Raw genomic sequence first — 57671 nt, 5'->3', positions numbered from 1 at the left:
AGTCGTGGCCATCTCTCACGCCATGGGAAAGGTCTCTGACGGCGATCTGCGGACGGTGGTGCCCGGTCTTGGCCGCAAGGACGAGGTCGGCACCATGGCCGAGGCGCTCGAAGTGTTCAAAACGAGCCTTGTCCAGGCGGCCGACGCCCGTGCCACCCGCGAAGCCGATGCGGCGGCGCAGGCCGAGTCGAGGCGCAGCGAAGTCCAACAGCTTGCCGACATGTTCGAGCAGACCGTCGGCGGCATTGCCTCCTCGCTGGCCGCCGCCGCTGGCCAGCTCAACGGCTCGGCCCAGACCCTCTCCCAGTCCTCCGCCGACCTGACACAGAAGGCATCCACCGTAACCACGGCCTCCGAAGCGGCCTCTGCCGGCGTCGGCACCGTAGCCGCCGCCGCCGAGGAACTGGCATCTTCGATCGCCGAGATCGGCCGACAGGTGAATGAATCAACCGAAGTGGCCTCGAAAGCCGTGCAGGACGCCTCCGATACGGCGGCCAAGGTGCGCGAGCTGTCGGAAGCGGCGCGGAAAATTGGCGCGGTGGTCGATCTCATCAACACCATTGCCGGCCAGACCAATCTTCTGGCACTGAATGCCACCATTGAGGCGGCACGGGCGGGCGAGGCCGGCAAGGGCTTCGCCGTCGTCGCCGCCGAGGTCAAGCAGCTCGCCGACCAGACCGCCAAGGCCACGAGCGAGATCGGCGCCCAGGTGGCCTCGATCCAGGCATCGACGGCCGATTCCAGCGACGCCATCATGCGCATCACCGAGACCATCGGCCATATCTCGAAAGTGTCCAACACGGTGGCCGGCTCGGTCCGCGACCAGGGAACCGCGACGCAAGAAATCGCTGACTCCGTGCAGAAGGCAGCGGAGGGTACCAGCACCGTGGCTTACAATATCGTCAAGGTCGGCGATGCGGCAAACGAATCGGCCGTTGCCGCGCAGGAAGTGTTGCACGCCTCGGACGCCCTCTCGGCTCAGGCCGAGCGTCTGCAGAGCGAACTCCAGCTCTTCCTCGCCACCATCCGGGCGGCCTGACGCGTCTGTGCTAGAGCCTATCCGACGAACTCAGGTTCGCCGGGTAGCCTCTATCTCCTTGTTAAGACGCAATTCCGGACGCAAAACCGGTGTCCACTTTTGCTGGAATTGCTCTAGTCGAGCCCGTTTCTAAGCGCGGCGGCGGTGGCGATCGGTGAGATCGCCGCCGCCGTCAGCGTTACGGCGACGATGAGCAGGAAGGGCGTACGGAAAGCCGCCGGATCATAGGCGACGGCGGTCGAGGCGGCGACGCCGAAGATCAGTATCGGCACGGCGAACGGCAGCACCAGGATCGGCAACAACAGGCCACCGCGTCGCAGCGACACTGTCAGACCGGCACCAATGGCTCCGAGCAGGGTCAGTGCCGGCGTACCGACCAGGAGCGTCGCCACGGTGGCGAGCGTCACATCGACAGGCATGGCCAAAAGCAGCGACAGAAAGGGAGCCGCGATGACAAGGGGCAAGCCCGTCGCGGTCCAGTGAGCCGCGACCTTGACAATCACCAGCAGTTCCAGCGACCGGCCGGACGCCACCATCAGGTCGAGCGCACCGTCGTCGCGATCGGCCTCGAACAGCCGGTCGAGACCAAGCAACGTCGCGAGTAGCGCGCCGATCCACAGGATGGCCGGTCCGAGACGCGACAGCAGGTTGAGATCCGGCCCGATGGCGAAAGGAAAGGTCGTCACCACGATCAGGTAGAACAGCACGCCCATCATGGCGCCGCCGCCAATGCGGACGGCAAGGCGCAATTCGCGGACATAGAGAGCGGCCAGCGGCGGCATCAGACCATCTCCCCAACGACAAGACGAAGCGAGCGGGCGCCGGCAAGACCAATGGTGAGGTGGGTCGCTGCGATGATAGCGCCGCCAGCATGCAGATGAGCGGCCATGAGATTGACCAGACTCGCCTCCGAGGCGGCATCAAGGGCGGCGGTCGGCTCATCGAGCAGCCACAGCGGCCGGCGCACGGCGATGAGGCGGGCGATGGCAAGGCGCCGCCGCTGTCCAGCCGATAGATAAGCCGCCGGCAGGGCGGCAAGATCGACGAGCCCTACGCTATCGAGAGCCACATCCACCGGCGCGCCGCCGTCGCTCCCCAGGAAATCCCGCCAAAAGGCGAGGTTCTCGCCGACCGTCAGGGCCGGTTTCACGGCGTCGCGGTGGCCGAGATAATGAATGTGACGGCCAACCTCGTCAGGATCGGCGACGCCGTCAGCCAGAAAGCGCACGGATCCCTCCGCCGGCCGGCCGAGCCCGGCGAGCGCCCGGAGTAGAGTCGACTTGCCGACACCGTTGGGACCGGTGACCAGGATGGCCTCGCCTCCGATAATCTGGAAATCAACGCCCTCGATCACCCGCCGGCCGCCACGGTCGACGCCGAGTGCCTCAACAACGAGACGAAAGGGCTGATAGGGCTGGCTCAAGGCTCTCTCCGGCGCGGACGGCGTCTTTTCCCAATAGAGCATCGCGGCTGGGGGCGTAAGCTGCTTTCGCTCCCGGCTTGGCCTTGGAGAGGCCAACCATGGAATGAGCTCCATATGGTAGAATTTCGTACGCAAGGTCTGGTGAGCGGCCACCTTATTCTCTATAAGGCGCAAGGAAGTCTCCGGTCGTAATCTGACCATTACGTAAACGTCAAACTGCTCGCCGGTGGCGAGGTCCTGCCCGATCGGATGCCGGCACCGCCGTCGCCCGCTGGCAAGGCGCCCCCGGCACGAAAGGGGCCCGCGCATGCCGTCGCTCGACAGCTTCAAGTCCAAGAGAGAACTTCAGGTCGGCTCTAAGACCTATGTCTACTACGACCTGAAGGTGGCGGAGGAGAATGGCCTTGCCGGCGTCTCCCGCCTGCCGGTGTCGCTGAAGGTTATCCTTGAAAACCTGCTGCGCTTTGAGGACGGCCGCTCGGTGACCGAGGCCGACATTCGCGCCATGGCCGCCTGGCTGGATAACAAGGGCAAGGTCGACAAGGAAATCGCCTACCGACCCGCGCGTGTGCTGATGCAGGACTTTACCGGCGTGCCGGCCGTCGTCGACCTCGCGGCGATGCGCGACGCCATGGTCGCCCTCGGTGGCGACCCCCGCAAGATCAACCCGCTCGTTCCCGTCGACCTCGTCATCGATCACTCGGTGGTGGTCGATTATTACGGCAGCGCCTCATCACTGGCCCAGAACGTTGCCCGTGAATACGAGCAGAACATCGAGCGCTACAACTTCCTGAAGTGGGGCCAGAACGCCTTCCACAACTTCCGCGTTGTGCCGCCGGGTACCGGCATCTGTCATCAGGTCAACCTGGAATACCTCGCCCAGACGGTCTGGACCAACGAAGAGGACAAGGTCACCTACGCCTATCCCGACACCTGTGTCGGCACCGATAGCCACACCACCATGGTCAATGGCCTCTCCGTGCTCGGCTGGGGCGTCGGCGGCATCGAGGCTGAGGCCGCCATGCTCGGCCAGCCGGTTTCCATGCTGATCCCCGAGGTGGTCGGCTTCAAGCTGACCGGCAAGGTGACCGAGGGCGTGACCGCCACCGACGTGGTGCTGACCGTCACCCAGATGCTGCGCAAGAAGGGTGTGGTCGGCAAGTTCGTCGAGTATTTCGGCCCCGGCCTTGACAGCCTGACGCTGGCCGACCGTGCGACCATCGCCAACATGGGCCCGGAATACGGCGCCACCTGCGGCTTCTTCCCGGTTGACGCCGAGACCATCCGCTATCTGAAGTTCTCCGGCCGCGCCGACGATCGCGTCGCCCTCGTCGATGCCTACGCGCGCGCCCAGGGCCTCTATCGCACCGCCGACACGCCCGACCCGGTGTTCACCGACATCCTGGAACTGGACCTTTCCACCGTCGTGCCGTCGCTGGCCGGCCCCAAGCGGCCGGAGGGCCGCGTGTCGCTCAGCGGAGCCAAGGCTGGGTTCACGACCGCCATGGAGACCGAGTACAAGAAGGTCACCGACATCGCCACGCGCTATCCGGTCGAGGAGGGTAACTTCGACCTCGGCCACGGTGACGTGGTGATCGCCGCCATCACCTCCTGCACCAACACCTCCAACCCCAGCGTGCTGGTCGCCGCCGGTCTGCTCGCCCGCAAGGCACGGCAGAAGGGCCTCGCCGTCAAGCCCTGGGTGAAGACGTCGCTGGCGCCCGGCTCGCAGGTCGTTGCCGAATATCTCAGCCAGTCCGGCCTGCAGACCGATCTCGACGCCCTCGGCTTCAATCTGGTCGGCTTCGGCTGTACCACCTGCATCGGCAACTCCGGCCCGCTGCCTGGGCCGATCTCCAAGTCGATCAACGAAAACGGCATCGTCGCCGCCGCCGTGCTGTCCGGCAATCGCAATTTCGAAGGCCGTGTCAGCCCCGACGTGCAGGCCAACTATCTGGCATCGCCGCCGCTGGTGGTGGCCTATGCTTTGGCCGGCAGCGTGCAGAAGGACCTGTCGACCGAGCCGCTCGGCTCCGGCGCCGATGGCGCGCCGGTCTATCTTCGGGACGTCTGGCCGTCGAGCAAGGAAATCAACGAGACCATCGCCACCTACATCACCGCCGGCATGTTCAAGGAAAAATACGCCGACGTCTTCAAGGGCGATGCCCGCTGGCGTGCCGTCGAAGCCGGCATCGGCCAGACTTACAGCTGGAATATCGGTTCGACCTACGTTCAGAACCCGCCCTATTTCGCCGGCATCACCATGACGCCGCCGCCGGTCACCGACATTGTCGGCGCTCGCATCCTCGGCCTGTTCGGCGACAAGATCACCACCGACCACATTTCTCCGGCCGGTTCGATCAAGGTGGCGAGCCCGGCCGGCCAGTATCTCACCGGTCATCAGGTGCGGCCGGCCGATTTCAACCAGTACGGCACGCGGCGCGGCAACCATGAAGTGATGATGCGCGGCACCTTTGCCAACATTCGCATCAAGAACAACATGGTCAAAGACGACGCAGGCAACGTGGTCGAGGGCGGCTGGACCATTCACCATCCCTCGGGCGACCGGATGTACATCTACGACGCCGCCATGCGTTACAAGGAGGAAGGCGTTCCGCTGGTCATCTTCGCCGGTGTCGAATATGGCAACGGCTCGTCGCGCGACTGGGCGGCCAAGGGTACCAACCTCCTCGGCGTCAAGGCGGTGATCGCCGAGAGCTTCGAGCGCATCCACCGGTCCAACTTGGTCGGCATGGGCATCGTCCCGCTGACCTTCGAGGAAGGCACGAACTGGCAAAGCCTCGGCCTGACCGGGCAGGAGACGGTGACCATCGAGGGCATCGCCGACGTCAAGCCGCGCCAGACGTTGACCGCCAAGATCACCCGAACCGACGGCGCCGAGATCGACGTACCGCTCCTCTGCCGCATCGATACGCTCGACGAACTCGACTACTATCGCAACGGCGGCATCCTGCACTATGTGCTGAGGCAGCTCGCCGCCTGACCCGACAGGTCAGCAAATCCGCACCCAACACAAAAGGCCCACCTTTCCCAGGCGGGCCTTTTCCTTTGATGCCTGCGTATGCGTTACGCCCGCTTCACACCCTGCAGGAAGCGATCGACGGTGGAGCGCAGTCCACCGGCCTCGCCGGACAGGGCCTTGGCCGAACTCAACACCGCTTCGGCCGCTTTGCGCGTCTCCACCGAGGCATGAGCGACACCACCGGTGTTGATCGACACCTTTTGGCTCGCAGCCGAAGCCTGCTGGATATTGCTGGCAATGGCGGCGGTCGCGCGGGACTGCTGTTCCACCGCGGCCGCGATCGCACCAGCGATCTCGTTGATCTCGCTGATACGCGTCGCGATGCCGCCGATAGCGCCCACTGCCTGGGTGGTCGCCGACTGCACGGCGCCGATCTGCGCGCCGATTTCGTCGGTGGCCCGTGTCGTCTGGTTGGCGAGAGCCTTCACTTCCGAGGCAACCACAGCGAAGCCGCGTCCCGCCTCACCGGCCCGGGCCGCCTCGATGGTCGCGTTGAGGGCCAGGAGGTTGGTCTGGCTGGCGATGCCATTGATCAGGCTGATCACCTCGCCAATCTTGGCGGAGCTCTCTGCCAGTCCCTTGACGATCTCGTTGGTGTGTCGCGCCTCTTCGTTGGCGGCGCTCGAGATGCTGCTCGATTGACGGACCTGATGGCCGATTTCGGCGATCGATGCCGACAGTTCCCCCGCCGATTCGGAGACGATACCAACGGCCGCCGATACCTGTTCGGATGCCGCCGCCAGCTCGGTGAGCTGGTGATTGGTCTGGTCGGCCGAGCCCGACATGGCCTGCGACGATGATTCAAGCTGGCCGGCAACCTGCCCCACCGTTCCGAGCGCCGACGAAACGTTGCGGTCGAACTCGGAGGTAAGTTGCTGCAATGTCGAAGCCTTGGCGCTCCGCGCCTCTTCTTCGCGCCGCGCCTCACGCTCGCGCAAGGCCCCCGAGAAGTCGGCGAGATTGGTCAGGACCACCGGTCGACCATCGACCTTGGAAAGGATAAGGGTGACCAAAACGGGAAAGTCTACGCCGTCGGTCCGACGATGAACCCACTCGAAACGCTTGTATCCCGTTGCCATCGCCTCGCCGATCAACGCCTCGGATTTGGCGCCCGACGACTGGCCATCCGGCTGTGTGGGCGGCGATAGCGCGGCCGGCGTACTGGCGGTCAAGGCACTCTTCGAGGAAGAGCCGAACATTTTAACCGCCGCGGCATTGCATTCGATGAACTTGCCATCGGCGATGACCATGACGGCATCGGGTGTGGCGTCGAAGAAGTTGACCTTGATCTTTTCGGAAAAAGTTCTGCGTCCGAACAGCGACATGCTCGCCTCATCTTGATTTCACACTTTCCCGCTAGCGGGAGCCATCAAGAACTCTACAACCTCACCGGTAAAGGATTGCTTGTTTTGCTAGTCATTTGGGGCATGACACACATAAGTAATATTGCAGATAAACTTGGCAAATCTCGTAAATACAGGCGAGGCGATCGATCGACTGCTACCGATGAGGAAATCGGGCAACTCCGGAGTATCCGCCCAATTCGTCTTGACCCGCCCTGCCCTTTCCGCCATAAAGCCCGACATTCGAGAGAGGAATGGTCCATGTCGTTCGCGAATGGTTCCCGTCATGCCGCTTGCCAGCTGGGTGTTGTCCCGGCCGGGCTTGCCATGACGAAAACGGCGACGACGAAAACGACCACGACGTGATCGACGCTTCCTCGCCCCGCACCGTCCTCCTCGGGGTCAGAGGAGGCGGATGGTGGCCTCCTCGAACGTCTCCCTGACAGACTGAAGAGCGACCGGCCGCCAGACAAGGCGGGGGACGACTTTTTCGGCGCAAAGCCATACTTTCAGAAGGTCAGTCCAACATGGGTTACAAGGTCGCTGTGGTCGGTGCCACCGGAAACGTGGGCCGCGAAATGCTTTCGATCCTCGCCGAACGCGGCTTTCCCGCCGATGAGGTGGTGGCTATCGCCTCACGCAGGAGCCAGGGCACCGAAGTATCGTTCGGCGATAAGACGCTGAAGGTGAAGGCGCTCGAGCACGTCGACTTCTCGGACATCGACATCTGCGTCATGTCGGCCGGTGGATCGATCTCCAAGGAATGGTCGCCGAAGATCGGCGCTCAGAAGTGCGTCGTCATCGATAATTCCTCTGCCTGGCGCTATGACGAGGACGTGCCGCTGGTCGTCCCCGAAGTGAATGCCGATGCCGTCGCCGGCTTCACCAAGAAATACATCATCGCCAATCCCAACTGTTCCACCGCCCAGCTGGTCGTCGCGCTGAAGCCGCTGCACGACAAGGCCCACATCAAGCGCGTGGTCGTTTCGACCTACCAGTCGGTGTCGGGCGCCGGCAAGGAAGCGATGGACGAGCTGTTCACCCAGACCCGTGCCATCTTCGTGTCCGACCCCGTCGAAGCCAAGAAGTTCCCCAAGCGCATCGCCTTCAACCTCATTCCGCACATCGACGTCTTCATGGAGGACGGCTACACCAAGGAAGAGTGGAAGATGGTCGCCGAGACCAAGAAGATCCTCGATCCGAAGATCAAGCTGACCGCCACCTGCGTGCGCGTGCCGGTGTTCGTCTCCCATTCGGAAGTGGTCAACATCGAGTTCGACCAGCCGATCAGCGCCGACGAGGCCCGCTCGATCCTGCGCGAGGCCCCCGGCTGCCTGGTCATCGATAAGCACGAGCCCGGCGGCTACATCACCCCCTACGAGGCGGCTGGCGAAGACGCCACCTACATCTCCCGCATCCGCGAGGACATCACGGTGGAGAACGGCCTGACCATGTGGGTGGTCTCCGACAATCTCCGCAAGGGCGCCGCGCTCAACGCCGTGCAGATCGCCGAGGTGCTGATCAATCGTGGCCTCTTGAAGCCCAAGAAGGCCGCCTGAGCCAAACCGATTGCACAGCATTTTGGCCGCCGCGATCCCCTCGCGGCGGCCTTATTTTATGACCTCAGCTCCGTGACAGTTCGCTTGGCGCCGAATGCTCGCCGTCGCCGATCGGCCGCTGCATCAGCACCTGGTCGAGCCAGCGATCGAATTTATAGCCCAGCGCTGGCGCAACGCCGATCAAGGTGAAGCCGAGGGCAGCGTGCAGCTTGCGCGAACCGAGATTGCCGCTGTCGCCGATCACCGCCACCATCTGCCGGAAACCGCGCCGCGCGCAGTCGTCGATCAGCGCCTGCAGAAGGCGCTTGCCGATGCCCTGCCCCTGGCGAGCCGGATCGATGTAGATCGAATTCTCCACCGTGTAGCGATAGGCAAGGCGCGGCCGATACGCGCTGGCGTAGGCATAGCCGGCAAGAGTGCCAGCCATTTCGGCAATGAGATAGGGATAGCCGCCGCCGGTGATGGTCTCGAAGCGCTTCAGCATGTCCGCGTCGGTTGGCGGTTCGAGCTCCCAGGAGGCGGTGCCGGTGCGAACGGCCTCCTGATAGATGGCGGCGATCGCGGGGATATCGCCGGGGCGAGCGGGACGAATGGTCAGCATGGATAGGATCCGGAACGACGAAGGACGCGGCAGTGCGCCCGCGCCCTAGATCGCACGCTCAACGGTCCGCCTCAAATAAAAACGGCGCCGGGAGGAACCCGACGCCGTGTCTTTAATTCAGGACGTTATCGACTGTCAGCGACGGTCGCCCATCAGGCGCAGCAGCATGATGAACAGGTTGATGAAGTCCATGTAGAGGTTGAGGGCGCCCATGATGGCCTTGCGGCCCATGGTCGTCCTGTCATCACCCTCGAAATACATCTCCTTGATCGTCTGCGTGTCGTAGGCGGTCAAGCCGGCAAAGATGCCCACGCCGATGATCGAGATGGCAAATTCCATCGCCGACGACTGCATGAAGATGTTGACCAACGAGGCGATGATCAGGCCGAACAGCCCCATGATCAGGAACGACCCCATGGCGCTGAGACTGCGCTTGGTCGTGTAACCATAAAGGCTAAGCCCGGCGAAGGTGGCGGCGGAGATGAAGAACACCTGCGTGATCGACTGCTGGGTGTAGACCAGGAAGATCGACGAAAGCGACAGACCCATCAGTGCCGCGAAGGCCCAGAACAGGCCCTGCGCCACCGGCATGGAAAGGCGCTGGATGCCAAACGAGAATACCAGCACCAAGCCAATGGGAGCCAGCATCACCAGCCATTGCAACGGGCTCGTGTAGAGCGCCGCGCCAAAGGAGGTGAGGGTGATCGGCTTGTCCCAGCTCGCCACCGCCGCGTTGGCGGCAAGAGCGGCAACGCCGCCGGTCACGGCAAGGCCGATCGCCATGTAGTTATAGACCGACAGCATGTAGCTGCGGAGACCCTGATCGATCTCCGCGGAATAGGCCCGGGAACCGTAGCCCGAGGGGATATTGCGTTCAGGGAATGCCATTGGGGCCTCGATCCTTCTTTGTAAATAAGACGTCGCGCGGGAGGCGAGCTCCCCTCGCTCGAAAAAACAATATGGGCGCGCGATGATGAAAGCTCAAGGGTACTCGCGGCGGCACCATCCAACATGACGAAGATTTAAAGATTCCTGAGTACCGGCGCCGCCTTGGCCGACAGCGCCCGGAAGGTGCCGAGCAGTCCGAGGCCAATGGTCAAGACAAGCGCCACCGCCACGGCGCCGAGCGCCACCCAGGGATTGAGGTCAAACGGCACGTCCATGATCCCGGTGAGAACACCCCAGGCGGCCGCTGCGCCGGCAATCAACGCAAAAATAGCGGTGAGAAGGCCGAGCGCCGCGTATTCCAGGGCAAACGCGAGAAGAACGCGGGCTCGCGTCGCCCCGAAGGTTTTGAGAAGGACGGCGTCATAGACGCGTTGGCGGTGGCCGGAGGCGAGCGCGCCAGCCAGCACCAGCACCGAGGCGGCGAGCGCGATCGAAGCGGCTGCGCGGATCGCCAGCGTCAGCGAGCCGACGAGATCGTTGACGGTGGCGAGCACGTCCTTGATGCGCACTATGGTCGCCGTTGGGAAGGCGGCGACCATGGCCTTGATCAGCCGCCCCTCGGTCTGCCGGTCGCCGCCGCCGGGCAGCGCCGCCGTCGACAACACCGAATAGGGGGCTCCGGCGAAGGTATTGGGCGAGAACACCATCACGAAGTTGATGGAAAGCGATTGCCACTCGACTTTGCGCGTGCTGGCGACCTTGGCCGTGATCTCGCGACCCAGCACGCTGACGGTCACCGTGTCGCCGATCGTGAGACCGAATTCGCGCGCCAGCTGGTCTTCAAAGGAAACCAGCGGTTCGCCGGCGTAATCTTTCGGCCACCAGGCGCCTGAGGCGAGCGTCGAATTCGCCGGTGGTTCGGCCGACAGCGTGATGCCGCGATCGCCCGAAAGCGCCCAGCGAGCACTCTCGGGCGCCTCGATCTTGTCGACCGGGATTCCTTTCAAAGCGGTGATGCGGCCGCGCAGCATCGGCACGGTCGCAAGCGCCGTGCCTGGGACGGTCGCTTCCACCAAACGGGAGAAAGCGTCCAGTTCATTTGAACGGATGTCGAGGATGAAGAAGGTCGGCGCCTTCTCCGGCAAGGTCGAGGTGAGCTGACGCCTGAGGCCGGTATCGATCAGCGCCAGCGCCACCATCAACGTCAGTCCAAGGCCGAGCGACAGCACCACGGAAAGCGTCAGCCCGCCGCGCCGATGAATGTTGCGCAGCGCCAGCCGGAACTCGGCGGAGCCAACCGCCGGGACGCGGCCGGCAAGGCGCCGGATCAGGCCGGCAACGCCCGTCAGCACGGTAAAGATGGCCGCCATCGACAGGACAAAGACCACCGCGACGAAGCGATCGGAGGCAGCGACAATGGCCAGCACTGCGAGCAGCAAAACGGCAACCGCTGTTGCGACCATATAGACGCGGCGCGGCAGCCGCCGCTCCGGCGCCACCTTCTCGCGAAATAGCGCGCTCACCGGCACATCATGCGCCCGGCCGAGCGACCAGATGGCGAAAGCGAAGGCCGTGAGGAGACCATAAGCGGCGGCAAGCAACAGTTCGCCCGGATAGACAGCGATTTCGATGGGGAGATCGAGCGCCGAGGCGATCAAACCGCCGGCAAAGAATGGCGGTATCAGCCCCAGGGCGAGACCAAGCGCCACGCCAACAAGGCCGATGACGCCGATCTCGATCAGGTAGACGGCCACAACGAAGCCACCCGGCGCGCCCACCGCCTTCAGCGTGGCGATGGTGTCGCGCTTGCGATCGATGAAGCCCTTGACCGCGTTGGTGACGCCAACGCCACCGACGATCAGCGCCGTAAGCCCGACCAGCGTCAGAAATTCCGAGAACCGCTCGACATTGCGTTCAAGACCGGGTGCCGCGTCGAGGCGGGTGGAAACGCGCCGGCCACTGTCGGACTGCGCGGCCTTGATTTCGGTCGCCGTCGCGGCGACGGCGGCATCGGTGACGCCGTCGGGCAAGGCGAGGCGGACGGTGGTTTCGACAAGGCTCCCCGGCTGGACGATGTCGGTCGCCGTGAGCGCCGCCCGGCTCATCATCACGCGCGGCCCGTAGGCAACGCCGGTACCAACCTGGTCGGGCTCGCTTGCGATCAGCCCGCGTACCTCGGCGGTCGCCCGACCTATGGCGATACGATCGCCGACTTTCACGTCGAGACGGTCGGCGAGGATCGGCTCGACGACGACGCCAATCGCCCCGTCCGCCGTCGGTGCCAGAGCCTCGGCAAGCCGGCCGCCGCCATCGAGGCGCAGATCGCCGGTGAGTGGATAGGCGTCGTCCACCGCTTTGATGCGGACGAGCGCCTGGGCGCTGCCATCGACGCGGCGTGCCATGGAATTGACCAGCGTCACCGTCGATAATCGACCGCGCGCCCCAAGGGCGGCGACCACATCGGCCGGCGGAACTTCGCCACCAAAGCGAACGGCGATGTCGCCGCCGAGAATGTCTCGCCCCTGCAAGGCGATGCCCTCGGTGATTGCCCGGCTGGTCGAGCCGACGGCGGCGATGGCGGCAACGCCAAGCGCGATGGCGGCGATGAAGATGCGGAAACCCGAAAGACCGCCACGCGCTTCGCGGGCAGCGAGACGGAAGGCGACTGGCCAGCCCGGCACGCGGCCGTTCACCGAGCTACTCCCGCGCGGACGTCCTCGACGATTTCGCCCGAGCGCATGACGATACGCCGATCGCAGGCGTCGGCCAGCGCTCGGTCGTGCGTGACAAGCACCAGCGTCGCATCGCGCCGCGCCCGAGCTTCGAACATCAGGCGAATGATATCGCGGCCGGTATCGGCGTCGAGGTTGCCCGTCGGCTCGTCGGCGATCAGGATCGACGGCTCCGGAGCGAGCGCCCGGGCGATGGCAACACGCTGCTGCTCGCCACCGGACAGCTCCGCCGGATGATGATCAAGCCGACCAGCAAGGCCAACCGCTTCGAGTTCGGCTCGCGCCCGCTCGAAGGCATCACGCCGGCCGCTGAGTTCGAGCGGCACCGCGACGTTCTCGAGCGCCGTCATGGTCGGCATCAGGTGGAAGGACTGGAAGACGATGCCGACGGAACGGCCGCGAAAGCGCGCCAAAGCATCTTCGCCCATACGATCGAGCCGTTCACCACCGACCGTGACAGCACCGCCATCGACCCGCTCAAGGCCGGCGAGCACCATCAGGAGCGTCGACTTGCCCGACCCGGAAGGGCCGACGATGCCGACGCTCGAGCCAGCCTCAATGGAGAAAGAAAGGCTTTTCAGAATATGGACGCGGGCGGCACCGCTGCCGAGGCTGAGGTCGACCTGTGAAAGAGCAATGGCAGGATCTGGCAAGGACGGGCTTTCGAGTTCTGGCGCTTCAGGCACACGTGAAGTCGGCAGGGCTTGCCGAAGAAAGCCCAAGCCTGTCATATGGGCGGCTCAGAAACCATTGCAAGCCGGGTCAAAAGGCCGTGAGACATCGGATATTTGCGTTCGTTCTCGCCCTCGTCGCCGGCATTGTCAGCGCGGAGGCCAAGCCCATGCGTATCGTCGCTTTCGGCGACAGTCTCACCGCCGGTTATGGAGTCCTCAGCCAGGAGGCCTTCCCGGATCGGCTGGAGGCGGCACTCGTCAAGAAGGGCCTTGATGTCGAGATCGTCAACGCCGGCGTCTCCGGCGACACTGTGGCCGACGGTCTCGCACGTCTGGACTGGGCGCTGGCCGACGGCGCCGATGGCGTCATCGTCGAGCTCGGGGCCAATGACATGCTGCGCGGTCACGACCCGGCGCTTATCCGCGAAAGCCTTGATGAGCTGATGTCGCGCCTCGGCGAGACGGGCGTGCCGGTCCTGCTTGCCGGCATGCGGGCGGCACCCAATCTCGGCGCCGACTACGCCACCCGTTTCGACCCGATCTTTCCGGACCTCGCCAACAAGCACGGCGCGCTGCTCTACCCCTTCTTCCTCGACGGCGTCGCCAGCAACGCCGGCCTCAACCAGGCCGATGGCATACATCCCAACGCCGCCGGCGTGGAAATCATCGTCGGGCGCATCCTGCCATCGGTCGAGGCGCTGATCGAACGGATCAAGAGCAAGAGCTAGCTGCTCAGAGGTTGGCGAAGCATTTTGAGTAAACAGCGGTTTGGGGGATATCCATCGTGAGCAGCCTCGACCATTTTCGCCTGATGGCGCCTTACAACGCCTGGATGAACGCCAAGGTTTACGACGCCGCCGGACGGCTGACGACCGACGACCTCTGCCGCGACCGCGGCGCCTTCTTCGGCTCGATCCTCGGCACGCTCAATCACCTCGCCGCCTCCGACCTCACCTGGTTTGGCCGGCTCGCCGCTCATCCACCTTTTGCCGGTCGACTCGATCTTGCAGGTCTGCCGCAACCGACGGGCAACCGCTTCATCGTGTCCGACGACCTGTCACAGTTGCGACCGATCCGCGAGCGCATCGATCGGCTGATGGTGGGGTTCATCGACGGCCTGACGGAAGCCGATATCGGCGGCATCCTCAGCTATCGCCGCGCCGACGGCACGCCGCATCGCAAAGTGCTGTCGTCTGTGTTGTCGCATATCTTCAACCACCAGACCCATCATCGCGGCCAGGTCACCACGCTGCTCACCCAGGCCGGCATCGACGTTGGCGTTACCGACCTCCTGGCACTCGTCCCGGACATCGACTGAATTCCGAAAAGGCTGTTCCATGCAGAAACGTCGCCTCGGCCGCTCCGACCTTCTTGTCACGCCCCTGTGCCTCGGCACCATGACCTACGGCGAGCAGACCGGCCAAGAAGAAGCCTTCGCCATCCTCGATCGCGCCATCGGCTTTGGCATCGACTTCATCGACACGGCCGAGATGTACCCGGTGCCCCCGAAGCGTGAAACGCAAGGCGCAACCGAGACGATTCTCGGCGACTGGTTCGCGGCGCGCGGCCGACGCAATGACATTACCCTGGCAACAAAGGTCTGTGGCCGTAGTGCCAACGACTGGTTCCGCGACGATGGTGCGCCGACCCGGCTGACGCGAGCACAGATCTTCGAGGCAGTGGAGAAATCGCTGCGTCGGCTCAGGACCGACCACATCGATCTCTACCAGATCCATTGGCCCGACCGCGTCGTCTCCGACTGGGGCACGATGCCCACGCGCTTCAAGCCTTTCGCACCCGCCGCCGACGAAACGGCGATCGAGGAGACGGCCGCCGCCTTTGCCGAGCTGATCGCCGCCGGCAAGATCCGCCATTTCGGCCTTTCCAATGAGAGCCCTTATGGCCTGATGCGTTTCATCGCCGCCGCCGAAGCTGGCATCGGGCCACGCCCGGTGTCGGTGCAGAACGCCTACAGCCTTGTTAACCGCACCTGGGAAGGTGGCCTTGCCGAAATCGCGCTTCGAGAAAATATCGGCCTCCTGCCCTACTCGCCGCTGGCACAGGGCTATCTCACCGGCAAGTACCGCAATCACGCGCTGCCGGCGAAAAGCCGCAAGGCGCTCTTCAACCGCTTGCAGCGCTACGAGAAGCCGCATGCCGACGCCGCGATCGCCGCTTATGTCGACCTTGCCCACCGCTTCGGCGCCGATCCGGTCACTTTCGCACTCGCCTTTGCCATCAACCAGCCGACGGTTGCTTCGGTGATCATCGGACCGAGCGCTGACGGGCAGTTGGACAGCAACCTCGCCGCCGCGCAATTCCCATGGACAGCCGACATGCAGGCAGCTGTCGACGACCTGCACCAGCACTTCGGCAACCCCTGCCCCTGAGCGAGGTCATTCGGCGATGGAAAGCCACGATTTGTCGATGACGCGCAGCACGCGAGCGAGCTCGCCGCCGCGCTTCAGAATCATGCCGGTCTGGGCGATCACCGAATAGGCGCCCTGCTTGCGGGCCAGTTTCGGATTTTTTTCCACCCGGTAGAGCGGCACCTCGGACGATCGGCGGAAGATCGAGAAAACGGCGCGATCGGCAAGGTGGTCGATGGCGTAGTCGCGCCATTCACCCGCCGCCACCATGCGGCCATAGACCTTCAGGATTTCGGAAAGCTCATGCCGGTCGAAGGCGACATATGGCTTCTCGCGCACCATCTGTCGAGAATCGCCGGGCGCTGGCGTTTGAGGAACTCCGCGCGCCAGCGCGATCAGATTTGCGGGTTCGCCCGCTCCCTCGTCGATCTCGCCGCTCAAGCGCACCTCCGGGCCGTGATCGTCACGTCACCGTCATGATTGCGCCAGCCGCCGCCGAATGCAACGAGGAAACACTCCGGCGGCGACCGTCATTCGGCGAGTTCGGCGACGAGGCCGGCCGCGACCGTCAGCTTGGCGACCGTCGGCGCGCCCGCGAGCAAATCACTGACGAGCTGCCTCAGGCGGCCGATACGGGCCTCCCGCGCCGTCGTCCAGAGATCGGCGCCCCCCTCGGCAATCGCTCGGGCAACGATACGGCGACGGGCAGCGGCAAAGGTACGGCGGGCGATTTCGGCCGCCTGTCCCTCGTAGAGGTCGGTTGGCCGCACCACTGCCGACAGACGAGCGATCAGATCGGCGGCGAGCGCCTCGTCGATCGCTGCCATCACCGGCAGCACCTCATCGACGGCGCGCCCGACTTCCTCACCGATGACGATAAGATCGAGGCTGCCGAGTTCGGCCGGCAGTCTGGCAAGGCGGATCGCCAACGGTTCCGGCACGCCGGCAGCCAGAAGCTCCGGATCGGGCGCGCCGGCCGGAGCACTGTCGCGGAAGCGGAGTACGCCGGCGGCAAGCCGCTCAATGGCGGCGGCAAGAGTGCCTTGGGGCGCCCCGTTGTCGGCCACCCACAACGCGGCGTCGATCAGGAAATCGGCAACGCGGCGGCGCAGTTCCACCCAGACGGCGCCGGTGATCTTCCCTTCGAGGGTGTCAATCTCCGCTGTCACCGCGTCGGTACCGAAGGCGGCGGCGGCGATGACAAGGGCACGGACCGCCTCCTCGGCACCAACACCGGCTTCATCGCCAAGCCGGCTGACGAAGGTCGGCCCAGCTGCGTCCACAGCCGCGCCCGCGATGCGGGTGGCGAGGATGTCACGAGCGAGGCGATGAGCGGCGATATCCTCGGCAAAGCGGGCACGCATGGCCTGCGGGAAGGCATGGGTCAGCCAATCTCCGAGCGCCGGATCGGCGATCAGCCGACCGGCGAGGAGTTCGTCGGCCAGCATCAGCTTGGCATGCGCCATCAGGATGGCGATCTCCGGTCGCGACAGCGTTTCACCGGCAGCGGCGAGGCGACCGGCCGCCACTTCGTCGGGAAGGCCCTCGCGATGTGGATCGAGCAGTCCCCGCTCGGCCAATACGGCGGAGAGACGCATCAGTCGCGGCAGCTCGCCGGAACCACGCGCCCGCGTCGCCGACAGCGCGACCACCTGCCGGCGGCAGAGCCGCAGCACACCGGCGGCAACGTCGTCGGTCATGCTGGCAAGCAGCTCGTCGCGCTCCGAAAGCGTCAACCGACCGGCGGTGACGGCCCGCCCGAGCGCGATCTTGATGTTGACCTCGGCATCCGAGGTGGCAACGCCGCCGACATTGTCGATGGCATCGGAATTGACGCGGCCACCACGCCGGGCGAAGTCGACGCGCGCGCGCGTCGTCACGCCGAGGTTGGCGCCCTCGCCGACGACACGTGCCCTCAATTTGCCGGCCGGGATGCGGACGCCGTCATTGGCGCGGTCGCCGGCCTCGGAATTGCTCTCGCCGTCGCCGCGCACAAAGGTGCCGATGCCCCCGAAGAACAACAGGTCGACCGGCGCGCTGAGAAGAGCGGCGACGACCTCATCGGGGCTGAGAGCCACAGCCTGAATGCCGAGCACCGTTCGCGCCTCGGCCGAAAGGGCAATCGACTTCAGCGTCCGCGAGAAAACGCCGCCACCGGGCGACAGTTTCGCCGGGTCATAGTCGGCCCAGCTCGAACGCGGCAGGGCAAACAACCGCCGTCGCTCGGCGAGCGCCACTTCGGCGTCGGGAGCGGGATCGATGAAGATATGACGGTGATCGAACGCCGCGACGAGCTTCATCGAGGCCGACAGCAGCACGAAGTTGCCGAACACATCGCCCGACATGTCGCCAACGCCGACGGCGGTGAACGGATCGACCTCGGCGTTGAGGTCGAGTTCGCGGAAATGCCGCTTCACCGCCTCGAAGGCGCCGCGCGCCGTGATTCCCATCTTCTTGTGGTCGTAGCCGGCCGAACCGCCGGAGGCAAAAGCATCGGCAAGCCAGAAGCCGTGTGAAAGCGCGATGCGGTTGGCAATATCGGAGAAACTGGCGGTGCCCTTGTCGGCAGCCACCACCAGATAGGGGTCATCACCGTCGTAGCGGACGGTTGAGGACGGCGGCACGATGCCGTCACCGACGATATTGTCGGTCAAATCGATCAGCGTGCTCACATACCGCTCGTAGGCGGCAACGCCAGCGGCTGCCCGATCGACGCCAGCGGCGAGGCGACGGGCGACAAAGCCACCCTTGGCCCCCACCGGCACGATCACCGCGTTCTTCACTTGCTGCGCCTTGACGAGGCCAAGGATTTCCGTGCGGAAATCCTCCGGCCGATCCGACCAGCGCAAACCGCCGCGCGCCACCTTGCCGAAGCGAAGATGCACGCCCTCGACATCGGGGGCATGCAGCCAGATCTCGGCGAAGGGACGCGGCGCCGGCAAACTGTCGATTCGCGTGGCGTCGAACTTGAACGCCATCACCGGATGCGGACCGCCATCGGCACTGATCTGGAAGAAGGTGGTCCGTGTTGCCGCCTCGATCAGGTTGGCAAGCCGGCGCAAAATACGGTCGTCATCGAGGATCGGCACATCTCGGAATGCCGTCTCGAGCTCACCACGGAGCTGAGCAAGACGGTTCGAACGATCGCCGGAGAACGCCGGATCGAAGCGGGCCGTGAACAGCGCGATGAGCAGGTGGGCAACACCCGCGTTGCGGACCAACGCTTCGGCGACATAGGCGTGGCCGTGAGCGAGGCCGATCTGGCCGAGATAACGAGCGAGCGCCCGGAGCATGGCGATTTCACGCCAGCCGAGACCGGCGACGAGCGTCAGCGCGTTCAGCCGGTCGCTATCGGCCTTGCCGAGCCAGACCGCCATGAACAGCGCCTTCAGCCGGTTGCCGTCGCGGGCGAGATCGACTTCGGCCCCGTCGGCGCGGCGGAGCGCCATATCGTGCAGCACAATGATGTCGTCCGGGCGCTCGATCTCGAAGGTCTTCTCTTCGAGGACGGTAAAGCCCATCGCTTCTAGCACCGGCACCCGCGCCGACAGCGGCACCGGTCCACCACGGCTCATAAGGCGCATGGAGATGCGCGGCGACGGCAAGCCGCCACCGATCAGGTCGACCGCCGTCCCGCGATCGCCGACGAACAGCTCGAGGAGCGCCACATCGGCCACCGCCGTCTCGGCGTCATAGCTCGCCCGGTAGGATTCGGGAAAAGCACGGCCGTAGAGCTCGATCAACTTGCGACCGCGCGCCGGGCCGAATTTTGCCCGGCAGGAGTCGGCAAAACCATCGCCCCAATTGCGGGTAATGCGAGCAACCGCCGCCTCCAGCTCGGCCTGGGCGACAGCTGGCGTCGGCCCCTCATCGCGGCCGATGATGTAGTGGACGCGAGCAAGAGGCCCTTCGGGAAAGGCTGGGTAAACCGAAGAAACGCGCCCGGCAAAGGCTTCGGCGAGATAGCTGCCGATGGCGATCCGGGTGTCTGTGGTGTAGCGGTCTCGCGGCACGTAGACCAGGAGGGAGACAAAGCGGTCGAACTTGTCGCGGCGGGCCAGCACACGGATACGCGGCCGTTCACCGAGTTCGAGGACGGCCAGCGAGAATTCCAGCAGTGTGTCGAGATCGGCCTGAAACAGCTCGTCGCGCGGATAGCTTTCGAGAATGTTGCGCAGCGCCCGCCCGGAATGGCTCTCCAGGTCGAAGCCGGCACGGGCCATGATCGTTCCCACCTTGCGGCGCAGATAGGGAATCGAATGGGTGGACCGGGTGTAGGCCGACGACGTGAACAGGCCGAGCAGCCGGATCTCGCTGATGAGACAACCGCCGGCGTCGTAGCGCTTGATGCCGATATAATCGAGGTAGGCGTGGCGATGGACGCGCGCCTTGACATTGGCCTTGGCGACGATCAGCGGCTCGGTCTGGCGCAGAAATTCGGTGATTTCCGGCGTCACCTGAACCATCTCGCGGCCACGCCGCAGCACCTTTACCGCCGGATCGCGCAACAGGCCGTAGCCGCCGCCGGCGGTGAGAAGCGATGACGATTCGTCGCCGCTTTGGTCGTTGCCGACGACATATTCCCTGAGGCCTAGGAAGGTGAAATTGTCGGCGTTGAGCCAGTTCAGGAACTCGACGGCCTCAGCCACCGCCTCGGGCGGCAGCGGCGGCGGCGTATGTCGGTAAACGTTGATCACCGACTTGACCAGCGCCTGCATACGCGGCCAATCGTCGACGGCGGCGCGCACCTCGGTCAGCAGGCCGTCAAGCCGCGTTTCCAGCTGGGCAGCGGCGATGGCATCAGGCAACCGAGCGATATGGATGTGGATGAAGCTCTCACGGCTGGCGTCCAGATCTTCGCCGATCGATAGAAGACGACCGCTCATGCCGCGCACCACCGAAAGAATCGGGTGCACCATCAGGCGCACTTCAATCCCGGCGTCGGTCAGCTCCTGCATCACGGAGTCGACCAGGAACGGCATGTTGTCGTTGAGAATGTCGACGACCGTCACTTCCTTGCGATGGTTGGAGTCGTCATCCCAGACCGGATTGTAGATGCGGATGGAATGGATGCCCGGCACCCTGAGCGACAGGCTCGACATCGCTCCCTCGGCAAAGGCGATCAGTTCGCTGGCCGAATAGGCGACGACATCCTCGGCGGCGCCTTTGCCGTAGAGGGACTTCAATAGGCCGGCGAGTTCCGGCCGGTTGCCGCGGGCGACGAGGTCGGCCGCCTCATTGAGGCGTGCCTCCTTCAGCACTTCCATCACGCGCTTCATCGACAACTCCCGCCGCTCCCGACGGGCCGGTACTGGCCGCTGCGCCACCCCGGCCAATCAGAAAGACACAACCGGAAGGGCGGCGGCAAAGCCACCGCCCGGATGCTTGAGGTATCCAGTCAAGCCGGTCCGCGCGCCGATTCCAATTCGCGCTGTTGCGGACACGGCTCCGACCGCTTCAACAAAAAGTGGTCTTATTCCCCTTCGTCATCGAACTGATCGATGTCGACAAGGAACATGATGTTGGCACCTTCCTCGTCGAACTCGTCCCCTTCCTCGCCTTCAATATCATCCTCGATATCTTCGATCTCGCTGAAGGCTTCGATTTCGTCCTCGGTAGCCGAGCGAATGACGAAGGCAGAAACGCCGTCCCAAATCGGGGCGCCGGCGCTCGTGAAGCCGCGAACGTCGTCGAGAAAGTCCTCGCTCTCGAAGATCTCGCGCGCTTCCGCCTCGTCGGCGTCGGTGGTGGCAATCGCGATGCCGGCGATTTCGAGCGTGTACATGGCTGTCTCCTGTTGTCCGGGCGAGACGACCGGACGGATGCTTCGAGGGTTGTCAGGGCGGCCGCCAGCCAAGTCGGTCCGGCGACGGTAACGCAGCCTACGGCTTCCATCATGGCCATGGGGATGTCAATGGTTCGTCCGACGAAGCAGCTTTGACGTTCCGCTTTCGCCTTTCGACGAGGGCGGCGTTGAGCATCGCGCCGTAGAGTAGGATGAGGGCCATCAGGTAGAGGAAGATGATCGCCGTCATGACACCGGCGAGGCCCGCGTAAGTTGAGGCATAGTTGGCGAAATCGGAGAGATAGAGCGAGAAGCCGTAGGCACCGGCGATCCAGGCGGCCAGCGTCAACCCAATGCCGGGCAGGATCTCGCCGACGCGGCGGCGACCGGCCGGCAGCCAGAGATGGGCCGCCAGTAGCCCGCCACCGGCGATCAGCAACGTCAGGCCAAAACGCAGCAATGTCAGCGACCAGACGAAATTCTCGATCGCCGGCAACAGGTGAACAAGTCCGTTCCACGCCACCGGCGCCAGCACCACCAGGAAGGCAATGGTCAGGAAGGTCAGTGTGCCCAGCAGCACGAAGCCTATGCTCTCAAGCCTGAGCAGGATGAAATTGCGGTTCTCGACCACGCCATAGGCGCGATTGAGTCCGACGCGCATCGCCTCGACGCCGGACGAGGCAAACCAGAGTGCCAGCGCCACGCCGAAAGTCAGCGCGTCGCGACGCGGCACCAGCAGCACGTTCTTCACCTCGCCGGCGATGGGACCGGCGATGCTGGCCGGCACGCTTTCGAAGATCAGAGCCACCACCGTGGCCGAAAGCGCGCTGAGGTCGAAGAAGGCGGCGATGGCGGTCAAGAAAATCAGAAAGGGAAAGAGAGCCATCAGGGCGGACAGCGCCACATGTGAGGCGATCGCCCAGCCGTCGGCGGCATTGAAAGTCAGGGCCGCCCGCCAGAACGGGCCGATGAAGTGTCCGAGAGCCCGCACGGCATTTCTCCCTAATCGGTTGAAGAAGGTGGGCTAAACCAAGAAAAATGCAAGGGCGCGTTCCCGCCTGCCGTCTTGCTCCCGTCGTCCTTTGGGTGCATTCCATCCTTAAGATAATCCGGAGTTCGCAATGACCGTCACCCGCCAGGACATCGATTTTCTCGTCGCCACCGCCAAGGAAGCGGCTGAAACCGAGATCATGCCGCACTTCTCCAAGCTAACCGCCGCCGATATCAAGACGAAGGCACATGCCTCGGATTTCGTGACCATCGCCGACGTCGCGTCGGAAGAGCTGATCGAGAAACGCTTTCGTGCCGCCTGGGGCAACGACTTCCTGTTCGTCGGCGAGGAGGTCATGGAGCGCGAGCCGACGCTGATCGACCGGCTGATGCAGGCCCCGCGCGCCGTCGTCGTCGATCCGATCGACGGGACCTTCAACTACGCCAACGGCGTTCCCGCCTTCGCGGTGATCATCTCGGTGATTGAGCGCGGCGAAGTCAAAGGCGGCATCATCTACGATCCGGTGCGCGGCGACGCCGCCTGCGCCATTACCGGCGGTGGCGCCTTCCTCGCTGGCAACGGCCAGCCGGACCAGCCGCTGCGAGTGGCGCCCGCCGCTCCGTTGTCCGACATGCAGGGTAGCGCCGGCTGGTACTACGCCTCGCCCGAGGAGCGCACACGGCTACTGTCCGGATTCGCGCGTACTTGGGGCATCATGAACTACCGTTGTGGCGGCCAGGAGATGCGGCTGCTCGTCGCCGGCCACATCCACTTCTGCTACTACCACAAGCTGTCGCCCTGGGACCATGCCGCCGGCTGGCTCATCCATCAGGAGGCTGGCGGCTACTCGGCGCTGATCGACGGCTCGCCCTACCGGCCCGACCTCAGGGCCGGCGGCCTGCTGATGGCCCCCGACGAAGCAAGCTGGAACGAGCTCGCGACGGCACTCCGCGGATAAGCAATCCGGTATCTGGAATACGTGATGGTCGGCTATCGCCGACCATCTTTTCTCATGCCGTGCTAGAGCAACGTGCGTTCTGACGAACGCAGATCGTTGCTCTAGGTCTTTGTTGTCGCATTGTTATCGCGGAAAACCGGCTTCCACTTTTCCGCACAATGCTTGCTACTCCTTCAGCACCACCAGCAGGTCCTTGGCATCGATCTGAGCGCCGGCGGCGATCAACACCTCGGCGATCGTACCGTCGCGCTCGGCGTGGATCGACGTTTCCATCTTCATCGCCTCGATGGAAAGCAGCACGTCGCCGGCCTTGACCGTCTGGCCCGGCTTGACGGCCAATGTCGACACGACGCCCGGCATCGGCGCCGCCACTTGGCTCGGATCGCCGGCATCGGCCTTGCGTCGTTGCGTCTGGGCCGAAGCGGCGTTCGAACGGTCAGGCACGCGCACCATGCGCGGCTGGCCGTTGAGCTCGAAGAACACCCGGACCATGCCTTCGTTATCGGACTCGCCAACAGCCTGGCAGATCAGGACCAGAGATTTGCCTCGCTCAAGTTCGATGGTCAGCTCGTCACCAGCTTGCATGCCGTAGAAGTAGACAGGGGTCGGCAGCACCGATGTCGGTCCGTAAGTCTCCTGCGACTTGGCAAAATCGAGGAACACCTTGGGATACATCAGGTAGCTGGCCAGGTCCTGTTCGGTCGGCGCCCAGGACACCTTCTCGGCCAATTCGGCACGCATTGCCTCAAGGTCGGCCGGTGGGATCAGCGAGCCCGGCGGCACGGTGATCGGCTCGGCGCCCTTCAGGATCTTGGCCTGAAGGTCTTTCGGCCAGCCACCCGGCGGCTGCCCCAGATCGCCGTGGAACATTTCCACCACCGAATCGGGGAAAGCGACATCCTTCTCCGGATCAAGTACATCGGCGGGAGTAAGAGCCGAAGAGACCATCAGCAGCGCCATGTCGCCCACCACCTTGGACGACGGCGTCACCTTGACGATATCGCCGAACATGCGGTTGACGTCGGCATACGTCCTGGCCACGTCGTGCCAGCGCGTCTCGAGCCCCAGCGAGCGGGCCTGTTCCTTGAGATTGGTGAACTGGCCACCGGGCATCTCGTGGAGATAGACCTCCGAAGCCGGCCCCTTCAGGTCGTTCTCGAAGGCAGCATATTTGTGGCGCACCGCCTCCCAGTAGAAGGAAATGCGGCGAATAGCCTGCTGGTCGAGGCCGGTCGGCCGCGGCCCGCCTTCCAGCGCCGCCACGATCGAGCCGAGACAGGGCTGCGAAGTATTGCCTGAGAAGGCATCCATGGCAGCGTCGACGATGTCGACCCCCTCCTCCACCGCCGCCAGCACTGACGCGGCGGAAATGCCGGACGTATCATGGGTATGGAAGTGGATCGGCAGGTCGGTGGCCTCGCGCATCGCCCGGAACAACACGCGCGCCGCCGCCGGCTTCAACAGGCCGGCCATGTCCTTGATGGCAATGATGTGAGCGCCGGCATGGTCCAGTTCCCGCGTCATGCCGACATAGTACTTGAGGTCATACTTGGCGCGGTCGGGATCAAGGATGTCACCGGTGTAACAGATGGCCGCTTCCAGCACCTTGCCCTGATCGAGCACGGCGTCCATGGAGACGCGCATGTTGTCGATCCAGTTGAGGCAGTCGAACACCCGGAAGACGTCGACGCCACTGGACGCGGCCTGCTGCACGAAATGACGGACGACGTTGTCGGCGTAGTTCTTGTAGCCGACGCCGTTCGAGCCACGCAGCAGCATCTGCATCAGGATGTTGGGCGCCTTGTCGCGGATCTTGGCGAGCCGCTCCCACGGATCCTCGGTCAGGAAGCGCATCGCCACGTCGAAGGTGGCGCCACCCCAGCATTCCAGGCTGAACAGACCAGGCAGGCCGCGTGCATAGGCCTCGGCGATGTTCGCCATGTCGTGGGTGCGCATGCGCGTCGCCAGAAGCGATTGGTGGCCGTCGCGCATGGTGGTGTCGGTGATCAGGACGTTGGTCTGCTCGCGGATCCATTTGGCAAGCGCCTCTGGCCCCCGCGATGTCAGCAGATCGCGGGTTCCCGGCGTGACGCCGCCGGAAAACACCGGCACCACTGGCTTTGCCCCCTCGCCCGGCCTCGGACGGCTGCGCGTTTCCGGATGGCCGTTGACGGTGACGTCGGCGATGTAGGTCAGGAGCTTGGTCGCCCGATCCCGGCGCTTGACCAGTTGGAACAGCTCCGGCGTCTCGTCGATGAAACGCGTGGTGTAGCGGTTCTGCTGGAACTTCGGATGGGAGATGATGCTCTCAAGGAAGGTGAGGTTGGTGGCAACGCCACGGATGCGGAATTCGCGCAGCGCCCGCATCATGCGGTTGATCGCTTCCAAGGGCGTCGGAGCCCAGGCGGTCACCTTCTCAAGCAGCGGATCGTAGAAGCGAGTGATCACCGCGCCGGCATAGGCTGTGCCGCCATCGAGGCGGATACCGAAGCCGGTGGCGCCGCGATAGGCTGTGATGCGGCCATAGTCGGGAATGAAGTTCTGCTCGGGATCCTCGGTGGTGATGCGGCATTGCAGCGCATGGCCGTGAAGCCGGATATCTTCCTGCAGCGGCACGCCGGACTCGGGGGAGCCGATCTTGGCACCCTCGAGAATACGGATCTGAGCACGCACCACGTCGATACCCGTCACCTCTTCGGTGACGGTGTGTTCGACCTGAATACGCGGATTGACCTCGATGAAGTAAAAGGCGCCGGTATCGGAATCCATCAGAAATTCGACGGTGCCGGCCGAGTAATAATTGGCCGCCTTGGCGATGGTGACGCCATAGCCGGTGATTTCCGCGCGCTGGGCATCGGTCAGATAGGGCGCCGGTGCCCGCTCGACCACCTTCTGGTGGCGGCGCTGTACCGAACAGTCGCGTTCGAACAGATGAACGATATTGCCATGGGTGTCGCCGAGGATCTGCACCTCGACATGGCGAGCCCGCTCCACCAGCTTCTCGAGATAGATCTCGTCCTTGCCGAAGGCGGCCATCGCCTCGCGCTTGGCGGTAACCGCCTCGCGCAGCAGCGTCGCCTCATCGCGGATGACGCGCATGCCGCGCCCGCCGCCGCCCCACGAGGCCTTCAACATCAGCGGGTAGCCGATGCGCTTGGCTTCCGCCTTCACCACCTCCATGTCGTCGGGCAGCGGATCGGTGGCCGGCATCACCGGCACGCCGGCCTCGATGGCCAGGTTGCGTGCCGCCACTTTATTGCCAAGCTGGCGCATGGTCTCCGGCGATGGGCCGATAAACGTAATGCCGGCGTCGCGACAGGCCTCGGCGAACTCCGGACTCTCCGACAGAAGGCCATAGCCGGGATGGATCGCATCGGCCTTGGACTCCTTGGCGACGCGCAAGATCTCGGAAATGCTGAGATAAGCCTCGATCGGTCCAAGGCCGGCGCCGATCTGATAGGCCTCGTCGGCCTTGAAGCGGTGCAACGCCAGCCGATCCTCCTCGGCAAAGACGGCAACCGTCTTGAGGCCGAGCTCGTTGGCGGCGCGGAAAACGCGGATGGCGATTTCGGATCGGTTGGCGACAAGCACCTTGGTGATGGGCACGGCAAGCTCCATACGGGAAACTACGTTGGTGGTTTCCCTAGCAGGCTTGACGGCTAATGTCATATCCCGACGACACTTTTCGCCCTCGTCCTTTGGGAGAAGACGAGAATCGACGAAGAGCGTCGGAACGATCAAACCGATTTAGATTTGCTATATTTCGCCGCGACTTACGGCGCGCCGCCATCGGGCGCCCCAGTCGAAAGCGGAATAGGCCATGCAAAACACGCATGCCGGCCTTATCCACGGTGCATGGCGATGGCGGAAGCCCACCATCGCTTCCACTCAGGCGGACCGCGCCGCCGCCTCTACCAGGACATGGCGGTTGAGGGGCTTCTGCGCCAGCGCGTCGAGAATGCGTGGCGTGGCGATCAGCGTCGCCCGCTCCTTGGCATCGAGGAAGGAAACCCCTTCTTCGATGGTCTCTGCCTCTCCGACCTTGGCGAGGGCCAACGCGGAGACAGGATCCACGCGGCCGGGCTGCCGCGGCGCCATACGGTCGATCAGCGCGAGATGCTGCATCAGCAGATCGTCATCGGCGACGATGTCGACCAAGCTCGGCGCAGTGGCAACCGCCTCGACATAAGCCGGCCGGGCCTCGTCCAAACGTCCCTGGATGTTGGGCCTATGATGTTCCTCGGGGGTCCTAAGAAGACCGAGCCATTTGATGAAGCGCCCGACGGCATTGGAGCCGGTAAGACTGGAGATCGGCACGGCAAACACCATGCCGGCAATGGCTGGCGACAGCCAGGCGAACAGCTCCCAGCTATCGGCGATCGCCGCCCAGGCCAGCGCGAGGCCAGCCAGTACGTGCCAGCGATGGCGCACGATGAGATCGCGGAGCGGCAAGCCGCCATCGTCGCGCCGCTGCGGCTTCCAGCCGGCGTCGCGATGCAGCACGATCTCAGTGACCGCGCCGGTCTGGATCAGCATCATGATCGGCGCCACCAGTGCGGACACCACCATTTCGAAGATGAAAGACAGGAAGAGGCCGAGGAAGCCGCCCGATGCCTTGCGGTCACGCGAATTGAGAGAGAAAGCCAGGAGACCAAGCACCTTTGGCAGGAACAGCACGCCCATCGTCAGCGCAAACAAGCTGAGGGCTCGCTCGGCGTCGATGCGCGGCCAGGACGGGAACAGCTGGAACTCGTCCTTGAAATATTCCGGCCGGATATAGTGGGCCTGCAGCGTCAGCGCGAGACCGGACAGGATCAGGAGCAGCCACAACGGCGAGGCGAGGTAGCTCATGATGCCGGTGAGGATATGGGAGCGCGATACCCAGTGCAGGCCCCGTCCGCCGATCACCTTGAGGTGCTGCAAGTTGCCCTGGCACCAGCGGCGGTCGCGGACGGCGAGATCAACCAACGACGGTGGGCTTTCCTCGTAGGATCCCGAGAGATCATCGGCAATGATGACATTCCAGCCGGCGCGGCGGATCAGCGCCGCCTCGACGAAGTCGTGGCTCATGATGTGGCCGCCGAACGGCGGTTTGCCGGACAACTCGGGCAGGCCAGCGGAACTCAGGAAGGCCTCGGTGCGGATGATGGCGTTATGACCCCAGAAGTTACCTTCCTTCTGGACCCACCAGGACAAACCTGTTCCTACGACCGGTCCGTAGACCCGGCCGGCAAACTGCTGCAGCCGCGCCATCACCGTCGTGCCATTGACGAGCATCGGAATGGTCTGGATGAGACCGGCGTCGGGATCGGCTTCCATCCGGCGAGCCAGCTCGACGATGGTTCGCCCTTCCATCAGACTGTCGGCATCGAGCACCAGGAGATGATCGTAGGCGCTCGCCCAACGCTTGCAGAAGTCGCCGACGTTGCCCGCCTTCTTGGCAGTGTTGTTGCGCCGCCGACGGTAGTAGATGCGGGTGAAGCTGCCGATGCGCTCGCGGGCGGCCAACAACGCCGCCTCTTCCTGCAGCACCACTTCCGGATCGGTGGTGTCGGCCAACACGAACCAGTCGAAGGCGTGGCTTTGGCCGAGCGCCTCGACATCGCGCGCCATGGCTTCGATGGCAGCGAAGACGCGCGAGGGATCCTCGTTGTAGGTCGGCATCAGCATAGCCGTGCGCTTGCGCAGCGGCTCGTCCGATCCAGCCACCGGCCGAGCGAAGTGCCGGCTGACCAGCTTCAGAAAGCCGAACACGGAGGCGACCGAGGACAAGGCAATCCAGGCAAAAGTCACGGTGAACAGGGCGAGCACGACGCGTTCGACCGGCGTGAGGTCGCCGAGCGCCAGCACCGCGTACATCTCGTTGACGGCATAGGCGAGCAACGCCGCCGTACCACCGATCACCGCGAAACGCTTCAGGAACGACGAGCGACTGCGAGGATTGACCAGACGCCGTCGGTCCTTACGACGAAAGCGCTTGAGATTTTGCGCCGGCATGTCGGCGGGATGTTCCGGCGGCATGCCGGGAGCATATCGCCCACTAACGGCGACATCACGAACTATGCTGTCCATCGGAAGGCCCAAGTCTCGGCCGACTGCCCCGATTCGAAGGCGAGCGCCGCCGTCAGCTCAATGAGCGTCTCGTTCTGGGGATCCAGCTCGAAGCTGAGGCGCATGCCATGAGTTTCAGGATTGGCAGCGACGACGACATTCCTCACCGTACCCTTGGAGGCCTGCACCGACACCTTCGAGGCACCGAGCTTGGCCGGGTCCACGCCCTGGAAATAGCCGTAATCGATGACGAACAGGCGCACCGGCGTCGGCCCGCCGACCCCCGCCCGTCCCGACCGTGTCGCGGTGACATAGGCAGCGCCGGCAGCCAGCGCCGGATCGCCGCCCCAGAACAGACGATAGGCGAAGAAATATTCGGTACCGGCTGGAATCTTGTCCTGCGGTGCCCAGTAGGCGACGATGTTGTCGTGAATTTCCGAGTTGGTGGGAATCTCCACCAGCGTCACCGCGCCGGCGCCCCAGTCGCCCACCGGCTCGATCCAGAGCGACGGGCGGCGCTGATAAGAGGCTTCCAGATCTTGATAGGACAGGAAACTGCGGTCACGCTGGACGAGGCCGAAGCCGCGCGGACTGCGATCCTGGAACGCCGAAATCTGCAATTCCTTGGGATTGGCCAGCGGACGCCACCAGCGATCACCGTGACCGGTGACCATCAGCAAGCCGTCTGAATCGTGAACCTCGGGCCGGAAGTCATCGATTTCTGTGCGACCGTTGGCCGAAAAGAAGAACATCGACGTACCCGGCGCGAGACCGACCTTTTCGAGATCGGCGCGCGGAAACAATTGCGCCTCGACGTCGATAGTGGTCGGCAGCCCGGGCCGAATGGTAAAACGATAAGCGCCCGACACCGAAGGGCTATCGAGCAGGGCGTTGACGACGCAGGTATCCGAACCGGCAGCCGGCGTTTCCACCCAGAAGGCTCGGAACAGCGGAAACTCTTCGCCTTCCGGATCGGCCGTCTTGAGGGCAAGGCCACGCGCCGACAGACCATAGGTCTGGTCCTTGCCCAGCGAGCGGAAATAACTCGCTCCCTGGAAAACCAGAACTTCGTCGAATACGTCGGGCTTATTGAGGGGCGCGTGCAAGCGGAAGCCGGAGAAGCCGATATCCTCGGCGGGAATCGGCTGCGGCACCAACGGCCCGTAATTGAACAGATTGGGGTCGTAGGCAACGTGCGTTGCCTGGCCATTCTCGACGAGCGCCATCTCCACCGGTTCCTTGAAGTAGGAGCCGCGATGGAAGAGCTGCATCTGATAGGGCAATCCCTTGTCCGCCCAAAGGGCCGACTCGGGACGGAAACGAATGTCGCGATACTGATCGTAGGTGAGATTTTCGAGAATGGGCGGCAGGCTGGTATCCGGCGCCTCGTAGGCCTTTTTGGCAAGGGCACGGGCGATTTCGGCCACCGTCGAGCGGGTGAATGGTCCGGTGACGGCGAACTGGTGCTGCTGAGTCGCCGCCAGCGCTACGGCTGGCACGCCGGTCGCAACCACAACGGCACCAACCGCCGTCAGCGCTCGCGTCAAAAAGTCACGGCGATCGATCATGGGATTCCCGACAGAAAGGTCCACAGCGGCTCCACTCGTCATTCACATGGGCGCGGGAACAGCGAGCGGGAGGTAAAGTTCCCACTCCACTACCACGGCGCGGCGCCGGCTCGTCCGGCTTCCCGAAAATGCCCTCTTACCCCGTTGGATTCCAACATGTCATGTGGATACCAGACCGACACGATGGTGCATAGAACCATACGTCGCCAGCTATCGAAATTATACATCCGCGCCCGCATGTCCGCCATGACTGGAAGCGGTTTCAACGAGCTCCACCTCCCCTTCGGCGCATAGCCGGCGCACGCTCTCGCGCGGACAGCTATCGGTGACGAAGACGTCCACCTGGGCGACCGAGCCGATCCTTACCGGCGCCGTACGCTCGAACTTGGTTTCGTCGGCCACCAGGATGACCCGGCGAGCGTTGGCGATGATCGCCTGCGCCACCTTCACTTCGCGAAAATCGTAATCGTAGAGCGCGCCGTCCTCGTCGATCGCCGAGGTGCCGACAATGGCGAAATCCACCTTGAACTGGCGAATGAAATCAACCGCCGCCTCGCCAATAATCCCGCCATCGGCATGGCGGACCTGACCGCCGGCGATCACCACGTCGATTCCCGAATAGGCGCGCATCAGGTTGGCGACATTGATGTTGTTGGTGATCACCATCAGTCCCGAGTGCTGCAGCAGCGCTTGAGCCACCGCCTCGGTAGTCGTACCGATGTTGATGAACAGCGATGCGTCATTGGGAATGAGAGCGGCGGCGGCTTCGCCGATCGCCCTTTTTTCGGCCGCGGCGATCAGGCGCCGCGCCTCATAGCCGACATTCTTGACCGTTGAAGCCAACACGGCTCCGCCGTGCACACGGGCGAGCAGGCGGCGATCGCAGAGTTCATTGAGATCCTTGCGTATGGTCTGCGGCGACACCTCGAAGCGCGCGGCAAGATCGTCAACCAGGACGCGGCCGACCTCGCGGGCAAGATCCAGGATGGCGTGTTGGCGATCGATCAGCATGGCTCTCCAGGGAAAATCGCTTAGCGGGCTCAGTGTAGCTACAAATGGGGAAATCTCGCGGCGGCCGAATGGCGAATGAAGCCGGTCAGCTGGAAAGCTTCTGATATCGCTTGATCAGCCGCTCCCTTTTGAGACGCGACAGCCGATCGATCCAGAATACGCCGTCCAGTTGGTCGATCTCATGTTGCAGCACGGCGGCGTGGAAGCCTTCCGCCTCCTCGGTGGACGCGATCCCGTCAAGCGAGGAATAAGCGACACGCACCGCCCGTGGCCGCTCGATTTCAGCGCTTACGCCAGGCATGGAAACCGACCCCTCCTCGTTGACCATGGTCTCGGCCGAAACCCACTCGATCAAGGGGTTGACGTAGACGCGGATGGCCATGCCGCCCGGTGGCCGCGCCGCGATCACCCGCCGGAGGATACCGAGATGCGAAGCGGCGAGGCCAACAGCGGGCGCCGCCTCGACGGCGGCGACGAGATCGTCTGCCAGGCCTGCGAGCTCATCATCGAAAGCAATGACCGGCTGAGCAACGGCCCGAAGCCGCGGATCGGGATATGTCAGCAAGCTCGTCAACGTCATGGGCGAAAATCTCTCGACAGCATCAACAAAGTCTTACCACCACTCTCTGGGGGAACTTCATAAGTAATAACATTTAATGCGGCCCGGATATTCACAAATCCTAACGGTCATTCACCGCGAAAACCGCGAAGACGCGCCATTTCCACCAAGGTACTGTAAATGCGGCGCCGGCATGGTTAATGGTCCGTCAAGGCGGTCGCGACGCGGGTTAACGAAAGCCTGCCGAAAAGGAAAAAATTGCCGTTTACGTCGGAACGAGGCCTTCAATCGGCACTGATACAAGGCAGGCAATCGCGTTCCGGAGTCATGCAAGATGAAACGCCTTCTCGTCACCGCGGCAGCCGCTTCCTTCCTAGTCGCCGCCTCCTCCACCGGGGCCTTCGCTTTCAATATGAACGTCCCGAAGTCGGTAATTGTTGCCGCCATAGAGGCACCGACCGTCAGCTCCGCCGAGCGAACCTTGGTTTTCCCGCCGCTCACCTTCCTGTCGGTGGCTGGTGATTATGCCGCCCGCGTCCGTGCCGAGGTGATCAACGTGTTCGCCCCCGGCATCATCAGCGGCATCGGCGCCGCCTATCAACGCGCCCTCGGCGCGCCGGCCACCTCGGCCGTGCCGGAAGTCGTTGCCATCTGACTCCCCCGCTTCGGCCGCTGGAACGCGGACGGCCGACAGGGTGATCGAGGCCTGATATCTTCCCCAAGCAGCCCCAACGGCCAGTCCCGTTGGGGCTGCTTGCGTTTGGCGGCCGCCGGCCCAAACCGACCGCCCGGCATGCCGTGATCTGCTCAACCCGACGAAGCCTCCGATCAGGTGCATCTCCTTTTCGATCAGAGTGTTCCATCCGGCCGGGAAATGCTCTAGGGTCCACCTCAGTCCATCGTCGGCATTCGAGGCGAACCATGCATTACGTCGTCAGTTGCATCGACAAAGTGGGGCTTCTGCCCGTCAGGCAAGCCAACCGGGCTGCCCATCTCGAATATGTCAAGGCCAACGCCGATACCATCCTGGTCGGCGGTCCCTATCTCGACGAAACCGGCAGCATGGTCGGCTCGCTGCTGATCACTGAAGCGGTCGACCTCAAAACATTGCAGACGGTACTGGCCGAAGATCCCTATGCCCGGGCCGGTCTGTTCGAGAGCGTCGACATCAAGCCGTGGAAATGGGTCATCGGCGCGCCCGGCTGACGCCGCCGCTACGCCGCGACGGGGAGCACCATGGCCCATTGGCTGTTTAAGTCCGAGCCCTTCAAGTTCTCGTTCACCGACCTCAAGGCAAGGGGCGCCGCCGGCACCGAATGGGACGGCGTGCGCAACTACCTCGCCCGTAACAACATGCGGGCGATGCAGGTGGGCGACCAAGGCTTCTACTATCATTCCAACGAGGGCCTGGCCGTCGTCGGCATCTGCGAGGTGATCGCTCCATCCCACCTCGACAGCACCAGTGCCGATCCGCGCTGGGATTGCGTCGACCTGCGGGCGGTCAGCGACCTCAAGCGCCCTGTCACGCTTGCCGAAATCAAGGCCGAACCTTCGCTTTCCAAGATGAGTCTGGTCACCTCGATGCGTCTTTCGGTTCAGCCGGTGACCGACGAAGAATGGGCGATCGTTCTCGCCATGGCGGAGCGGTGAGCGACCTTGCCCGCGAGCGCGCCTTCATTCTGCGTGAAACCCGTTCCAAAACGCCGCCCCTAGTGCCGGAGATCCGGCTGCGTCTCGCCGACGAGGCGATGGATCTTTGGCAAGCCACCGAGGACGACCTCGGTCGGGTTGGTCTGCCTCCGCCCTTCTGGGCTTTCGCCTGGGCCGGAGGGCAGGCGCTCGCACGCCATGTGCTCGATCATCCGGAGATCGTTCGCGGCGCCCGCGTGCTCGATTTCGCCGCCGGCTCCGGCATTGTGGCCATCGCCGCCATGCTCGCCGGCGCCCGAGAGGTCGTCGCGGCCGATATCGATGCCTACGCCCGCGCCGCCGTCCTGATCAATGCTGACGACAACGGCGTGGCGCTCACCGCGCCGGACACGGATTTCCTCGATTGCGGCCCCGCCGGTTTCGACGTCGTTCTGGCCGGAGACGTGTTCTACGAGCGACCGATGGCCACCCGCGTCGAGCCCTTCCTGCGCGCGGCGCAAGCGGCGGGCGCCGCCGTTCTGTTCGGCGACCCTGGCCGCGCCTATCTGCCGCCCGCCGGCATCGCGCCGCTTGCAAGTTATGACGTGCCGGTACCGCGCGCCATCGAGGATCGAGATATCCGGACCACCCGCGTCTGGCACTTTACCTGACCCAAGCCGGCACCCAGTGATGCCAATTAGCCGGGCGGCTAATGGACTTAAGTGTTTTGACGGACCATACTGAAATCGATTGGCGCATGGCCTAGGGGGGCCCTGGCGCGAGGAGGTTTTAGATGTCCGGTGAGGTGTTCGAGGTGCCGGCGGCGCTTGCCGCGTCGGCCTTTATCGACAACGACAAGTATCTGGCGCTGTATAAGCGCTCCATCGAAGACCCCGACGGCTTCTGGGCATCGATGGCCGGCCGGCTCGACTGGATCAAGCCATTCACGCAGGTGAAGAACACCTCCTACGACCCGCACCATGTATCGATCCGCTGGTATGAGGATGGCATTCTCAACGCCGCCTATAACTGCGTCGACCGCCACGCCGACCGTACGCCGGACAAGGTGGCCATCCTGTGGGAAGGCGACGACCCCGCCGAACAGCGCGCCATCACCTATCGCGAGCTTCAGGAGGAGGTCTGCCGCTTTGCCAACGTGCTGAAGGCGTCGGGCGTCAGGCGTGGCGACCGCGTCACGATCTACTTGCCGATGATTCCGGAAGCCGCCTTTGCCATGCTGGCCGCCGCCCGCATCGGGGCCGTCCACTCGGTGGTGTTCGCCGGTTTTTCTCCCGACAGTCTCGCCGGCCGCATCCGTGATGCCGGCAGCTCGGTGGTCATCACCGCCGACGAGGGTGTTCGCGGTGGCCGCAAAGTGCCACTCAAGGCCAACGTCGATGCCGCCCTCGAAAAATGCCCCGATGTATCCAAGGTACTGGTGGTCAAACGGACCGGCCGGCCGATCGCCATGCGGGACGGTCGCGACGTCTACTACGACGAAGCGGCGAAAGGTCAGCCCGCCGATTGCCCTGTTTCCCCGATGGGCGCGGAAGACCCGTTGTTCATTCTCTATACCTCCGGCTCCACCGGCAGCCCCAAGGGCGTGCTGCATACCACCGGCGGCTATCTGGTCTATGCTTCACTGACGCACCAGTGGGTGTTCGACTGCCACGACGACGACGTTTACTGGTGTACCGCCGACGTCGGCTGGGTGACCGGCCACTCCTATGTTCTCTACGGCCCGCTTGCCAACGGCGCTACGACGCTGATGTTCGAGGGCGTACCGAGCTACCCCAACCCCTCGCGGTTCTGGGAAGTGATCGACCGCCACAAGGTGACGATCTTCTATACCGCCCCGACGGCCATCCGCTCGCTGATGGCTCAAGGCGAGGAGCCGGTAAAGCGCACGTCGCGGGCGTCGTTGCGCATCCTCGGGACGGTCGGCGAGCCGATCAACCCAGAGGCCTGGCTCTGGTACCATCATGTGGTTGGCGAGGATCGCTGCCCCATCGTCGATACCTGGTGGCAAACCGAGACCGGCGGCATCCTGATCACCCCACTGCCCGGCGCCACCCGCCTGAAGCCGGGATCGGCAACGCGGCCGTTCTTCGGCGTAGAACCGGCCATCGTCGACGCGCTCGGCAACGTGCTGGATGGCCCCGCCGAGGGGAACCTCGTGTTGCTCACGAGCTGGCCCGGCCAGATGCGCACCGTCTACGGCGATCACGACCGCTTCGTGCAGACCTACTTCTCGACCTATAAGGGCATGTATTTCACCGGCGACGGCGCCCGGCGCGATGCGGACGGCTACTACTGGATCACCGGCCGCGTCGACGACGTCATCAACGTTGCCGGCCACCGCATGGGGACGGCGGAGGTGGAGAGCGCTTTGGTCGCCCACCCGAAGGTGGCGGAAGCCGCCGTCGTCGGTTATCCGCACGACATCAAGGGACAAGGCATCTACGCCTACGTCACGCTGATGGAAGGCGAGATGCCGACCGACACCCTGGCGACCGAACTGACGCAATGGGTCAGGAAAGAGATCGGCCCGATCGCCTCGCCGGACAAGATCCAGTTCGCCGTGGGATTGCCGAAGACGCGCTCGGGCAAGATCATGCGGCGCATCCTCAGGAAGATCGCCGAGGATGACTTCGGCTCGCTCGGCGATACCTCGACACTGGCCGATCCGTCCGTGGTGACAGATCTGATCGACCACCGCCAGAACCGCCACGCCTGAAAAACAGAGGGGCGGCCCATGCCGCCCCAAACCTTTTCGCAAAATCTGCAGACTTCCTGCCAGCTGCCTCAGCCGCCGCCGATCAGAATACCGGCCGCCAGCACCAGCGCGCCGCCGATCACCACCTGAATGACGGCCCGGAAGAACGGCGTCTCCATGTAGCGGTTCTGGATGCCGGCGATAGCCCACAGCTCGATAAACACGATGACGAGGGCGATCGCCGTCGCCATATGGAAATTCGGCACCAGATAGGGCAGCGCGTGGCCGAGACCACCGAGCGCCGTCATGATGCCCGAGGCAAGGCCGCGCTTGATCGGCGAGCCACGGCCGGAGATGACGCCATCATCGTGGGCGGCCTCGGTAAAGCCCATGGAAATGCCGGCACCAACCGAGGCGGCGAGCGCCACCTGGAAGGTCGTCCAGGAATTCTGCGTGGCAAAGGCGGTGGCGAAGATCGGCGCCAGCGTCGACACCGAGCCGTCCATCAGTCCGGCGAGACCCGGCTGAACATAAGTAAGGATGAACTGGCGACGGGCGACCATCGCCTCTTCTTCTTGTGCCGACGGCCCGACGTTTTCCTCGCGGGCAGTCTCGGCGCCTTCCATATGGTGGCGCTCCTGCTCGGCGAGATCCCCGAGCAGACGACGGGCGCCGGTATCCGAGACGCGCTTGGCCGCCTCCAGATAGAATTTATAAGCCTGCGCCTCCATGCGCGCCGCTTCCTCGCGGATGCGTTCGACGCCAAGGTTTTCGACCAGCCACACCGGCTGGCGGGCGTAATAGCCAGCCACGTGCTCGCGACGGATCAGCGGGATCACCGGTCCGAACAGCCGCTCATGCTCGGCGATCAGGAAGCGGCGATGGCCGTCTTCGTCCTTGACCATCTCATCGAACATCGCCGCCGTCGCCGGATAGTCCTTGCGCAGCTTTTCGGCATAGCTCGCATAGATGCGGGCGTCGTCCTCCTCGCTGGAGATGGCCAGCGCCAGGATCTCCTGCTCGTTGAGGTCGGAAAATCGGCGGCGGTTGCCAAGTGAGTTGAACATCGTTTCCTCATAGATGGGCGAAAGCGAAGTGGACCCGGCACCCTTCACCCGGACGAGAGCGGATGGAAAGCGCGGCATCGTGCAGCTTGGCGATCCGCTCGACGATGGTAAGGCCAAGGCCGAGCGACCCCGACGCTTTTACACGACCGAATTCACCCTGCACCTCGCAAGGAACAAAACCTGAGCCGTTGTCGGCGACAGTCAGACTGCCATCCTCACCAACCGCTACGACGATATCGACGCCACGGCCAGCGTGCTTGAGGCAGTTCTCTATCAGATTTCTCACGACGTTCTGTATCAGCGAAGGTACCAATCTCACCCTCACAGGACCATCGCCTTCGAAGGCGATGCTCGCGCCCCGGTCGATGACCAGAGGCGCCATGTCGGACACGACATCGGCGGCAAGATCGGCGAGGTCTGTCGAGACGAAGGCGGCGTCATCGACGACATCGAGACGAGCAAGGGCCGTCAATTGCTCGAGGATATGCGACAGACGCTCGATATCGGCCTCGGCCCGTCGGGCGCGCGGATCGGCGATCCGGTCGAGTTCAAGTCGCAGCACGGCGAGCGGTGTTCGGATCTCATGGGCAACGGCGGCCGAGAACACCTTCTGTGCCGAAACCATCTCGGCGGTCCGAGCGAACAGCCGGTTGATCGCCTCGACGAGACCCACGATCTCCGCGGGCATGGCGTCATCAATTGCCAAGGGGGACGGAGAACGAGGATCGATGGCATCGGCCGCTCGGGCCGCCGCCGTCACGGGACGCAGCGCCGCGCTGATCGACAGGATGGTGGCACCGATCGTCAGCGCCAGCATCAATCCCATCGGCACCAGCATATGATCGATGATCTCGCCCGTCAGAATCGAGGCGAGGAAATCATCGGGATCGTGCAGAACGGCAACGTCGACGATCACCCGCTCGCCATCGATGACGAAGGCACGCCCCCCGGCGACGCTGAGCGGTTTGCCCGGCTCGATCGTTCGCTGCCAGAAATCCGGTGTGTTATCCAACGCCGGAAGGAAGTGCTCTTGGCACTCTTCGCCACAGTTGGAATAGACGGACTGCCCGTCCTCGGTGGCGATACGCACGAAAGTGGCCGGCGGCAGGTGGTCGGCGAGATTGGCATCGTCATGGGCAAAGCCGGCCTCATCGGCCTCGTCGGCAATGCCACTGTAGCGATGAAGAACCGGCGCTGCCGGATCGATCTTGAGAGCACCGGCCACGCGGTGGATGGAAGCGGCGATCGCCGCGGTCTCGCGTTCGACCAGGATATAGCCGAGTTCTGCGTCGTCGAACCAATAGCGGGCGAAGATTTGGGCCACTTGCAGCAGCATGGCCAGCAGCGCGAAAATCAGAATGCGGCGGGCCACCAGCCCGGCAAGCCGCTTGCGGCGACGTCCGCTCATGACGTCTCCTCGCCGGAATCGACGTCAAGGCACTCCCGCATCAGGTAGCCGAGGCCGCGCACCGTGGCGATCTCGACCCTGCTTTCGCAGCCTTCAAGCCGCTTGCGCAACCGAGAGACCGCAAGATCGAGCGCGTTGGTGGTCAGTTCGCTGTCATAGTCCGACAGCGTGGTTTCCAGCCGACGGCGTGGTACCAGGCGGCCGACATCGCGCATCAGCGCTTCGCAAAGCGCCCGCTCGCGCGGCGGCAACGCAATGATTTCGCCGTCGACGGTCAGCAGGGCGGTTGCAGGATCATAGGCCAACTGACCGGCGACCAGCACCGGCTGCAACGCCGTCGGCGACCGCCGCAGCATGGCCCGGCAACGCGCCAGAAACTCGCGGTGATGAAAAGGCTTGACCAAATAATCGTCGGCGCCGGCATCGAGGCCGGCAATGCGTTCCTCGACAGTGCCGCGAGCGGTAATAATCAGCACCGGCGTCACGTCGGCGGCGCGACGAATGGCCCGCAGCAGATCCAGCCCATCACCGTCCGGCAGCCCCAGATCGAGCAGGATCAGGTCGAATTCGGTCGCTGCGATAGCCGCTTCCGCGTCGGCAAAGGTACTGACAGCGTCGAGACGCCAGCCGGCCTCGCGCACGGCTTCTGCAAGCAGCGCGGCGAGGCGGGCACTATCCTCGACGAGAAGAAGACGCATCAGGAGCGCTTTCTGCCCGTCACCATCGACCAGACCAGATTTTCACGGTGGCGGAGGCTTTCAATGATGGCGGCGGCCGCATGGACCAGCGCCAGCACCATGATGGCGTTGGCAAAGCCGCCATGCAACTCCTCAAGCCAGTCTTCTCCCCAGAAGGCGTCGAGCGTGGTCATCCAACCGGTGATACCCGTTGCCAGAAGCAAGCCCATGAGGGCCAGCATCATGACCGCGGCGGCCGGGTTGTGACCGATATGACGTGGCTCCTCGCCTCGGACAAGCGCCTTCAAATAGGGAACAAGGCGCGACGGTGTCGGGAAGAAATCGGCAAAGCGCGCGTGGCGGGTGCCGACGAAGCCCCAGACGAGCCGAATGAGCACCGCGGCGATCACCACATAACCGGCGTAGCGATGATAAAGCCGGCCTGGCTTGAGAATGAAGAGATTTAGGGAGACGGCAACAACCACCGTCCAGTGAAACAAGCGGACGACCGGATCCCAGACCCGGACCGTCCGCGGCGGCGTACTGCCGCCAGCGGACGCATCGGCCATGGTGTCAGTTCTGGCCCGCCTCGTCGCCGGCCTTCTCGCCGGTGGACGGATTGAACAGCACTTCAGCCTTCTTGCCATTCTTGTCGAAGGCGTAAACCTCGTAGCAGCTACCTTCCACCTTCACCTTTTTGATCTTGCTGTAACCGGCGGCCTCGGCCTTGGCCTTGATGGCATCGATGGTGAGCCAGGTGTCCTTGGCAGCATCGGTGCACTTGGCGTTCTCATCATCGGCGAAAGCGGCGATAGGGGTGAGCATGACAGCGAAAGCGGCGGCGATCAAAGCGGTCTTCATGCGTGGTTCCTCGAAAAACGGGCCGACACGTTGATCGCGCCGGCCCGCTCACCATGGGTCGAGAAACCTGTCGAGCACCTGTCAGAACAGCGGATTGCCCTTCACCTTAGTGCCGGAAGTGCCGCATGCCGGTGAACACCATGGCGATGCCGGCCTTGTCGGCGGCGGCAATCACCTCGGCGTCGTGGATGGAACCACCCGGCTGGATGGCGGCGGTCGCACCAGCGGCAATCGCCGATTCAAGGCCGTCGGCGAAGGGGAAGAAGGCATCGGAGGCGACCACTGAACCCTTGGCAAGCGATTCCGTAAGCCCAGCCGTCTCAGCCGCTTCGCCAGCACGAATGGCGGCGATGCGCGAGGAATCGACGCGGTTCATCTGGCCGGCGCCAATGCCGGCGGTCGCGCCGTCCTTCACGTAGACAATGGCGTTGGATTTGACGTGCTTGCAAACCTTGAAAGCCAGCAGGAGGTCGGCAAGTTCGGTTTCCGTCGGCGCCCGCTTGGTCACCACCTTGAGGTCGGCGGCGGTAACCACGCCGTTGTCGCGCGACTGGACCAACAGGCCGCCGGCCACCGTCTTGGCCGTGATGCCGGGCGCCTTCGGATCGGGCAACCCGCCGGTGACCAGGAGACGCAGGTTCTTCTTGGCACCGACGATGGCGATCGCTTCGTCGGTGGCCGAGGGCGCAATGATCACCTCGGTGAATATCTCAACGATCTTCTTGGCCGTATCGGCGTCGAGCGTGCCGTTCAGCGCCACGATGCCGCCATAGGCCGAGACCGGGTCGCAGCGATGCGCCTTGGTATAGGCTTCAAGAAGCGTCGCACCAGTGGCAACGCCACAGGGATTGGCGTGCTTGATGATGGCGACGGCCGGTACCGCCCGATCGAACTCGGCCACCAGCTCGAAAGCGGCGTCGGTGTCGTTGATGTTGTTGTAGCTCAGCACCTTGCCCTGCAGCTGCGTCGCCGTGGAAACGCCGGGGCGGATTTCCGTCGAGCGGTAGAAACAGGCCCACTGGTGCGGATTCTCGCCGTAGCGCATGTCCTCGGCAAGCTTGCCGCCGATGGCGACGAAATCGCCGGTCTTGCCGCCGAGCACGCTGGCGAACCAACCGGAAATCGCCGCGTCATAGGCGCCGGTGCGCGCATAGGCCTTGGCGGCGAGACGGCGGCGGGTCTCGAAGGTGACGCCCCCCTGGTCCATCTCGACGATCACCGCCTCATAGTCGGCCGGCTCGACCAGAACCGTGACGTAGGCATGGTTCTTGGAGGCGGCGCGGATCATCGCCGGGCCACCGATATCGATGTTCTCGATGGTCTCGTCATAGCCGGCACCGCGCGCAATCGTCTCCTCGAACGGGTAGAGATTGACCACCAGGATGTCGATCGGAAGGATGCCGTGATCGGCCATCGCCTGCTTGTGGCCTGCGTCGTCCCGAACGGCGAGAAGGCCGCCATGCACCTTGGGATGCAGTGTCTTGACGCGACCGTCCATGATCTCGGGGAAGCCGGTGAAATCGGCCACTTCCGTGACGGGAATGCCGGCCTCGCTCAGCAGCCTCTTTGAGCCGCCGGTGGTCAGGAGCTCGACGCCACGGTCCGCGAGGGCACGGGCGAGCTCGACGAGGCCCGTCTTGTCGGAAACGGAAAGCAGCGCGCGCTTGGGGGCGACGCGATCGGGATGGCCAGCCATGAGGATGTCTCCGGGAATGGGGATGGCCGCGCGATAGCACGAAAGGTCGCCGCGCGGAACCCGCGCCCAATCGATTTGGGTCGCTAATCGCCGCTTTCTACGGCGAAAACTGGCGATCAGGTGCTGGCGAACAGATCCGGACCGGGCCGAGCGTCACGACCACGCGACCGGCCACGCTGCCCTTCGGCCGTCCGGGTCATCGCCCAGGCGACCTCCGGTGTCACCCGCGCCCGCCCCGGCAGCACGATCTGCAGGCTTTTGCGGCGACCCAGCGTATCGGACAGAAAGACGCTGTCCTCGAGTTCGGGAGCGATCAGGCCGCAGGTGAAGGTCCACGCTTCTCCGTCCGGCGCAACGAGCAGTACATCGCCGCCGGCGGTGCGGCTGGCCCGGACCAGCGGATGCAGATGGAAGCGGATGGCGAAGCGATCGTGGCGCGGCTTGCGGCCGACGAAGGTCATCCGGTCGGAGCCGACGATCTCGCCACCATCGATGCGCAGGACGAACCGACGCTCGTGGATGACACCGAAACGGTGGGCATAACCGTCGTGGCTGGCCACCAGCGCGATGACATCGTCTCGGTCCTCGCGAGCCACCGGCACATTGCGCGGACCATCGATCATCACCGGGCCGAGCCGGCGGACGAGTCGCGGCGTATCGAGGAAGACACCGGAAGAAATATCTTCGAGCGACAGCGTCGAATGAGCCGGCGTCGAGCGGGCAGCCGAATGCCAGCGCAGATCGTCAGCCGCGCCGCAATTGACGATGAAGCGGTTGGAACCGCTCGACATCTCGAAGGAAAGGCAGCCGGCATGCGCTTTCTGGCTGACGCCAACCGGGGGAATGGGGCCGGCGTCCATCAAGACCACCGTGCCACCGGCTTCCAGCCGCTGATAACCGGAATGGCTGGCGTTCTCCACCGGCCGCCCGTGCGTGTCGTCGTATGCGTTGAGAGTGGCAAGCTGGCCGGCGTGGCTGACGCTCATGCCGTTGAAATGCGGCAGGCTGCCATCCGAATGACGGAAGAAGCGCAGCATCGGCATCATGCGGTCGATGGCCACGATCAACGCTTGCGGCGGGTTGACGCCACGGTTGGAATAGGCCTGACGCAGCGGCAGGAGATCGGTCAGGAGGTCGGCGATCACCGATGGGTCGCGGCTGATGTGACCGCCGTCCGGTAGGATCTGGCGCCGGAGTTCCTGCTCGAGCCGCAGACCAGCCTGCCGAGCGAGCCGGCCCTGGTTGTCGGCCGACAGGGCAAACACCCCGACGGCCACGGCGGCAAGCAGGCGCGGATAGCCGTCCACGGCGTCGCTCTGACGGCCACGCAGCCGGCGCACCTGCCGGACCAGCGAACGCAGGAAACGACGGTAAAAGGCACGGTCGGCATCTTTGAGGATCAGCGGCGACTGGGTGATCCAGGCGATTACCCGCCGGGCCATGTTCTCGGTCTCGTAGGCCTCCGGCGGCGCGTGTGTCTCCTGGGCGATCCAGTCGGCCACCAGAGCCCGCGCGTTCTGGCGGGCGAGCGCGTTCTCGGCCGCCCTGAGATGCCTCAGCCAGGAAAAGCCGTGCAACGCCCGCGTCCATTCCTGCGATGGCGACGGCATGTCGAAGGGGGATCGGCCGCCCGTCTCGACCATCTTGCCCGCAAAGGCATAGAGACCGGCGTAGATGTCGGCGGCGACCGTCGGGTCGGTCGTGCGAATATCCTGCGGCGCGATGACCAGCCGCTCGGGTGTCGATCCAGGCCAACGCCAGCGCGAGAAGGGGCCACGCTCAAGCGCCAGAACGAACCGGCGCAGGGCCAGTTCGCTGGCGAACAGCACCAGCCGGGCCGTGCCGGCGACTTGTGCGCGCATCGTCAGGCCCCCTTTCGGTGCTGGAGCAAGAATCACTCGCCCTCCGGCGGGACCGGAGGCGCTCATCACGGCATGAGACGCCCGGCTTGGTTACCAACTGGTATGCGGAGCCGATCAATTTTATCGACAGATGCGGCATTTCCGAGCGGGGCAGATATCGGCTCGCCCGAAGAAATCTCTTTTCTTCAATAAGATAGGGCGCTTCCGCAGTTCATGAACGCGGAAACGCCCCAGCCTTGCATTCCGCTTTCACTGACGGCGCAACCGCGCGGCGAAGAAACCGTCGAGGCCGGACATCCTGGGATCTTCCAGCTTGAGGTGTGACGGCAGCGTGCGGATAAAGCCGTCCGGCGTGACGATTTCCTCCAAACCGAACACCTCGTCCGCCGTCACCGGCACCACGTCGAGCGGCGCTTCGATCAGCCTGAGGCGGCGGATCTGATCGGGGCCCTCCTCCGGCTCCAGCGAGCAGGTGGAAAAGACGATCAGCCCGCCCGGCCTCAGCAAGCGGATCGCCTGATCAATCAACCGGCGTTGTATCGCGGCCAGCGAGGCGACGTCGGCCAGCTTCTTGCTCACCGCGCCGTCGGGGTGGCGGCGTAGCGTGCCGGTTGCCGTGCACGGCGCGTCGAGCAACACCATGTCGAAGGTGCCGCCAAGCCATTCGGTGGCGTCGGCCTTGATGAGGTCCGCCTTGAGACCCAGCCGGCGGAGATTGCGCTCGAGACGCTGCAGGCGGTGATAGGACACGTCGAGAGCGGTGACGTTGGCACCGAGCGCGGCGAGCTGGGCGGTCTTGCCGCCGGGAGCCGCGCAGAGATCGACAACCTTCTTGCCTTTGACATCGCCAAGCAAGTGGACCGGCAGCGTAGCCGCGGCGTCCTGCACCCACCAACCACCCTCTTCATAGCCGTCGATCTTCTCGACGGCGCCGGTGACGGGAAGGCGCACCGAGCCGTTGGGCAGCTTGACGCCACCAAGGCGGGCAGCCCAACCGTCGGGATCCGACTTCACGGTGAGGTCGAGGGTCGGCTCGAAAGCGTTCATGGCGGCGATATCGCGAGCGACGTCGGCCCCATAATTGGCGCTCCAACGCTCCATCAGCCACTCGGGCGTGTTGAGAGCGACGGCATCCTGCTCGGCGAGGATGGCCGCCTTGTTCTCGGAGACGCGACGCAGCACGGCATTGACCACACCCTTGAAGGGCGCGGCCGCCTTGTCGATGCCGGCAAGCTCGACACCAAGCGCAACGGCGGCATGGTCGGCGGCATCCATGAACATGATTTGAGCGGCCGACACGGCGATCACCGCCTTGAGCGTACCGGCATCGTCGGGTAGCGGCCGCGTCAGAAAGCGGCCGACCGCATCGTTGATCTGGCCGTTGCGGCGCAGCGCGTAGCCGACGATGGCACGAGCAAGGCCCCGGTCGCGCGGATCAAGGCGCTGATAGCGCTCTGCCGCGGCGCCCTGATCGAGCAAAGCGTCGAGAAGTTTGCCTTTCTGGACGCCGGCCACCAGTTCCACGGCGACGGCACGCGCTTCAATGCCTTGCGGCCTCGGCGGACGACGGCCAGCCTGCGGCGGACGCGCGCCTTTGAACGCGCCCTTCTGGCCATCCTGGGGACGTGCCGGCCTGAATCCATTGCCGGCTTTTCCGCCGCCCTTGCGGCCATTGTTGTCTGCGGTCATCCCCACGGTCCACGGTTCGAAGGCCGTCCGGCGGAACCACTCCCACCCCACGGGCCGCTCCGAGAACGACGCGGCGCGGTCCAGGGACCATCTGCCACGGGCTCGGAAACAGGTCGCCGGAAACCGCCGTCATCCGCCATCGCCATCAGGGCGCGGATGCGGTTGTCGGTGTCCGGGTGGGTCGAAAACAGGTTGTCCATCCTGGTGCCAGACAGCGGATTGATGATGAACAGATGCGCCGTAGCAGGATTTTGCTCCGCTGTCATGTTCGGCACGCGATGGGCAGCGCCGGCAATCTTGTCGAGAGCCGACGCGAGCGCCAGCGGATTGCCGGAGATTTCGGCGCCACGCCGGTCGGCGGCATATTCGCGAGTCCGCGAAATCGCCATCTGTACCAGCATGGCGGCGAGCGGCGCGACAATGGCAGCGAGCAACACGCCGATGCCGCCGAGTGGGCTCCGGTTGTCGCTGTTGCGGCCCATCGAGCCGAAGAACAAGCCGAAATTGGCCAGCATGGAAATGGCGCCGGCGATCGTCGCCGTCACCGTCATGATCAGCGTGTCGCGATTCTGGACATGGGAAAGTTCATGCGCCATCACACCGGCGATCTCGTCACGGTCGAGCATCTGCAAGAGGCCGGTCGTGGCGGCGACGGCGGCGTGCTCCGGATCGCGGCCAGTGGCAAAGGCGTTCGGCTGCGGATTATCGACGACGTAGACGGCCGGCATCGGCAGGCCGGCGTTGGCGGCAAGACGCTCGACGATCCCGTAATACTCCGGGGCACCCGCCCGATCGACGCGACGAGCATGGTGCATGGCCAGCACCATCTTGTCGGCGTTCCAGTAGGAGAAGAGATTCATGCCGGCGGCGACCACCAGCGCAATCAGCATGCCGCCCTGGCCGCCGATCAGATAGCCGGCGGTCATGAAGATCGCCGTCATGGCGGCGAGGAGGAGGGAGGTCTTGAAGAAATTCATCTGTCCTTCCGGTCTCCGGCTGTTAAACTGAGCCAGATTTTCAGTACAACAAGATGGTATGTCTCCCCTCTGCCATCAAGGATGCTGGCATGACCGACACCGCCGATAAACCCAGCCCTCAGCCTGAAAAGGTGCTTTCGCCCGCCGCTCGGCGCGCACTGGCCGAGGCGGAGGAGCGCCGCCGCGCCGCCATCGAAAGCCGGCCGAAGGAGATCGGCGGCCGAAACGGCCCCGAACCGAGCCGCTACGGCGATTGGGAGGTAAAGGGCATCGCCGCCGACTTCTGAGACGCGACCATCACTCGAATATCACGAAGCTCTGATCATCTTCACAGTTTGGCCCCAATCCCGCCTTGGAGCCGCCAAGGGAGGCCAGCAGGATGTCTTCGTCCCCCGGCAATGACGCTGCGGACGGGTTCCGGCTCAATCCAGCCCCCCAGCCCCCCGGAATTCGTTTTGCATGTGTTGCGCCTTTTAGGCGCGGCCGGGGGCGCTCCCCCACTGGCTTGCTTTATACGTGTGGCAAACGAGCAATCGGCTGCCATTTGCCGTGTATCAGAGATGTCCAATCGCCGATTGCGTGGCTCGCCCCAAGCTGTTAGGCCGGACTCGCCTCACTCGACGATCAGGTGTTTCCATGTCCGCTCCCGCCGCAATTCGTGCTCCCGGCCTTGCGTTTCTGGCTGGCCTTCTGGCCATTATCGCTGCCTGGGGCTTCCAAATCATCGGCGGCTACCTGCCGTGCAAGCTTTGCCTTGAAGAGCGCCTTTTCTATTATGCCGGCCTGCCGATCCTGTTCGTCGGCCTTCTCCTGTCCAAACGCATGCCACGCCTTGCTCGCCTTCTCTATTTCGTTGGCGGCGCCATTTTCTTGTGCGGTTCGGTGCTCGCCGGCTATCATACCGGCGCCGAGTGGAAGCTATGGGAAGGCCCGTCCGACTGCGGCGGCACGCCGACCGTGGTCAACAGCGCCGCCGATCTGATGGCAGCGGTGAAAGGCACCCGGCTGGTTTCTTGTTCGGAAGCCACGATCAGCCTGTTCGGCCTGTCGTTTGCCGGCTGGGACACGCTGTCGATGATATTCGTCGGCATCATGAGCTGGCGCGGCATCTTCGCTCGTCGCAACGCACTGATCTGACGGACAGCTCGGCGTCGGCAAGAATGGCATTTCACCGATGGGCGTTCTTCGCTAGGGCATTGTGCGGAAAAGTGGAAGCCGGTTTTCCGCAAAACAATGCGACAACAAAGACCTAGAGCAACGATTTGCGTTCGTCAGAACGCATGTTGATCTAGGGTCGGTTATCGACGTTGGGGGAAGAAGTGAAAGCTCTGCGCATCATCGTATGGGTGCTGGTGGCGGTGCTGTTCGGCGCCACAGGCTGGCTGGTATTCGGCGGCCGGCTTCCCTTCATGGAAAATACCAGTATCGCCGCGGCCGACATCGGCGGCCCGTTCAGCCTTGTCGACATGAACGGCAACGCCGTGACCGACAAGACCTTTGCCGGACGGCCACATGTCATCTTCTTCGGCTATACGCACTGCCCCGACGTCTGCCCCACCACGCTCGGCGAATACGCGGCCCTGAAGGAGCGGCTCGGTACGGACGCCGCCAAGGTCGACTTGCTGTTCGTCACCGTTGATCCCGAGCGCGACACACCCGCCGTGCTGAAGGATTATCTGTCGTCCTTCGGCGATATCGTCGTCGGCCTCTCCGGCAGCCGCGAGCAGATCGACGCCGCCATCAAGGCCTTCCGCGTCTACGCGCGCAAGGTGCCCGGCACCGATGGCGACTACGGCATGGATCATACGGCATCGAGCTTCATGTTCGGCGCCGATGGTCGCTTCCACGGCACCATTGCCTACATGGAAGATCAGGACAGCGCGCTTCAGAAGCTGAAGACGCTGATCGCCGGGAGCTGAGCCGATGCCAGAGCAACGCGAGAGCCAAAAGAGCAAGGGCGCGCGGATGTCCGATTATTTCGCTTCGGTCGCCCTGCCATTGGCCGTCATCGCATTCGGTGTGGCGCTGTCGGCGGGATCGGACAACCTCCGCGCCTTCGTCGATCTCTGCCGTTCGGCCCTGCCGTGATTATGGACGCCCCTTTGTACCTCGACCTCAAGGGGCTCAACTGCCCTTTGCCGGCGCTGAGGACAGCCAAGGCGCTACGAGCGCTCGCGTCTGGCAGCCTCGTGATCGTCGAGGCCACCGATCCGATGGCGGCCATCGATATTCCCCATGTCTGCCGCGAGCAGGGACACCAGCTGGTGGCCACGGAAAAGGACGGCCCCATCCTGCGGTTCACGATCGCCAGGGGATAAAGGTTTTCCATCGGAGCTCCAGATCCAAGCGATCTCCGGCACTGGCGCTTCGACTGCCACCCTCTCCCAGACGGACATAGGATAGGTTGTGTCGCCCCTTGACAGGGCCGTCGGTCCGGCCCAACCATAGTTATGTTATAACATAACCTAGAGAGTCCGATGAGCCGCCTCCTTCTTGCTTGCCTTCTCGCCGTCTTGGCGGCTGGCCCCGCCAGCGCCGCTGATCGGCTGCCGGTGATCGCCTCCTTCTCCATCCTCGGCGACATGGTCGGCCGCGTCGGCGGTGACCGGGTCGCCGTCACCACGCTGGTCGGCCCCGATGGAGACGCCCACGTCTACGAGCCGACCCCCGACAACGTCAAAGCGGTCGCGGCGGCCAAGCTTCTCGTCGTCAACGGCCTCGGCTTTGAAGGCTGGATGGACAGACTTGCCGAAGCCTCGGGCTATAAAGGACCGGTCACGGTGGCTTCAGATGGCGTCGTCCCGCGAAAAATGGCCGAAGAAGAAGGCCATAGCGACGCCGAGGCGAGCAGCCACGACCATCAAGGCGTCGACCCGCACGCCTGGCAGGACGTTGCCAACGCCGTCACCTACGTGAGGAACGTCGCCGCCGGTCTCGACGCCGCCGACCCCGAGGGCAAGGCGATCTACGACGCCAACGCCGCCGCCTACATTGCCGAGCTGGAGGCGCTCGACACCGAGGCGCGCACCGCCATGTCGACGCTGCCAGCCGATCGACGCAAGATCATCACCAGCCATGATGCCTTCGGCTATTTCGGCGCCGCCTATGGCCTCGAACTTCTCGCCCCCGAGGGGGTCAGCACCGAATCCGAAGCCTCGGCTTCCGACGTCGCGCGCCTCATCCGGCAAATCCGCCAAGACGCCATCCCCGCGATCTTCGTCGAGAACATCAAGGATCGCCGGCTCATCGATCAGATAGCCGCCGAGACCAAGGCGGTGGTCGGCGGCGAACTCTACACCGACGCACTCTCGGCAAAGGATGGCCCCGCGCCGACCTACGTCGACATGATCAGGCACAACATCGGCACACTCACCGAGGCGCTCGCGCCGAAGCAGTAACACTGCTGGCGGTGACGCGGATTGCGATCCAACAAGTAATTTCGTGCTGATAGCAGGGAATCTCGGCTCAAAATCTCGATTCACCAGAAATGCCACTGGAACGGCGGACTAAGGACGAACTATACCGGCTCAATGATCGCGATGGGAAAGCATGGGGGAATCCTGTGCCCACCCTCGCCCGACCAACGAACCGGGATCTGTCCATGCCGTCCATCGCCACCCTCTCCGCCGGTCCGCTTTCGCTCGCCCTCGGGCTGCCCGATCGCGGCATGCCCGAAATCCTGGCCTTTGGCCGCGATGCGGCGGCGCCCGGCTTCTGGCCTGACGTGCCGCGTTCGAGCCGTATCAACGGCATGGACATCGACGTTCCCTCGGCGGTGCTGCTGCCGGTGACCGGTCTTGGCGCGTTCGGCTGGCCGGCCATCTCCGGCCATCGCGACGGACGTGACTTTATCCTCGATTTTTCCGGATGGACGGTCCGCCACGACGGCGCGAAGACCATTCTCGCGGCAAGCGACGCCATCGCCGGCATCGATATCGAGATCTCCATCCAAGCGAGCGAGACCGGTGTGTTCGGCCTGTCGACCCGGCTCACCTCGACCAAAGACGGCCTCTACACGCTCGATCGCTGCATGGCCGGCAGCTTCCTGGTGCCGGCGGGCACCGCCACCGCCACCCAATTCACCGGCATGTGGGGGCGGGAATTCCAAATTCGCCGCCACCACCTCGCGCCCGGCATCACCCTGCAGGAGAGCCGGCGCGGACGCACCAGTCACGACCGCCAGCCCTACCTCGGCCTTTCGGTTGGCGCGGCGCGCTTCGCCTTCCACCTCGGCTGGAGCGGCAACCATCTCGTTGCCGTCGATACGCTCGATGATGGTCGTCGCCTCGTCCATCTCGGCGCGCTGTTCGAGCCGGGCGAAATTCGCCTGTCCCGTGGAGAGAGCTATCAAAGCCCCGTCGTCTACGCCGCCGAGGACGCCGCTGCGCTGCACGCCTTCGCGCGGTCGGAAATCCTGTCCTGGCCGGGCGGCGGCATGAGCCCGCGCCCGGTCACGCTCAACACCTGGGAAGGCAACTACTTCGACCACCGCCTCGACTCCCTCAAGGCCCAGGCCGACGCCGCCGCTGCCTTGGGCATCGAGCGCTTTGTCCTCGACGACGGCTGGTTCGGTCGCCGCGACGACGACACCACGTCGCTGGGCGACTGGACGGTCGATCCGCGCAAGTATCCCGATGGCCTGAAGCCTCTGGTCGACCATGTGACCGGTCTCGGCATGCAGTTCGGCATCTGGTTCGAGCCGGAGATGGTCAACGAGGAGTCCGACCTCTACCGCGCCCATCCCGACTGGGCCCTGAAGGTGGAAGGGCGCCCCTTCCTGCGCTCGCGCAATCAGCAGGTGCTCGATCTCACGCGGCGCGAGGTCACCGACTACCTGTTCGAGAAGATGTCGGCGGTGCTGTCCTCGCTCGCCATCTCCTACATCAAATGGGACATGAACCGCGACCTGACGCATGTCGGTGGCGCCGATGGTCGGGCCGTGACCACCGCCCAGACCCGCGCTACGCATGCGCTGATGGCCCGCATCCGTTCCGCCTTCCCGCATGTCGAAATCGAGAGCTGCGCCTCCGGTGGCGGCCGCACCGATTACGGCGCGCTGGCCAACACCCAACGCGTCTGGACATCGGATTGCACCGATGCCCTCGATCGGCTGGAGATCCAGCGCGGTGCCAGCCTGTTCCTGCCGCCGGAAATCATGGGTGCCCACGTCTCGGCCAACCCAAGCCACCAGAGCGGTCGGACGCTGTCGCTGACCTTCCGCGCGCTGGTGGCGATGGCCTACCACCTCGGCGTCGAACTGAACCCGCTCGACATGAGCGCCGCCGAACGCACGGAGCTCGCAGGCTTCATCGCGCTTCACAAGCGCCTGAGGCCGCTGCTGCACGCGCCGGGCGCCAATTTCAACCTCGACCCACGCGACGGCCGCTATGTCTGGGGCGCCATGATGCCCGATCATGCCGCCGTCTTCGTGGCGCAGGGACCCTCCATGATCGCCGAGCAGCCGGAACCGCTGGTTCTTCGCCTGCCGGGCGCGCCCGAACGGATGTGGCGGATCGCCGCCGCCCACGGTGATTGCCCCTCCGGGTTCATCCGGGTGAGCGACGGCCAGATGAAGCTTATCTCTGGTGAGATGACCTTCAGCGCGGCGGCGCTGGCAAGCGCCGGCCTGCCATTGCCGATGCAAAAACCAGAAACCGCCCTTCTCCTCGAGCTGCGGCCGATCGAGTAATCAACCATTTCCAACGAAAGGCTGAGCTCTGTGATCTCCTGAAGTTGTCCCGGCGATTGGCGGTGCTAAAAAAGAAGGAACCGACGCACCGCCGTCCGGGAGGAGAAGACATGCTCAGGGAAATGAAATCCGCCGCGCGCAGCCGCTGGATTGAGCGCGCGCCCCATCGTTTATGGCTGCTCGGCCGCGCCGACGCGCTCTTTTCTTTCTTCGAAGCAGGCTGCCGCAATCCGCTGGGTGGCTATTTTGAACTCGACGAGGCCGGACGGCCGATGGCGCCGGGCGCCGATGGTGGCCTGCCGCCATCGCGCAACCTCCATATCACCACGCGTCTCGTGCACGCCTTCGGCATCGCCTCGCTGATGGGCCGGCCAGGCGCCGACGCCATCGTCGACCAAGGCATGGATTTCCTCTGGAATGGCCACCGCGACGCGACGAACGGTGGTTATCACTGGGGCGTCGGCTACGGCACGTTGACCGACCCCACCAAGCAAGCCTACGGCCATGCCCACGTCCTGCTTGCCGGCGCCACGGCGAAGGCAGCCGGCCATCCCGACGCTGAAAGGCTGATCGCCGACGTCACCGAAATCCTGGTGTCTCGCTTCTGGGAGGCGGAGCCGGGTGCCGTCGCCGAGGAATTCACCGCCGACTGGCAGCCGATCGGCGACTACCGTGGCCAGAATTCCAACATGCACCTCACCGAGTCGCTGATGGCGGCCTTCGAGGTGACCAGCGACACCACCTATCTTCGCAAAGCCGTAAGCATCGCCGAGTTGATCGTCGACCGCTTCGCCGCGCACAACAGCTGGCGTCTGCCCGAGCATTTCGACGGCCAATGGAACGTGACGCTCGAGCATGTCGGCAACCCGATGTTCAAGCCCTACGGCTCGACGCCTGGCCACTGGCTGGAATGGGCGCGCCTTCTCCTCCAGCTCTGGGAGCTCGGCGGCCGCAAACTCGGCTGGCTGCCGGAGGCAGCCAAGAGCCTCTTCCGCCTCGCCGTCAGCGAAGGTTGGGACAGTGAGCGCGGCGGCTTCTATTACACCGTCGGCTGGGACGGCAAGCCGTCGGTGCCCGACCGCTTCTGGTGGCCCTGCTGCGAGGGTATTGGAGCCGCCCATTTCCTGGCGTCGATTACCGGCGATGCCTTCTATGAGGAATGGTACCGCCGCATCTGGGGCTTTACCGCCGATCATCTGATCGACCGGGCGACCGGCGCCTTCATCCCGCAGCTCGACGCGGAAAACCGGCCGGCCACCAACCCGTTCTACGGCCGGCCCGATATCTATCATTCGGTGCAGGCTTGCCTGATCCCGCTGCTGCCGACCTCCGGCAGCCTGGTACGCGGCCTGATGACCGATGGCGTCCGGATCTGAAGATCCAACAACTGCGAAGCGCCGTCGGCTTGCCCCGGCGGCGTTTTCATCTCAGCTTCTCGCCTTGCCGATCGACGAGGTCGCGACGGCCAGCACGATGATCGTGCCGATCAACACCTCGCGCACATAGCTGTCGATGCTCATCTGGGTGAGGCCATTGCCGAGCACGCCGAGGATCAGCACACCGACGAGCGTTGCCAGCACATGCGGTTCGCCCTCCTCGCTCATGGTCATGCCGAGGAAGACGGCGGCGATGGCGTCGAGCATCAGGCCCGAGCCCTGCGTCGGATTGGCGGACGCCACCCGGCTCGCATACATCAGGCCGGCCGTCGCCGCGCCGAGCCCGCTGAGCCCGAAGGCAAAAAAGCGCAACCGCTTGACCCGGATGCCGGCAAGGCGCGCCGCCTCCTTGTTGCCGCCGATGGCGTAAAGCCGGCGGCCGAACGTCGTCTGCTCCAGCACGAACCAGACGGCCAGAAGCACCAAGGCCGCGACAATCGTCAAACTCGGCAGGCTCACCGTATCCGAGAGCGGAATGCCGGAACGGGCAAAGCCCGAAAAGCCGGCGGGAATATCGCGCCCGAAGATGGTCTTGCCGCCGGACACCAGAAAGGCAAGGCCGCTGTATATGGTCAGCGTGCCGAGCGTTGCCACGAAGGGCAGGATGCCGACATAGGCGACGAGCGCACCGTTGAGGAGCCCGCCGGCAAGACCGATAACGAGCGCCAGCGCCACGCCGGCCCACACGCCATAGCCATCGTGGAAGGCGAGCGCCGCCACGATGCCGGCCAGCGAGGCCATCGAGCCGACGGACAGATCGAAATCGCCCATCACCATGACGATGGTCATCGTGAAGGCGACCACCGCCAGCATCGACACCTGCTGGCTGATGTTCAGCCAGTTCTTCGCCGTCATGAAGGTATCGGGTATCTCGATCCAGAAGAAAACGACGACGAGGACAAAGCCAATCAGCGTGCCGTAGGTCTTGAGCGCGGAAGCCACGGGAGGTTCCTTCAAGCGGAGGGCGCAGCCGGCGCGCCGAAGCAAAGGGCGGCAAGGCCAGCTTGGTCGAGGCCCTCGGTGGAAACGGTGATTGCCACCTTGCCATCGCGGAAGACGATGACGCGGTCGGCCATGTAGACGAGTTCCGGCAGATCGGACGAAGCAAGCACCACCGCTTTACCCTCGGCCGTCAGGTCGCGCAGCAAGGCGTGGATGTCGTAGCGGGCGCCGACATCGACACCACGCGTCGGCTCGTCGAGCAGCAACACCTCGGGCTGGCCGGCAATCGCCCGGGCGAACACCACCTTCTGCTGATTGCCGCCGGAGAGCTCGCGCACCTTCTGCCGGGGGCCCTTGGCCTTGAGCTTCACCTGCCGGCCGAGTTTCACGGCCTGCTCGGCTTCCGCCGCGCGGTCGAGGACAAGGCCGAAGCGGACGAGATCATCGAGATGAGGCAGCGACACGTTGCCGGCAATCGACGCCGACGACACCAGCCCTTCCTGGCGTCGCTCGCGTGGCAGAAACGCAAGCCCCTTGGCCCAAGCGGATACCGGCTCGTCGATCTTCACCGGCCGGCCGGCGAGGCTGATGGCCCCATCATGACCACCGTCGGCGCCGACGATCGCCCGGATGACCTCGCTCTGTCCTGCGCCTTCGAGTCCGGCCAGACCAAGGATCTCGCCCCTGTGCACTTCGAAGGACACATCCTGTAGATAAGCTGTGGACAGGTGCTGGACACTGAGCGCGACCGCGTCGGACACCGGCGCGAGGCGAGGCGGGTAGCCCTCGGCAAACCGACGGCCGATCATCAGCTCGATCACCTCGATCTTCTGGAGACCGGCGATGTCGCGGGTCGCTACCGTTGCGCCGTCGCGCAGCACCGTGAGGCGGTCGGCAAGTTCCATCACCTCATCAAGCCGATGCGACACGTAGATGATGCCGGCGCCGTCGGCTCGCAGCCGGCGAATCACCGCGAACAGGCGTTGCGATTCCTCGGCCGATAGCGCCGCCGTCGGTTCGTCCATCACATAGAGGCGGGCCGGCACGCCCCCCTCGACACTGGCGTCCTGAAAGGCGGTGGCGATCTTGACCAGCATCTGGTCGCCGATCGACAGGCGGGCCATCTTGCGCGCCGGATTGATATGGCTGACGCCGAGGCCGGCGAGCACGGCGGCCGCCGCGCGGTTGAGACCATCCCAATCGATCATGAAGCGCCAGCGGCGCGGATAGTCACGGCCGAGGAAGATGTTTTCGGCGACCGACAGGTGCGGCACCACCGACAGTTCCTGGTGAATGAAGCGCAGGCCGAGGCGGAGGGCATCGGCCGGCGAGGCGATGGCAACCGACGCGCCGTCGATCTCGATCACCCCGGCATCGGGCTTCACCACCCCGGCCAGAACCTTGATCAACGTCGATTTTCCGGCGCCGTTCTCGCCCATCAGGGCATGTACTTCGCCGGCCCGGACCTCAAGGCAAGCGCCGCCGAGCGCCCGGGCGCCGGCGAAGCTCTTGTCGAGATTGCGGATCGAAAGCAGCGTCATGAGAAAAACTCTGGTCGGGACGGCGGCAATGCCGCCATCCGTCGTTACAGAACGCCGTCAATCCTTGACGTTGTCGGCGGTGATCAGCTTGGTCGGTACATAGATGACCGACGATTTCGGCGGCTTGCCGGCTAGCGTCTGGGCGACGGCCTCGGCCGCGGCCTTGCCGATACCATGAAAATCCTGCGCCATCGACGCCTCGAAGTTGCCACCGGCGGCGATTGCTTCACGCGCCTGCGGGTTGGCGTCGATGCCGGTGATGACGATGCCCTCGTTCTGGCGGCCCGCCGCCTCGATTGCCTGCAGCGCGCCGATTGCCGGCTGATCCCAGGCCGCCCAGACGGCCGAGATCGACCCCTTGTCGGGATGGGCGGCGAGCAGGGCCTCCATCTTGGCGCGGCTGTCGGCAATGCCACCGTCCGAAACGTCGGGGGTTACCCGATCGAGCACCTTGATGTCGGGGTTGTTGCCGAAGACGGCGTCGGCGATCACACCGCGCACCTGAACCGGTGGGAAGGCGTCGAACACGAACATCACGACGTTGCCCTTGCCACCGATCCGATTGGCGACATAGGCGGCGGTGTCGGCCGCCATGGCATAGCCATTGGATGTGACGTTGGTGACGAGATAGGGGCTGGCGCCGGCGTCCATGCCGACCACCGGGATGCCGGCGTCCTTGACGGCGGCCAGACCCGCCTCGACCTGAGCCGGATCGACATTGATCACCACCGCGTCGACCTTCTGCGTCGCCGCGTCCTCGAGGCGCGAGATGACCGCGGCCACATCGCCCTTGGTGTCGATGACATTGACGTCCCACGCCTTGTCCTTGGCCGCCGCCTGGAAGGCCTCGACATAGAACTGGGTGCCCGGCTGGGCGAGATAGGGCG

General features: G+C 64.3%; 48 protein-coding genes (2 of these 48 running past the window's edge). 20 read left to right on the top strand and 28 right to left on the bottom strand.

The genetic code is table 11. The annotated features are described in order from the left end of the window. A protein-coding gene (locus AB6N07_RS03625) for a methyl-accepting chemotaxis protein (RefSeq protein ID WP_370676447.1) crosses the window boundary here: on the top strand, positions 1-1039 show its 3' portion. It extends 980 nt beyond the left edge of the window; only the last 1039 of its 2019 coding nucleotides appear in the window; its start codon lies beyond the left edge, outside the window; the stop codon is at positions 1037-1039. Positions 1040-1152: 113 nt separating this feature from the next. Here AB6N07_RS03625 and ccmB read toward each other — a convergent pair whose 3' ends face one another. Then, positions 1153-1812: a heme exporter protein CcmB gene (gene ccmB / locus AB6N07_RS03620; RefSeq protein WP_370678187.1), complete on the bottom strand. Its 660-nt coding sequence runs from the start codon at positions 1810-1812 to the stop codon at positions 1153-1155. An 8-nt stretch (positions 1813-1820) separates the two neighbouring features. After that, positions 1821-2462: a heme ABC exporter ATP-binding protein CcmA gene (gene ccmA, locus AB6N07_RS03615; RefSeq protein WP_370676446.1), complete on the bottom strand. Its 642-nt coding sequence runs from the start codon at positions 2460-2462 to the stop codon at positions 1821-1823. A 307-nt stretch (positions 2463-2769) separates the two neighbouring features. Between ccmA and acnA the strand changes: the two genes are divergently transcribed. Next, positions 2770-5466, top strand: coding sequence for an aconitate hydratase AcnA (acnA, locus tag AB6N07_RS03610; RefSeq protein WP_370676445.1), 2697 nt, complete (start codon positions 2770-2772; stop codon positions 5464-5466). Between the two features lie 83 nt (positions 5467-5549). Here acnA and AB6N07_RS03605 read toward each other — a convergent pair whose 3' ends face one another. Beyond that, positions 5550-6830, bottom strand: a complete 1281-nt coding sequence (locus AB6N07_RS03605; protein WP_370676444.1) for a methyl-accepting chemotaxis protein — start codon at positions 6828-6830, stop codon at positions 5550-5552. 545 nt (positions 6831-7375) lie between these two features. Between AB6N07_RS03605 and AB6N07_RS03600 the strand changes: the two genes are divergently transcribed. Continuing rightward, positions 7376-8407 (top strand): aspartate-semialdehyde dehydrogenase, encoded by a 1032-nt coding sequence (locus AB6N07_RS03600; RefSeq protein ID WP_370676443.1) that lies wholly within the window; start codon positions 7376-7378, stop codon positions 8405-8407. 64 nt (positions 8408-8471) lie between these two features. Here the strand turns inward: AB6N07_RS03600 and AB6N07_RS03595 are convergent, their stop codons facing one another. The 4 genes from AB6N07_RS03595 to AB6N07_RS03580 form a co-directional block, all read right to left on the bottom strand. Continuing rightward, positions 8472-9008, bottom strand: coding sequence for an N-acetyltransferase family protein (locus tag AB6N07_RS03595; protein ID WP_370676442.1), 537 nt, complete (start codon positions 9006-9008; stop codon positions 8472-8474). A gap of 135 nt (positions 9009-9143) precedes the next feature. Continuing rightward, a complete protein-coding gene (locus AB6N07_RS03590) occupies positions 9144-9896 on the bottom strand; it encodes a Bax inhibitor-1/YccA family protein (RefSeq protein ID WP_370676441.1) in 753 nt (250 codons plus the stop codon). A gap of 134 nt (positions 9897-10030) precedes the next feature. Further along, complete coding sequence (locus tag AB6N07_RS03585) at positions 10031-12589, bottom strand: ABC transporter permease (RefSeq protein ID WP_370676440.1); 2559 nt, start codon at positions 12587-12589, stop codon at positions 10031-10033. Then, positions 12586-13281: an ABC transporter ATP-binding protein gene (locus AB6N07_RS03580; RefSeq protein WP_370676439.1), complete on the bottom strand. Its 696-nt coding sequence runs from the start codon at positions 13279-13281 to the stop codon at positions 12586-12588. Before AB6N07_RS03580 ends, AB6N07_RS03585 begins: the two co-directional genes overlap by 4 nt. A gap of 188 nt (positions 13282-13469) precedes the next feature. On the opposite strand from AB6N07_RS03580, the gene AB6N07_RS03575 reads away from it, so the two are divergent. The 3 genes from AB6N07_RS03575 to AB6N07_RS03565 are packed head-to-tail and all read left to right on the top strand — an operon-like array spanning position 13470 to position 15692. After that, positions 13470-14030 (top strand): arylesterase, encoded by a 561-nt coding sequence (locus tag AB6N07_RS03575; RefSeq protein ID WP_370676438.1) that lies wholly within the window; start codon positions 13470-13472, stop codon positions 14028-14030. A 56-nt stretch (positions 14031-14086) separates the two neighbouring features. Beyond that, complete coding sequence (locus tag AB6N07_RS03570) at positions 14087-14620, top strand: DinB family protein (protein WP_370676437.1); 534 nt, start codon at positions 14087-14089, stop codon at positions 14618-14620. Positions 14621-14639: 19 nt separating this feature from the next. After that, entirely contained in the window at positions 14640-15692 is a 1053-nt protein-coding gene (locus AB6N07_RS03565; protein ID WP_370676436.1) for an aldo/keto reductase, read from the top strand. Positions 15693-15698: 6 nt separating this feature from the next. On the opposite strand, the gene AB6N07_RS03560 is transcribed toward AB6N07_RS03565, so the two are convergent. The 4 genes from AB6N07_RS03560 to AB6N07_RS03545 all read right to left on the bottom strand — a co-directional run bounded on the left by AB6N07_RS03560 (position 15699) and on the right by AB6N07_RS03545 (position 22447). Further along, the gene (locus AB6N07_RS03560) at positions 15699-16013 is read right to left on the bottom strand and encodes a DUF2794 domain-containing protein (protein ID WP_370678186.1); all 315 of its coding nucleotides are present in this window, start codon (positions 16011-16013) and stop codon (positions 15699-15701) included. A 188-nt stretch (positions 16014-16201) separates the two neighbouring features. After that, positions 16202-20950, bottom strand: coding sequence for an NAD-glutamate dehydrogenase (locus AB6N07_RS03555; protein ID WP_370676435.1), 4749 nt, complete (start codon positions 20948-20950; stop codon positions 16202-16204). 194 nt (positions 20951-21144) lie between these two features. Then, on the bottom strand, positions 21145-21456 hold the full coding sequence (locus AB6N07_RS03550; protein ID WP_370676434.1) for a hypothetical protein: 312 nt from the start codon (positions 21454-21456) through the stop codon (positions 21145-21147). Positions 21457-21565: 109 nt separating this feature from the next. Further along, positions 21566-22447 carry a YihY/virulence factor BrkB family protein gene (locus AB6N07_RS03545; protein ID WP_370676433.1) on the bottom strand — a complete coding sequence of 294 codons (882 nt, stop codon included), beginning with the start codon at positions 22445-22447 and terminating at the stop codon, positions 21566-21568. A gap of 130 nt (positions 22448-22577) precedes the next feature. Between AB6N07_RS03545 and AB6N07_RS03540 the strand changes: the two genes are divergently transcribed. Beyond that, positions 22578-23405 (top strand): inositol monophosphatase, encoded by an 828-nt coding sequence (locus AB6N07_RS03540; protein ID WP_370676432.1) that lies wholly within the window; start codon positions 22578-22580, stop codon positions 23403-23405. A 165-nt stretch (positions 23406-23570) separates the two neighbouring features. On the opposite strand, the gene pyc is transcribed toward AB6N07_RS03540, so the two are convergent. The 5 genes from pyc to AB6N07_RS03515 form a co-directional block, all read right to left on the bottom strand. After that, positions 23571-27011, bottom strand: a complete 3441-nt coding sequence (pyc, locus tag AB6N07_RS03535) for a pyruvate carboxylase (RefSeq protein WP_370676431.1) — start codon at positions 27009-27011, stop codon at positions 23571-23573. 282 nt (positions 27012-27293) lie between these two features. Further along, complete coding sequence (mdoH, locus tag AB6N07_RS03530; protein ID WP_370676430.1) at positions 27294-29477, bottom strand: glucans biosynthesis glucosyltransferase MdoH; 2184 nt, start codon at positions 29475-29477, stop codon at positions 27294-27296. Further along, positions 29465-31024 carry a glucan biosynthesis protein gene (locus AB6N07_RS03525; RefSeq protein ID WP_370676429.1) on the bottom strand — a complete coding sequence of 520 codons (1560 nt, stop codon included), beginning with the start codon at positions 31022-31024 and terminating at the stop codon, positions 29465-29467. The genes mdoH and AB6N07_RS03525 overlap by 13 nt, the downstream gene beginning before the upstream one ends. Before the next feature lie 219 nt (positions 31025-31243). Beyond that, entirely contained in the window at positions 31244-32035 is a 792-nt protein-coding gene (locus AB6N07_RS03520) for a DeoR/GlpR family DNA-binding transcription regulator (protein ID WP_370676428.1), read from the bottom strand. Positions 32036-32120: 85 nt separating this feature from the next. Then, on the bottom strand, positions 32121-32615 hold the full coding sequence (locus AB6N07_RS03515) for a peptide deformylase (RefSeq protein WP_370676427.1): 495 nt from the start codon (positions 32613-32615) through the stop codon (positions 32121-32123). A 313-nt stretch (positions 32616-32928) separates the two neighbouring features. On the opposite strand from AB6N07_RS03515, the gene AB6N07_RS03510 reads away from it, so the two are divergent. The 5 genes from AB6N07_RS03510 (at position 32929) to acs (ending at position 36960) form a co-directional block, all read left to right on the top strand. Beyond that, the gene (locus tag AB6N07_RS03510) at positions 32929-33249 is read left to right on the top strand and encodes a hypothetical protein (protein WP_370676426.1); all 321 of its coding nucleotides are present in this window, start codon (positions 32929-32931) and stop codon (positions 33247-33249) included. Positions 33250-33515: 266 nt separating this feature from the next. Next, a complete protein-coding gene (locus AB6N07_RS03505; RefSeq protein ID WP_370676425.1) occupies positions 33516-33800 on the top strand; it encodes a YciI family protein in 285 nt (94 codons plus the stop codon). Between the two features lie 30 nt (positions 33801-33830). After that, positions 33831-34244 (top strand): EVE domain-containing protein, encoded by a 414-nt coding sequence (locus AB6N07_RS03500; RefSeq protein ID WP_370676424.1) that lies wholly within the window; start codon positions 33831-33833, stop codon positions 34242-34244. Then, entirely contained in the window at positions 34211-34894 is a 684-nt protein-coding gene (locus AB6N07_RS03495) for a methyltransferase (RefSeq protein WP_370676423.1), read from the top strand. Before AB6N07_RS03500 ends, AB6N07_RS03495 begins: the two co-directional genes overlap by 34 nt. 122 nt (positions 34895-35016) lie before the next feature. Further along, positions 35017-36960, top strand: a complete 1944-nt coding sequence (gene acs / locus AB6N07_RS03490; RefSeq protein ID WP_370676422.1) for an acetate--CoA ligase — start codon at positions 35017-35019, stop codon at positions 36958-36960. Positions 36961-37028: 68 nt separating this feature from the next. On the opposite strand, the gene mbfA is transcribed toward acs, so the two are convergent. From mbfA to htpX, 9 genes are all read right to left on the bottom strand, one after another. Then, a complete protein-coding gene (gene mbfA, locus AB6N07_RS03485; RefSeq protein WP_370676421.1) occupies positions 37029-38006 on the bottom strand; it encodes an iron exporter MbfA in 978 nt (325 codons plus the stop codon). Positions 38007-38013: 7 nt separating this feature from the next. Then, entirely contained in the window at positions 38014-39414 is a 1401-nt protein-coding gene (locus AB6N07_RS03480; RefSeq protein WP_370676420.1) for a sensor histidine kinase, read from the bottom strand. Further along, entirely contained in the window at positions 39411-40112 is a 702-nt protein-coding gene (locus tag AB6N07_RS03475; protein WP_370676419.1) for a response regulator transcription factor, read from the bottom strand. Before AB6N07_RS03475 ends, AB6N07_RS03480 begins: the two co-directional genes overlap by 4 nt. Next, on the bottom strand, positions 40112-40660 hold the full coding sequence (locus tag AB6N07_RS03470; protein ID WP_370676418.1) for a cytochrome b/b6 domain-containing protein: 549 nt from the start codon (positions 40658-40660) through the stop codon (positions 40112-40114). The genes AB6N07_RS03475 and AB6N07_RS03470 overlap by 1 nt, the downstream gene beginning before the upstream one ends. Positions 40661-40664: 4 nt before the next feature. Then, positions 40665-40952 carry a PepSY domain-containing protein gene (locus tag AB6N07_RS03465; RefSeq protein ID WP_370676417.1) on the bottom strand — a complete coding sequence of 96 codons (288 nt, stop codon included), beginning with the start codon at positions 40950-40952 and terminating at the stop codon, positions 40665-40667. Between the two features lie 106 nt (positions 40953-41058). Beyond that, positions 41059-42648: a bifunctional phosphoribosylaminoimidazolecarboxamide formyltransferase/IMP cyclohydrolase gene (gene purH / locus AB6N07_RS03460; protein WP_370676416.1), complete on the bottom strand. Its 1590-nt coding sequence runs from the start codon at positions 42646-42648 to the stop codon at positions 41059-41061. A gap of 116 nt (positions 42649-42764) precedes the next feature. Continuing rightward, a complete protein-coding gene (locus AB6N07_RS03455; RefSeq protein ID WP_370676415.1) occupies positions 42765-44510 on the bottom strand; it encodes a heparinase II/III family protein in 1746 nt (581 codons plus the stop codon). A gap of 249 nt (positions 44511-44759) precedes the next feature. Beyond that, positions 44760-46199 carry an RsmB/NOP family class I SAM-dependent RNA methyltransferase gene (locus tag AB6N07_RS03450; protein WP_370676414.1) on the bottom strand — a complete coding sequence of 480 codons (1440 nt, stop codon included), beginning with the start codon at positions 46197-46199 and terminating at the stop codon, positions 44760-44762. After that, the gene (htpX, locus tag AB6N07_RS03445) at positions 46196-47176 is read right to left on the bottom strand and encodes a zinc metalloprotease HtpX (protein WP_370676413.1); all 981 of its coding nucleotides are present in this window, start codon (positions 47174-47176) and stop codon (positions 46196-46198) included. The genes AB6N07_RS03450 and htpX overlap by 4 nt, the downstream gene beginning before the upstream one ends. Before the next feature lie 89 nt (positions 47177-47265). Here htpX and AB6N07_RS03440 point away from each other — a divergent pair, with 89 nt between their 5' ends. From AB6N07_RS03440 to AB6N07_RS03405, 8 genes are all read left to right on the top strand, one after another. After that, complete coding sequence (locus tag AB6N07_RS03440; protein ID WP_370676412.1) at positions 47266-47463, top strand: DUF1674 domain-containing protein; 198 nt, start codon at positions 47266-47268, stop codon at positions 47461-47463. A gap of 349 nt (positions 47464-47812) precedes the next feature. Then, positions 47813-48313 (top strand): disulfide bond formation protein B, encoded by a 501-nt coding sequence (locus AB6N07_RS03435; protein WP_370676411.1) that lies wholly within the window; start codon positions 47813-47815, stop codon positions 48311-48313. Positions 48314-48495: 182 nt separating this feature from the next. Next, a complete protein-coding gene (locus AB6N07_RS03430) occupies positions 48496-49095 on the top strand; it encodes an SCO family protein (RefSeq protein ID WP_370676410.1) in 600 nt (199 codons plus the stop codon). Between the two features lie 4 nt (positions 49096-49099). Further along, on the top strand, positions 49100-49264 hold the full coding sequence (locus tag AB6N07_RS03425; protein ID WP_370676409.1) for a hypothetical protein: 165 nt from the start codon (positions 49100-49102) through the stop codon (positions 49262-49264). Positions 49265-49266: 2 nt separating this feature from the next. Further along, entirely contained in the window at positions 49267-49494 is a 228-nt protein-coding gene (locus AB6N07_RS03420; protein ID WP_370676408.1) for a sulfurtransferase TusA family protein, read from the top strand. A gap of 159 nt (positions 49495-49653) precedes the next feature. Then, entirely contained in the window at positions 49654-50574 is a 921-nt protein-coding gene (locus tag AB6N07_RS03415) for a metal ABC transporter substrate-binding protein (RefSeq protein WP_370676407.1), read from the top strand. Positions 50575-50777: 203 nt separating this feature from the next. Continuing rightward, positions 50778-52865, top strand: a complete 2088-nt coding sequence (locus AB6N07_RS03410; RefSeq protein ID WP_370676406.1) for an alpha-galactosidase — start codon at positions 50778-50780, stop codon at positions 52863-52865. Positions 52866-52975: 110 nt separating this feature from the next. Then, positions 52976-54241: an AGE family epimerase/isomerase gene (locus AB6N07_RS03405; protein WP_370676405.1), complete on the top strand. Its 1266-nt coding sequence runs from the start codon at positions 52976-52978 to the stop codon at positions 54239-54241. A gap of 51 nt (positions 54242-54292) precedes the next feature. On the opposite strand, the gene AB6N07_RS03400 is transcribed toward AB6N07_RS03405, so the two are convergent. The 3 genes in view from AB6N07_RS03400 to AB6N07_RS03390 are tightly spaced (at most 57 nt apart) and all read right to left on the bottom strand, a layout consistent with a single transcriptional unit that may run on beyond the window. Further along, positions 54293-55243, bottom strand: coding sequence for an ABC transporter permease (locus tag AB6N07_RS03400; protein ID WP_370676404.1), 951 nt, complete (start codon positions 55241-55243; stop codon positions 54293-54295). 11 nt (positions 55244-55254) lie between these two features. Next, the gene (locus AB6N07_RS03395; RefSeq protein WP_370676403.1) at positions 55255-56784 is read right to left on the bottom strand and encodes a sugar ABC transporter ATP-binding protein; all 1530 of its coding nucleotides are present in this window, start codon (positions 56782-56784) and stop codon (positions 55255-55257) included. 57 nt (positions 56785-56841) lie between these two features. Continuing rightward, a protein-coding gene (locus tag AB6N07_RS03390; protein WP_370676402.1) for a substrate-binding domain-containing protein crosses the window boundary here: on the bottom strand, positions 56842-57671 show its 3' portion. It continues 103 nt past the right edge of the window; only the last 830 of its 933 coding nucleotides appear in the window; its start codon lies off the right edge, out of view — the gene reads right to left on this strand; the stop codon is at positions 56842-56844.

It is taken from the genome of Pleomorphomonas sp. PLEO (assembly GCF_041320595.1).
In the GTDB taxonomy this organism is placed as follows: Bacteria; Pseudomonadota; Alphaproteobacteria; order Rhizobiales; family Pleomorphomonadaceae; genus Pleomorphomonas.
Note: the sequence above shows the minus strand (reverse complement) of the source record. Positions and strands in the feature narration are given on the sequence as shown.

Excerpts from the sequence above, each read along its gene's own strand:
- acnA (WP_370676445.1), top strand. The coding sequence starts at position 2,770 with ATGCCGTCGCTCGACAGCTTCAAGTCCAAGAGAGAACTTCAGGTCGGC.
- AB6N07_RS03605 (WP_370676444.1), bottom strand. The coding sequence starts at position 6,830 with ATGTCGCTGTTCGGACGCAGAACTTTTTCCGAAAAGATCAAGGTCAAC.
- AB6N07_RS03600 (WP_370676443.1), top strand. The coding sequence starts at position 7,376 with ATGGGTTACAAGGTCGCTGTGGTCGGTGCCACCGGAAACGTGGGCCGC.
- AB6N07_RS03595 (WP_370676442.1), bottom strand. The coding sequence starts at position 9,008 with ATGCTGACCATTCGTCCCGCTCGCCCCGGCGATATCCCCGCGATCGCC.
- AB6N07_RS03590 (WP_370676441.1), bottom strand. The coding sequence starts at position 9,896 with ATGGCATTCCCTGAACGCAATATCCCCTCGGGCTACGGTTCCCGGGCC.
- AB6N07_RS03575 (WP_370676438.1), top strand. The coding sequence starts at position 13,470 with ATGCGTATCGTCGCTTTCGGCGACAGTCTCACCGCCGGTTATGGAGTC.
- AB6N07_RS03565 (WP_370676436.1), top strand. The coding sequence starts at position 14,640 with ATGCAGAAACGTCGCCTCGGCCGCTCCGACCTTCTTGTCACGCCCCTG.
- AB6N07_RS03560 (WP_370678186.1), bottom strand. The coding sequence starts at position 16,013 with ATGGTGCGCGAGAAGCCATATGTCGCCTTCGACCGGCATGAGCTTTCC.
- AB6N07_RS03555 (WP_370676435.1), bottom strand. The coding sequence starts at position 20,950 with ATGAAGCGCGTGATGGAAGTGCTGAAGGAGGCACGCCTCAATGAGGCG.
- AB6N07_RS03550 (WP_370676434.1), bottom strand. The coding sequence starts at position 21,456 with ATGTACACGCTCGAAATCGCCGGCATCGCGATTGCCACCACCGACGCC.
- AB6N07_RS03540 (WP_370676432.1), top strand. The coding sequence starts at position 22,578 with ATGACCGTCACCCGCCAGGACATCGATTTTCTCGTCGCCACCGCCAAG.
- mdoH (WP_370676430.1), bottom strand. The coding sequence starts at position 29,477 with ATGGACAGCATAGTTCGTGATGTCGCCGTTAGTGGGCGATATGCTCCC.
- AB6N07_RS03525 (WP_370676429.1), bottom strand. The coding sequence starts at position 31,024 with ATGATCGATCGCCGTGACTTTTTGACGCGAGCGCTGACGGCGGTTGGT.
- AB6N07_RS03520 (WP_370676428.1), bottom strand. The coding sequence starts at position 32,035 with ATGCTGATCGATCGCCAACACGCCATCCTGGATCTTGCCCGCGAGGTC.
- AB6N07_RS03515 (WP_370676427.1), bottom strand. The coding sequence starts at position 32,615 with ATGACGTTGACGAGCTTGCTGACATATCCCGATCCGCGGCTTCGGGCC.
- AB6N07_RS03510 (WP_370676426.1), top strand. The coding sequence starts at position 32,929 with ATGAAACGCCTTCTCGTCACCGCGGCAGCCGCTTCCTTCCTAGTCGCC.
- AB6N07_RS03505 (WP_370676425.1), top strand. The coding sequence starts at position 33,516 with ATGCATTACGTCGTCAGTTGCATCGACAAAGTGGGGCTTCTGCCCGTC.
- AB6N07_RS03500 (WP_370676424.1), top strand. The coding sequence starts at position 33,831 with ATGGCCCATTGGCTGTTTAAGTCCGAGCCCTTCAAGTTCTCGTTCACC.
- AB6N07_RS03495 (WP_370676423.1), top strand. The coding sequence starts at position 34,211 with ATGGGCGATCGTTCTCGCCATGGCGGAGCGGTGAGCGACCTTGCCCGC.
- acs (WP_370676422.1), top strand. The coding sequence starts at position 35,017 with ATGTCCGGTGAGGTGTTCGAGGTGCCGGCGGCGCTTGCCGCGTCGGCC.
- mbfA (WP_370676421.1), bottom strand. The coding sequence starts at position 38,006 with ATGTTCAACTCACTTGGCAACCGCCGCCGATTTTCCGACCTCAACGAG.
- AB6N07_RS03480 (WP_370676420.1), bottom strand. The coding sequence starts at position 39,414 with ATGAGCGGACGTCGCCGCAAGCGGCTTGCCGGGCTGGTGGCCCGCCGC.
- AB6N07_RS03475 (WP_370676419.1), bottom strand. The coding sequence starts at position 40,112 with ATGCGTCTTCTTCTCGTCGAGGATAGTGCCCGCCTCGCCGCGCTGCTT.
- AB6N07_RS03470 (WP_370676418.1), bottom strand. The coding sequence starts at position 40,660 with ATGGCCGATGCGTCCGCTGGCGGCAGTACGCCGCCGCGGACGGTCCGG.
- AB6N07_RS03465 (WP_370676417.1), bottom strand. The coding sequence starts at position 40,952 with ATGAAGACCGCTTTGATCGCCGCCGCTTTCGCTGTCATGCTCACCCCT.
- purH (WP_370676416.1), bottom strand. The coding sequence starts at position 42,648 with ATGGCTGGCCATCCCGATCGCGTCGCCCCCAAGCGCGCGCTGCTTTCC.
- AB6N07_RS03455 (WP_370676415.1), bottom strand. The coding sequence starts at position 44,510 with ATGCGCGCACAAGTCGCCGGCACGGCCCGGCTGGTGCTGTTCGCCAGC.
- AB6N07_RS03450 (WP_370676414.1), bottom strand. The coding sequence starts at position 46,199 with ATGACCGCAGACAACAATGGCCGCAAGGGCGGCGGAAAAGCCGGCAAT.
- htpX (WP_370676413.1), bottom strand. The coding sequence starts at position 47,176 with ATGAATTTCTTCAAGACCTCCCTCCTCCTCGCCGCCATGACGGCGATC.
- AB6N07_RS03440 (WP_370676412.1), top strand. The coding sequence starts at position 47,266 with ATGACCGACACCGCCGATAAACCCAGCCCTCAGCCTGAAAAGGTGCTT.
- AB6N07_RS03435 (WP_370676411.1), top strand. The coding sequence starts at position 47,813 with ATGTCCGCTCCCGCCGCAATTCGTGCTCCCGGCCTTGCGTTTCTGGCT.
- AB6N07_RS03425 (WP_370676409.1), top strand. The coding sequence starts at position 49,100 with ATGCCAGAGCAACGCGAGAGCCAAAAGAGCAAGGGCGCGCGGATGTCC.
- AB6N07_RS03420 (WP_370676408.1), top strand. The coding sequence starts at position 49,267 with ATGGACGCCCCTTTGTACCTCGACCTCAAGGGGCTCAACTGCCCTTTG.
- AB6N07_RS03415 (WP_370676407.1), top strand. The coding sequence starts at position 49,654 with ATGAGCCGCCTCCTTCTTGCTTGCCTTCTCGCCGTCTTGGCGGCTGGC.
- AB6N07_RS03410 (WP_370676406.1), top strand. The coding sequence starts at position 50,778 with ATGCCGTCCATCGCCACCCTCTCCGCCGGTCCGCTTTCGCTCGCCCTC.
- AB6N07_RS03405 (WP_370676405.1), top strand. The coding sequence starts at position 52,976 with ATGCTCAGGGAAATGAAATCCGCCGCGCGCAGCCGCTGGATTGAGCGC.
- AB6N07_RS03395 (WP_370676403.1), bottom strand. The coding sequence starts at position 56,784 with ATGACGCTGCTTTCGATCCGCAATCTCGACAAGAGCTTCGCCGGCGCC.